Origin of the sequence: Streptomyces sp. NPDC006602 (genome assembly GCF_042870385.1) — a bacterium.
GTDB lineage: Bacteria > Actinomycetota > Actinomycetes > Streptomycetales > Streptomycetaceae > Streptomyces.
On record NZ_JBIAHG010000009.1, the window covers coordinates 228,336 to 283,240 of the forward strand.

The following is a 54,905-nucleotide window of genomic DNA, read 5'->3' on the forward strand; positions in this document are numbered from 1 at the left end:
CGTCGGCTTCTGACTCCGCAGAGGCCGGGCCCGGCAGGCCGCGCCCGGCCCCCAACATCCTTTGCCGGCCTGGCAGATGCAGATACGGTCGTGCTGCTCGACGGCTCCGTCGTCCACCTCGCGCGTCACGACGTCACGCTCTGCGTGGTGTCGCGGGCCCCGCCGGCGCAACTGCAGGCGTACAAGCGGCGGATGGGCTGGAATTTCCCCTGGGCGTCGTCGTACGGCAGTGACTTCAAGGGTGCTCACGCCCGCCCCGCGTCGGGCCTCTGACGCGGGAGCAGCCAGGTCGCGCTGTGCACGGGCGGGAGAAGTCGGTCGCAGCGGTGGCCGTGCGCTGCTAGCTTGCGGCCGTGGATGTCTTCTCACGCTCTTGGACAGCGTTGCGCACGGCGGTCGCCGAACTCCAGGACGAGGATTTCGCCCGGCCGTCAGGCTGCACCGGCTGGCTCGTACGGGACCTGGTGTGTCACCTGATCATCGATGCCCAGGACGTCCTGATCACCCTCGTCACCCCCGCCGAGACGGAACCGACCCGGGACGCGGTGACCTACTGGGAGATCGTCGAAGCTCCGACCGGCGACGACCCGCTCGACGCGCTGATCGTCCGCCTGGCCGCAGCATACGAAGAGCCGTGGCTGCTCAAGTTCCACCTGGACGACGTCGGTTCCGCCGCCGGACGCGCCGCCGAACTCGCGGACCCCGCGCTCCGGGTCGGTACCCGCGGCCAGGTGCTCACCGCGGGCGACTACCTCTGCGCGTACGTCCTGGAATGGACGCTGCACCATCTCGACCTGATCGCGCACCTGCCGGATGCGGCGGAACCGCCCGCCGAGGGGCTTGCCCGGTCGCGGGAGCTGCTGGAGAAGATCGCCGGTGCGGCGTTTCCCCCGACGTTCTCCGACAAGGACGCGCTGCTGATCGGCACCGGACGGCGTGCCCCGACCGACGCGGAGAGGGCCGAACTGGGTGAGTCGGCCGCGCAACTGCCGTTCGTCCTCGGATGATTGTTTCAGCCGGCCGGACTGTCGGCGCGGCACCGAGCAGTGCACAAAAGCGGTGGACAGAGATCACGCGAGCGGCAGACTGACGACATGACCGCATCGGATCCCAAGGCCGACCTTCACTATTACCTGCAAACCGCCCGAGACGCCCTGCTGTGGAAGCTCGAAGGCCTCTCGGAGTACGACATCCGCCGACCCTCGACGCCGACCGGCACCAATCTCCTGGGCCTGGTGAAACACGCGGCCGGCGTGGAGCTGGGCTACCTCGGCGCCACCTTCGGACGGCCGTCCGGCGAGCATTCGCCCTGGCTCGAAGACGGTGGTGAGCCCAACGCGGACATGTGGGCCACCGCCGACGAGTCACGCAAGCACATCGTGGAGCGTTACCGCCGTGCGTGGGCGCACGCGGACGCGACGATCGACGCGCTGGCGCTGGACACGGTGGGCAGAGTGCCGTGGTGGCCGAGCGGCAAGGACGAGGTGACGTTGCATCATGCCGTGGTGCGCGTGATCGCTGACACGCACCGGCACGCCGGGCACGCCGATATCGTCCGGGAACTCATGGACGGTGCCGTGGGCATGAACAAGGGCAATGACAGCATGCCGCCGGGCGACTCGGCGTGGTGGGAGGGCTATCGGAGCCGGTTGGAGCGGGCGGCTCAGCAAGCTGACCGAGGCGCGTAACTCATACGGTGGCAGATCTTCCGACGGCCGGGGCACAGGGCCACTCCGCGCCCGCGACCGCCGGCGGATCCCATGGGCGATCCCGGTGCGCGCCGACTGTCCGGTCGACGGACGCCGGGACCATGCGGCCGGGCGGGATCCACCCGGGGGCGGGGTTCGGTCAGCCCTGGGGCTGGATGATGTTGACCATCCAGGGGATGCCGAAGCGGTCGGTGCACATGCCGAACACGTCGCCCCACATCTGCTTCTCCAGCGGGACGGACACGGAACCGCCGGCGGACAGCTTCTCCCAGTAGCCGCGCAGTTCCGTGTCGTCGTCCCCGCTCAGGCTCACCGAGAAGGTGTTGCCCGGCGTGTGTTCCATGCCCGGTGGGGTGTCGGCGCCCATCAGGGTGAAGCCGCTCGGGGTCTCCAGCATGCCGTGCATGATCTTGTCGGCCTCCGCGGCCTCCTGGTGGCCGAACTCCCCGAAGGTGTTGACCTTCAGTGAGCCGCCGAAGACCTCCTTGTAGAACTCCAGCGCCTGCCGGGCGTCGCCGTCGAAACTGAGGTACGGGTTGAGGCGCGATGCCATGAAACCTCCTGGAACAGGCTGAATCGTCGGATGCGCGCAGACTAACGCGGGCCACTGACAACGGCCTGCCGGGCGCGGCCGCGTCCTGCGGACTGCCGGCATGATGCCCCCGGGGTGCTTCACCACCCGAGAAAACCGGATGCCCAATATGACGCAAATAGGCGTATGGGTGGTGTTCAGCCGGATACTCGTGCGGCATGACACGGACGATGAGAAGGCATGGAAGGAACGGCGGGCACGTCGCGGCCGGTCGGCAGGCCGAGACCGTGCGTGCGTCGGATGCCGGGCCGGACGAACAGGTGGAGCGGCAGGCGCCGGACAGTCCGACGGACCTGCCCAAGGGCTCCTGGGGGACGGTACTGAAAGGCACCCTGAGGGAGTTCAAGAATGATGAGCTGACCGACCGGGCCGCAGCGCTCACCTACTACGGCATCCTGGCGCTGTTCCCGGCTCTGCTGGCGCTGGTGTCCCTGCTGGGGATCGTCGGCCGGTCGGCGACTCAGGAGGTGCTGGACAACATCGAGAAGCTCGCACCGGGCGCGGCGCGAGACGTCCTCACCAACGCGGTGCGGCAGATGCAGGGCAACGCCGGACTCGGCTCGGTCATGGCGATCGTGGGTCTGGCGCTCGCGGTGTGGTCGGCATCCGGCTATGTCGCCGCGTTCATCAGGAGCGCCAACGCCGTCTATGACGTCCCCGAGGGCCGGCCGGTGTGGAAGGTGCTGCCGGTGCGGGTCGGCGTGACCGTGGTGCTGATGGTCATGGCCGTCATCAGTGCGGTGATCGTGGTGTTCACCGGCGGTCTCGCGCGGGAGGTCGGCACGGCGCTCGGGGTCGGCGACACGGGGCTGACGGTGTGGTCGATCGCGAAGTGGCCGGTGCTGGTGCTCCTGGTCACGATCATGATCGCCGTCCTGTACTGGGCGACACCCAACGCCAAGGTCCGCGGCTTCCGCTGGATCACCCCGGGCAGCTTCCTCGCGCTGGTGATCTGGATGATCGCCTCGGCGGGATTCGCGTTGTACGTCGCGAATTTCGCCTCGTACAACAAGACCTACGGCGCCCTCGCCGGTGTGATCATTTTCCTGGTGTGGCTGTGGATCGGGAACCTGGCGATCCTGCTCGGCCTGGAGTTCGACGCGGAGATGGCCCGCCAGCGGGCTGTCGCGGCCGGTCACCCGGCCGGTGAGGAGCCGTACGTCCAGCCGCGCGACACCCGGAAGTGGAGCGAGGGCGACCGTCGCCGCCTTGAATCCTGAGGTGGCGGATCACCGGCGCGGTACCGGTATGAGGGGGCTCCGGGCGGGAAGTCGGCTGGTCATGGAAGTGATGACGAGTTTGCGCCACCGGGATCGCCGGCTGGCGAGACGGGTGATCGCATGGGGACCTCCCTGGCTGCGGCAGGTCGCGCCCGCGGTGGAGGAGGCGGCCGAGCACACCAAGCTGTGGTGGGCGGCGGCCGGGGTCATGGCCGCCGTCGGCGGGTGGCGCGGTCGTACCGCCGCTGCCGCGGGGGTGGCGGCGATGGCGACGGCCGAGGTGCTGTCCAACGGGGTCGTCAAGCAGCTGTACCGGCGCCGCCGCCCGCCCCGGGAATGGGTGCCGCCGGACGACCTTCGGGACCGACCGGACAGCTCTTCCTTTCCCTCCGGGCACACCGCCGCCGCCTTCGGTTTCGCCGGGGCCGTCACGCCGGTGTGGCCGGCCGCCGGTGCCGCGTGTGGGGCCTCGGCGGTGATGGTGGCCACGCAGCGGGTCCACAGCGGCGCGCACTACCCCACCGACGTGGCCGCAGGCGGCGCGATCGGTGTGGCCGCGGCCGCGCTGGTGCGGGCCGTGCCCCAGTTGCTGCGGCGATATGTGCTCTGACGGGAGCTGCGAGCACGAAGGCCGGCCGTTTGACCTGGTCCTCCGGGTTCGCCCAGCAGGCGGCGCCGTTGCCTGGTGGTGGTCGTCACCGTGCCGAGGATCGCCGCGTCGTGCAGGACAGGGGTTGGGTCACCGTCTCGGTACGCGCTCAGGCCCTCGCCGGTCACCGTCCATGCCGTCGACGGTGAGTCGGATGGCCGGGGTGCTGCCTCCCACTTGGAGCCAGACGCAAGGCCACCGCGGGATGTGCAACTCGCTGGTTGCACTTGGCTCCCCCGATGTGCAACTCTGGGGTTGCACTCAACGACGGCAATGAATGGAGTCCCTCATGAGCGAGGACCGGATCGAGCGCGAGACCCTGATCGCCGCGTCCATGGAGCGGGTCTGGTCGCTGGTGGCCCAGCCCGGGTTCTGGGTGGCCGACAAGGCGAGCCTGCCCGGCACCGTGGCCAGGGAAGGTGAGTCGATGGTGGCGAAGAACGCGGAGCACGGCGACTTCCCGGTGCGCGTGGAGAAGGTCGAGCCGCCCACGTACCTGGCGTACCGGTGGACCAGCGCGTTCCCGGGAGAGGAGCTGCGCGAGGACAACAGCACCCTCGTGGAGTTCACACTGACCGCGGAAGGCGACGGCACGCGGCTGCGCGTCGTCGAGAGCGGCTTCTCGGCACTGGCCGGGTCGCAGGAGCTGCGGAGCCAGAACCTGAAGGACCACACCGCGGGCTGGCCGCTGGAGCTCGACGCGCTCAAGACGCGCGCCGAACAGCCCTCCACGTGACGGACGAAGGGGCCGGCGCCGGCGAGGCGGTCGACAGCGTCCTCACAGCGCTGGCCGACCCGACGCGACGCCGACTGCTGGAACTGCTCGCCGCGCGGGGCGAGGCCACCGCGACGACACTCGCCGAACCACTGCCCGTCTCGCGGCAGGCGGTGGTCAAGCACCTCGCCGTCCTGGACGCCGCCGGGCTGGTGTCCGCCACCCGGGCCGGCCGCGAGGTGCGCTACGCGGTACGGCCCGCGGCGCTGGACGCGACGGCGAGGTGGATGGCCTCCCTCGCGGCCGACTGGGACCGGCGGCTGGCGAACATCAAACGCGTCGCCGAGGCGGCGGAGCGCGAAGCGCGCCCCACCCGTCCCGACTGAGGATCTGCCTCGAACCGCTGGAACCTTGACCGGATCATCACCGAGTACACCGGCAACTCCTCGACCATCGCGTCACCGCGCCGGAGCGCACCTGAAACCGGACGTCCCTCCTCCCGGGGCCGGCGGGTGGGCCCGGGGAGGAGGGACGCAGGAGTCACTTGGCCTTGTTGACGAAGTCGTCGGTGTAGGTCTTGGACAGGTCGACGGTGTGGCCCTTGACCGTGGGGTCGAAGGCAGAGAGCACCTTCAGGACCGTCTTGGGACCGTCGGCGGGCATCAGGCCGGTCGGCGAGTACATGCCCTTCTCGTTCTGCAGCGCCTTGGAGTAGACGTCCTTGCCGACGCCGGCGTAGTAGTCCGCCGGCATCTTGTCGGCGATCTGGGCGGCGGTGTGCGTCTGGATCCACTTGAGCGTCGCGACGTAGGCGTTGACGAGCTTCTGCACGGTGGCCGGGTTCTTCTGGACGTAGGCCGTGGTCATGTAGAGACAGGACGCCGGGTAGGTTCCGCCCAGCGCCGCTTTGGCGCCGGCCGCGGTACGCATGTCGATCAGCGGTGTGGCCAGCTTCTTCTGTTCCAGCATGGAGATGGTGGGCTCGGTGGTCATGCCGGCGTCGATCTGCTTGTTCTGCATGGCCGCGACGAAGGTGGAGCCGGCTCCGACGGCGACCGAGGTGGCCTTGCCCGGCTTGACCCCGTTCTTGGTCGCCAGGTACTCGGTGAGGAAGTTGGTGGAGGAGCCGAGGCCCGTCACACCGAGGTGCTTGCCGGAGAAGTCGGCCGGGCTCTTGACGCTGCCGGCCTCGTCGCTGCGGACCATCTCCACCTCGCCGGGCGCCTGGAGCAGCTGGACCACGGACTCGGTGGACTTGCCCTTGGACTGCAGGTCGATGTTGTGGTCGTAGAAGCCGACGACCGCGTCGATCTGGCCGGAGATCATGGCGGTCTCGGCCTCGACTCCGGCGGGTTCGTCGGAGAGCTTCACGTTGATGCCCTGAGCCTTGTAGTAGCCGAGCTTCTGGGCCAGCATCACCGGCAGGTAGATCTGCTTGTCCAGGCCGCCGACCATGATTCTGACGGTGGGCGTGCCACCGGAGCCCTTGGCGACGGACTGGGTGCTCGACCCGCCGGCGCAGGCGGAGAGGGTGAGGGCCAGGGCCGCGCAGGCGGCGGCGGGGATCAGGGTGTTCTTGGCCAGCTTCATCGCTGGTCTCCTTTGTGGTGTGGTGTGCGGTGTGCGTGGTGAAGGCCGGAAGAGGGGACTACAGGCCGCTGTCGGCGGACAGCTGGGTGGGCCGCCAGCGCAGCACCTTCTTCTCGAAGCGGGTGACGAGGAACTCCGCGATCAGGGCGAGGACGGCGATGATCAGGGTTCCGGCGTAGACGCCGTCGGCGTTGAAGTTGCCCTGGGCCTGGGCTATCAGCTGGCCGAGACCGGCCTGGGCGCCGAGCATCTCGCCGACGATGGCGCCGATGAGGGCGAAGCCGAAGGCCGCGTGGAGGGAGGCGACGATCCACGTCATCGCCGAGGGCAGGACGACGTGGGAGGTCACCCGCCATTCGGAGGCGCCCAGGATGCGGGCGTTGGCGATCAGGTTGCGGTCGACCTCGCGGGTGCCCTGGAAGGCGTTGAAGAAGACCGAGAAGAAGACCAGCACCACGGCGAGCGCGACCTTGCCGGACGGGCCGAGGCCGAACCAGATGATGAACATCGAGCCGAGCACGATGCGCGGGATGGAGTTGGCCGCCTTGATGAACGGTGCCATCACGTCCGCCAGCGCCCGGATGCGGCCCAGGGCGATCCCCAGGACGACTCCGGCGACCGTGCCGATGAGGAAGCCGAGGACGGTCTCCTGCATGGTGACGCCGATGTTGTGCCAGATGGAGCCGAGCGAGGTGCCGTCGGTGAACCAGGTCTTCAGCTGGGTGACGACACCGTCGGGCGATCCGTAGGTGAACTTGTCGAGCGAGCCGCTGGAGGCGCCGAGCTGCCAGCCGCCGAGCACCAGCACGACCAGCCCGATCTGCGCGAGCAGGATGAGCAGCCGGCGGCGGCGTGTGCGGGACCTGGCGGTGCGGATCAGCGCGGCCTCGTCGGCGGGGAGCGGGGGAGCGGCGGGGCCGGGGTCCTTGTTGACGAGGAGGTCGGTCATCACGGGTCTCCTAGACCGAGGCGGTGGCGGGTGTGGTCCGGGCGCCCGAGGTGCGGGCGTAGGCGAGCGTGACCTCGTCGCGGAGGGTCTCCCAGATCTGCTCGTAGATCTCGATGAAGTGCGGGTCGAAGCGGATCTCCTGGACCTTGCGGGGGCGGGGCAGGTCGACGCGGAAGGTGTCCTTGACCGTGCCGGGGCCGACGGTGAGGACCACGACCTTGTCGGCGAGCGCGATGGCCTCCTCCAGGTCGTGGGTGACGAAGACGACGGCCGGGCGGGTCAGCTCCCACAGGGACAGCAGCTCGTCCTGGACGATCTGCCGGGTCTGGACGTCGAGCGCGGAGAACGGCTCGTCCATCAGCAGGATCTCGGGCTCGTTGATCAGCGTCTGGGCCAGCGCCACCCGCTTGCGCATGCCGCCGGACAGCTGGTGCGGCAGGCGGTCCTCGAAGCCGGACAGGCCGATCCGGCGCAGCCAGTCACGCGCCTTGGTGACGGCCTCCTTCTTCGGTGTGCCGCGGAACTGCGGCCCGGCCGCCACGTTGTCCAGCACCGACTTCCACGGGAAGACGGCGTCGGTCTGGAACATGAAGCCGACCCGGGGGTCGATCCCGGTGACCGCTTCGCCGTGGATCAGGGTCTGGCCCGCGTTCGCCTGCTCCAGGCCGGAGATCAGCGAGAGAGTGGTCGACTTGCCGCAGCCGGTCGGGCCGACCACCGCGCAGAACTCGCCGGGGGCCACCGTCATGTCGAGGTCACGCAGAGCGGTGTAGACCCCGCCTGACGGGGTGCGGAACCGCTTGGTCGCCTGGCGCAGCTCGATCGCCGGAGCCGTACCGGTCACTGATTCGGGCACTGCATCGCACCGCCTTCGGAGGATGTCGGAGAAGTACGTTGCGCCGGTGTTTCCGGCGGGTGACGAGAACGTAGGCCCGCGTCCGAGGCGGGGCGAGACTTCCGAAGGTTGCGCGGGTTTCCCACGTTGAACGGGGTTCTGCGCGTTCTGCTCAGTGATCCGGGGGGTGGGCAGAGCGCCCGTGGGCAGGCACAATCACGCCACCACGGGTACGGCGCAGGGGCCGGCCCCGAACGAGGCACGACCGGGGCGAACGCACCTGTGATACCCATCCGAATCCGGATCGGCCGCGGCGGGACGGGGAGACTCTCCGCGCGGATCCTGGCCAACCAGCTGCTCATCCTCGCGCTCACCGGACTCGCCGGCTTCGTACTGTTCGCCGTCGCGCAGCGGGCCGAACTCGACCGCGCCTACGAGCAGCGCGCCCTGGCCATCGCACAGACCATGGCCGCCGAACCGCAGATCCAGCAGGCCATGGAGTACGGCGGTGGTGGTGATGTCGTCCAGACCGTCGCCGAACGGATCCGCAAGGCGTCGGGCGCGTCGTACGTCGTGGTGACCGACCTGCACGGGGTGCGTCACTCGCACCCGATGCCGTCACTGATCGGCAAGACCGTGACCGACCCCCGCGCGGCCCGTGACGGACGTCCGCACGTCGGCATCGACGTAGGGGCCACCGGGCGGTCCGCCAACGGCCAGGCCCCGCTGTACGGGCCCACCGGCACGCTGGTCGGCGAGGTGTCGGCGGGCCTGCCGGAGCGCGATGTGCTCGGTGAGCTGTGGCGGGAGCTTCCCACCTTCGGCCTGTACGCCGCGATCGCCGTCGCGCTCGGCTCGGCGGCCGCCTTGCTGCTGGCCAAACGGCTGAAACGGTCGACGTTCGGACTGGAGCTGGAGGAGATCGCCGGGCTGCTCCAGGACCGCGAGGCGATGCTCCACGGCATCCGCGAAGGAGTCATCGCCTTCGATCCCGACGGCAAGATCACCGTGGTCAACGACGAGGCCCGCCTCCTCCTCGGCCTCGGCACCGCACTCGGCAGCGGGCTGGCGGACGTCCTGCCCGACGGGCGGCTGCGCCGCGCCCTGGACGGCACCGTGACCGGCACCGACATCAGCGTGCTGACCGACGACCACTGCCTGGTCGTCAACCGGATGCCGGTGGCGCTGCACGGCCGGGAACTGGGCGCCGTGGTCACCGTCCGCGACCGCACCGAACTCGTCGGCCTGCTCCGCGAACTGGACTCGGTGCGCGGTCTGACCGACGCACTGCGCGCCCAGCAGCACGAGTTCACCAACCGCATGCACACGGTGGCCGGGCTGCTGGACATCGGCGACCACGACGCCGCCTTCGAGTTCGCCGTCGAGTCGGCCGGCGCCGAGCAGGCGCTCACCGAGTCCGTACGCCAGCGGATCGGCAACGCGTTGATGGTCGGGCTGATCGTGGCCAAGACCACGGTCGGTGCGGAACGCGGGGTGCGGATCGTGCTGAGCGAGGACTCCGCACTCGGCCAGGACCCGCCGCATCTGCAACGGCTGCTGACCATCGTCGGCAACCTGCTGGACAACGCGATCGACGCGACGGCCGGCGGGCCGCCCTCGGCGAGCGGCCGCGAAGTGCGACTTTCGCTGATCGAAGGCGTCGACGAGGTGACCGTGCAGGTTGCGGACAGCGGTGCGGGCATCCCGCCGGGCGCCGCCGACGCCATCTTCCAGGACGGCTGGACCACCAGGCCCGACCGGGGCACCGCCCGGCGCGGCCTGGGCCTGGCCATAGTGCACCGGCTGGTGCAGCGCCACGGCGGCACCATCACGGTGACCGAGGGCCCGGGCGCGGTCTTCACCGTCGTACTGCCCCTGCCGGACTTCGCGCCCGCGACCGAGGGTGCACTGTTCACCACGGTCCTGCCGACAGGAGGTGAACGGGGATGATCCGGACCCTGGTGGTGGACGACGACTTCCGGGTGAGCCACATCCACTGCGACTACGTGTCCCGTGTCGAGGGCTTCGAGGTGGTCGGTGAGGCGGCCACCGTGGCAGACGCGCTGGAGGCGGTCCGCACCCTCCGCCCCGACCTGGTGCTGCTCGACATCTTCCTGCCGGACGGCAGCGGACTCGACGTGCTGCGACAGCTCAGCGGGGACGAGGGCGGCGACCGCCCCGACGCCATCATGATCACCGCCGACCGGGACATCACCTCCGTGCGGGTCGCGATGAAGCTCGGGGCCGTGGGATATCTGGTCAAGCCGTTCGGCTCGGGTGACCTGGCCAAGCGGCTCATGGCCTACCGGGAACTCCAGCACCGCATGGACGTACTCGGCTCGACCCCGGAGACCGACCAGGCCGACGTGGACGCCCTCTTCAGCGCCGCCCACCCGCCCACCGTTCCCCGGGTCCCGGCCAAGGGCCACTCCGCACCGACCCTCGCCCTCCTGCACCAGATCCTGCGCACCGCCCACAGCGCACTGTCCGCCGCCGAGGCCGCCGAACTCACCGGCGTCTCCCGCGCCACGGCCCAGCGCTACCTGTCCTACCTCGTCAAGGAGGGCCTGGTCCGGCTCGAACTCCGCTACGGGGCCACGGGTCGGCCCGAACACCGCTACCGGATCGCTCACTGACCGTTCGGCCGGCCGCCTTGCCGCTTGGGCAACTCGTCTACCACAAGCACCAAAATGCTGGCAAAGGGGTCTGGGGCAACCGCCCGGCATCATGCCATCGTGCCTGCCATGACGACAGATCACCTCACTCACGACCGGCCAGTGGGCCCGGTACGGCACGCGGCGAGCAAAGTGCCGGAGGTGACCGTCTACTTCTGGATCATCAAGGTGCTGACAACCGGCATGGGTGAGACGGCCTCCGACTTCGTGGCCCACCGGCTCGGCCCGATCCCCGCCGTCGGACTTGGCGGCCTCGCCCTGGTGGCCGCCCTGGCGGTGCAGTTCGCCGCCCGCCGGTATGTGGCGTGGATCTACTGGACGACGATCGTCGTGATCAGCGTGTTCGGCACGATGGCCGCCGACGTCCTGCACGTCGGCCTCGGCGTGCCGTACGCGCTCTCGACCCCGTTCTTCATGGCCGCACTGGCCGTCGTCTTCGCCCTGTGGCACCGCAGCGAACGCACCCTGTCCATCCACAGCATTCACACCCGGCGCCGCGAGACCTTCTACTGGGCCGCCGTGCTGGCCACGTTCGCGCTGGGCACCGCCGCAGGGGATCTCACCGCCACGATCGGCCTCGGCTGTCTCGGTTCCGCCGTCCTGTACGCCGCCGCGATCGCCGTACCGGCCCTCGCCCACCGTCGCGGCGGCCTGAACGCGGTGACCGCATTCTGGTCCGCGTACGTCCTCACCCGCCCGCTCGGTGCCTCCGTCGCGGACTGGATGGCCGTCAGCCACCAACGAGGCGGACTGAACGGGGGCCTGGGGCCGGTCACGCTGTCCTGGACGGTGGCCATCATCGGCTTCGTCGGCTATCTGGCCGCCTCTCGCAAGGACCTCCAGCACGACGTGATACCGGCTCAGGTGTAGGTGCGCAGGACTTCGCTGATCCTGCCGAGCGTGTCGTCGTTGCAGCCGAAGTGCGCCGGCACGCCGAGCGGTTCACGCAGGTGCGGGACGGGCAGCCGATCGCGCCGGCCGTCCTGCGGCGGGCCACAGGGCGCCGTGGATCAGCGCGGCGGGCTGTCGCGGGATCAGGTCGACGCCGCTGCGGACATGGCTTGTCTTCGGCGTTTCCCGCGGCCGGTGTGGGGCGTAGCGTGGCCGCGTGTCAGAGACACCGCTGCCGCCCACGGAGCCCCGGATTCCCCCGCAGCCCGCGGAGGAATGGGCTGAGTCCGTGCGGGAGACGTTGTCCGCCGACATCGGCTCACTCGGGCTCGGCGTGTCTACGCTCGGCGAGGCACATGTCTTCACCACGCTCGCCCGTCATCCCGAATTGTTCGCCGCGTGGCTTCCGTTCAGCGGCCAACTGCTACTCGCGGGTGAACTTCCCTTTGCCGACCGCGAGTTGGTGATCCTCCGGGTGGCGCGCAACTGCGATTCGCCCTACGAGTGGGGCCAGCACGTGAGGATCGCCGAGAAGGCCGGGCTGTCACCGGACGACATGAGCCGGGTGGCGGCAGGTCCCGACGCGCCCGGTTGGACGGAACGGCAGTCGCTGTTGCTGCGGGCGACGGACGAATTGCGCTCGGGAGCACGGATCAGCGAGCCGACGTGGGAAGGACTGACCAGACACCTGACGGAGCGCCAGCTGATCGAGCTGCCGATGCTGGTGGGCCATTACCATCTGCTGGCCTTCACCCTGAACTCCCTGCACGTGCGGCCGGAGCCCGGACTTCCCCCGATGCGCTGACGCGTGTGGAAGAGGCAGGAAGCCATCCCGGTGGAGGACTCACGACACGCGTTTGCTCTGGTTCCGCAGGGGCCGGCTGCATGGAGCGGAAGCGGTCCATGGCGTGACGGCGACCTGTTCGCCGGGATCACTCGGCACCTCGCGGTGCCGGATCTTACGGCTGAGATCGGCTGTTCCACTCGGGTCGGTGCCTACCGCACGGCCGACCCTGCGATGCTGCACGGCCAGGAACGTGATGGCGATGGCCGTGTAGAGCGCGCCCTGAATCACCCACGACAGCGGATGTTCATTCCGGCGGAACAGGGCGGTGACTCCCACACCCAGCGGGAAGATGACGACCGCCTGCGCGGTCGGACGGCGGTCGAGCCAGCGCTTGAAGGCGCACGGCACGTACCTCCTCGGAATCGACGGACACCGCGGTCGCTTTCCGAATACCCCGCCGGCACCGGCCCATTGGCGGCGCTCCCGGCTGCCGCACGGCGGCGTACGCACCACGCGGCCCGGGCATGCGCGGGCCAGGCGTCGACGACCGCGCGTGGTGACGCGCACGGCGACGGCGTATCGCCCCCCGGTGGAGGTGGGGCTACCGGGAGGTCGCATACTCGGTGACCGGTGCGGTGCGGTGCCGTGCGTGCGGCGACTGCCGTGATCGTGTGCTGCCAGGCAGGAAGGCTGATGGGGGACATGAAGGACGCGAACGAACTGGCCATGCCGGAAGTGGTGGACAGTCCCGCTCATCGTCCGCAGCCGACCGGCGGCCTGGCGCAGTGGTTGCTGCGCCACCGGGTGCAGCCGGTCGGGCCGGCGGCGGGCGAGGACCATTCCGAGCCGCACGCCTGGTGGAAGGTGATGTGCCTGACGGGAGTGGACTACTTCTCCAGCCTTGCCTACGTGCCGGCCATCGCGGCACTCGCGGCCGGGGCCGTCTCGCCGTTGGCGACGTTGCTCATCGTGGCGTTGACCCTGGTGGGCATGTTGCCGATGTACCGGCGGGTGGCCCGGGAGAGCCCGCACGGAGCCGGGTCGGTGGCGATGCTGGAGGACCTGCTGCCGTTCTGGTGGGGCAAGCTGTTCGTGCTGGTCCTGCTCGGCTTCGTGGCCACCTCGTGGATCATCACGATCACCCTGTCCGCGGCCGACGCCTCCGTCCACATGGTGGAAAACCCCTACCTGCCCCATGCCCTGCACGGTCATGAAGTCGCCATCACGGTCGCGTTGTTGCTGGTGCTCGGCGGGGTGTTCCTGCTCGGGTTCAGTGAAGCGGTGAGTGTTGCCATCCCGTTGGTGGCGGTCTTCCTCGTGCTCAACGCGGTGGTCATCGCCGTAGGACTGGTGGATGTGTTCACCACGCCGGGGGCGTTCTCGGCATGGACGGACGCGCTCGGCGAGGGCGGAGGCGGATTCGGTCATCTGGTGGAGCCGGCGCTCATGGCGTTCCCGCTGCTGGTGCTTGGCCTGTCCGGTTTCGAGACAGGCGTCAGCATGATGCCGCTGGTGGCCGCCGACGGCGCGGATGCCGAGCAGCGGTTGCGCTCGCGTATCCGCAACACCCGCAGGCTGCTGACGACCGCGGCGCTCATCATGAGCGTGTACCTGCTGGCCGCGAGCTTCGTGACCACCGTCCTCATCCCGCACAAGGAGTTCGAGCCCGGTGGCGGGGCCAACGGCCGTGCCCTGGCCTGGCTGGCCCACGAGAAGGTCGGGGAGGCGTTCGGCACCGGATACGACATCAGCACCATTCTCATCCTGTGGTTCGCGGGAGCGTCCGCGATGGCGGGGCTGGTCAACATCGTCCCGCGGTACCTGCCCGACTACGGCATGGCCCCGGAATGGGGTCGTGCGGTACGCCCCGTCGTGCTGGTCTACACCGCTCTGTGCGTCCTCATCACCATCGCCTTCGACGCCGACGTCGACGCCCAGGCCGGCGCCTACGCCACCGGCATCCTGGCCATGATGGTCTCCGGCGCCTTCGCCGTCACCGTCTCGGTCGTCCGCCGCCGCCGGCGCGCGACCGCCACCGGCTTCGCACTGCTCACCGCGGTGCTCTTCTACGCCCTCGTGGCGAACATCGTCGACAAGCCCGACGGCATCACCATCTCCGGCATGTTCATCCTGGGCATCATCGCCGTGTCACTGATCTCACGGGTCTCACGCACCACCGAACTGCGCGCCGACCGCATCGTCTTCGACCCGGCCGCCCGCCGGTTCATCACCGACACCCTCGCCCACGACAACTCCATCAACATCATCGCCAACCGGCGTGAGACCGGCGACGGCGCCGAGTACTCCGCCAAGGAACGCGAGCAGCGCGGCAACAATCCGGTGCCCGGCCCGGCCGACGTGCTCTTCCTGGAGATCGACGTGGTCGACCCGTCCGACTTCAGCGAGGCCCTCGCCGTACGCGGCGTCGAGGTCGACGGCTACCGGATCCTGCGCACCGAGGCCCCGGCCGCCCCGAACGCCATCGCCGCCGTCCTGCTCGCCCTGCGCAACGCGACCGGCGTTCAGCCGCACTGCTACTTCGCATGGGCCGAAGGCAGCCCCCTCCGGCACATGTTCCGCTACTTCCTGCTCGGCCGCGGCGACACCGCTCCGGTCACCCGCGAGATCATCCGCAGCAACGAACCCGACCCCGACCGCCGCCCCGGCATCCACGTCGGCGGCTGATCCGGGGCCCCGCGACCCCCGCCGGGTGAGGAACATGCGTCGGGACCGCTGCCGTGCCATGCTGAAAACGAGACATGGAGGCCGCGATGGGGTTCTATGCCGAGCGGGTGCTGCCGCGGATCATCAACGTGGCCTGCGGGGCAAAGACAGGCAAACCGCTGCGACGCCGCGTCTGTGAGGGCCTGGCGGGCGAGGTGGTCGAGATCGGGTTCGGCACGGGCCACAACGTCCCCTTCTACCCGGCATCCGTCACCGGGGTCACCGCGGTCGAACCCTCCGATCTCGGATGGAGACTCGCCGGCGAACGCGTAAGGGCGGCACGTGTCCCCGTGCGCCGCGCCGGCCTGGACGGTCAGTCCCTGCCGTTCGAGGACAACAGTTTCGATGCCGCCCTGTCCACGTGGACGCTGTGCACCATCCCCGACGCCCATGCCGCCCTCCGCGAGCTGCGACGCGTCCTCAAACCCGCAGGGACCCTGCACTTCATCGAACACGGACTGGCCCCGGAAGAGGATCAGAACGTGCGCGACTGGCAACGACGCCTCGAGCCGGTCAACAAGCGGATCTTCGGCGGCTGCCACCTCACCCGACCCACCGCCGACATGCTGACGAACGCGGGATTCAAGATCACGGACATCGAGGTCTTCTACGAGAAGGGCATCCCGAAACCCATGGGGGCCTACTCCCTCGGTACCGCCGTGGCCTAGGGCCGCGCTGCGTTCAGCAGACCCAGGTCAGGCCAGGGCTACGACGCGATCGGGCGGTCGCACAGATAGCCCGGCGGTGATCACGAGGGATCACGGCCCGGGACAGCGCAGCTAGAGCAGGTCGCGTGGCACCGTCTCGTTCCAGGTGCGCGAGAACACCCGGCGCTCGCCCTCGTAGCCGTCCAGGGTGGCGTCCACGAAGAAGTCCTGCTCGTCGCAGCCGAGCCGGGTGTGTGTCACCACGCGAATGTCCCAGTTCTCGCGTCGGAACCGCATGGTCCAGGTGGACTCGCCGCGGACCGACGTGAAGTCGTCGGCGACGGTCGCGTAGCGCTCGTAGGCGCGACGGCCGGCGTCGAGTCCGATCCCGTCGAAACGGACCAGACCCTGGTCCTTCACGATCTCCAACTCGGCGTGGTAGCCGATCAGGTCCCGCTTCACGTCCCACCGCTGCTCCGGTGGCGTCAGCCGGGTCACGGCCAGTGGCGGCGTCCCTTCGGGCTCTTCGAACGGGTTCGACGGCACCTCGTCGGGCTCGTCCGTCGGGCGGACGGGGAGTGTGAGGGTGCTGGAGCCCTCGTGGACGCTCAGCAGGGCCGGTTTGGGGGGCGGCCAGGCGAGCGGCCAGTACGACGTGGACAGGGAGAGGCGGATGCGGTGTCCGGGCGGGAACGCCTGTGCCACTCCGTTGAGGTGGACGGTCGCGCGGTAGCGCCGGCCCGGCTCCAGCGGCTCGGGGTTCTCGGTGTCGTCCCGGCGGGTGAGGTTGAGCAGGCCGTACGTGACCCGGGTGGCGGCGCCGTCGGGACTCACGTCGGACAGTCGCGCGGCCACCATCGCGACCGGCTCGTCGGCCGAGACGTCGAGTTCCACGGTCGGTGAGCCCAGGATCTCGAGCCGTTCGGTCAGGGGCTCGGTCTCGAAGACGAGTGAGCCGCCGTCCTCTTCGCGCTGGTCGTAGGGCAGGTCCGGGGGCGCGTTGTAGGAGGCCCACTTGCCGGCGAACTGGCCGACGGACAGAGGCGAGCGCACCGTCATCGCGGCGCTGTCGCCTTCGCCGACCGGCCCGTCCTCGCCCTTGGAGCCGATCGTGTGCCGGGTCAGCGGGTACGTGACCGGGTGGATGTGCGGAGACGGCCACGTGGGTTCCGCGACCCAACGGCCAGGCCGCTCCTCGTACGACGTGGACGGGGGAACGCTGTCCTGCATCCACGTGCGCAGCATGGGGCCGTCCATGACGCCGTTGTCGACGCCCTTGAGCCAGTGGTCCCACCACCACACCACCTCCTGCAGGTAGCCGATGGCCGGCCCGGGTTCTCCGAGGTGGGGGAACTTGTGCGACCAGGGGCCGATCAGCCCCTTGCGGGGCACATCCAGGTTGCCGAGCAGGCGGGTCACGGCGTTCGAGTAGCCGTCCGCCCAGCCGCTGGAGGCGAGGACGGGACAGCGTACGTCCTGGTAGTTCTCGCAGACCGAGGCGTGGCGCCAGTAGTCGTCGCTGCGCTGGTGGCGCAGCCACTCGACGACCCAGGGGCCGGTGTTGTCCAGGCGCTCGTGCCACATGTCGCGCCAGCGGTCGCCCACTACGGCGGGGTCGGGCGGGCAGGTGGCGTAGGCGAACATGGTGCCCGCCTCGGCGAGGTTGTCCGAGAGCATGGCCCCGCCCATGTAGTGCATGTCGTCGGCGTGCCGGTCGTCGGTGAAGGAGGCGATGACGATGGCGCGCAGGCTCGGCGGCCGCCGGGCGGCCACCTGGAGAGCGGCGAAGGCACCCCAGGAGATGCCCATCATGCCGGTGCTGCCGTCGCACCAGGGCTGCTCGGCCAGCCAGGCGAGGACCTCTTCGGCGTCCGCCTGTTCCTGTTCCAGGTACTCGTCCTTCAGTACGCCCTCCGAGTCACCGGTGCCGCGCACGTCGACGCGGACGCAGGCGTAGCCGTGCCCGGCGATGTACGGGTGGTGGATGGAATCACGTACGGAGGTGAGGTCGCGTTTGCGGTAGGGGATGTACTCCAGCACCGCGGGCACGGGCTCGCCGTCCGAGGACGTGGGACGCCAGACGCGTGCCGACAGCCGGACGCCGTCGGACATGGGGATGCAGACGTGCTCCTCTTCCTTCGTGGCGTACGGCAGGTTGGTCACGTAACGCATGAGGCCGACGCGCTCCTTATTCGTTCGGGCTCTCGCCCTGCGGGCTTTCGTCGAAGGTGAGTCCCAGTGCGGCCACGCAGTGGTCGTACTTCTCCCGCAGGTCCTCCTCGCTGTCACCGCCGGTGAAAACATGGGCCAACTCGAAGCTGTAGCTGTCCTGTTGGGACAGTTCCGACAGCCGCTGCCCGTCCCGGGGAGTGACGTCGACGCGCACGCCGTCGGTCTCACGCTCGATGCGGGCTATGTCCTCGGGCGAGGGCACATGGCCCACCACTCCGTCGGTGAACCAGCGGTAGTACCACTTGGCGGCCATCGCGTACGGGCCCTTGCGGTGCGGCATGTGCGGGTCGTCGCCGAGGGCGAGGCCGATCATGCAGTGGTGATTGGGTACGCCGTCGACGTACTGGAACAGTTCGGCGTGGGACTGGGAGTGCCGGGGGTTGATCTCCAGCAGGTTGATCTCCTGGGTCTGCGGGTCGTAGAAGTACTCCACGCTGAAGGTGGCCGAGTCGAGGCCGATCTGGCGCATCACCCGCTCGGTGACGTCGTGGAGTTGCCCGATCACCTGAGGCGGCAGCGTCGAGGGGTACTGGTGGCGCAGGAAGCACGGGGTGTCGGGATAGTTGATGGAGTCCAGCGCTCCGTAGACGGTCACTTCGCCCCGGTGGACGTAGCCCTCGACGGCGACCTGGATCCCTGACATCGCTTCTTCCGCGAGGCAGACCTGGCCGCCGACGCCGTCCATCTCGGGCGGCAGCTCGATGCGGTCGAGGATGTACTCGAAGGGCCGGCCGACCCGGGCGATGCCCTCACGGATCTCGGCGACGGCGGCACGGAACTCGTCCATGTCCTTGACCCCGAAGGCGAGTTCGGAGGAGTACGAGAGCGCCGGTTTGAGCCACATGGGGAACCGCACCCCCTCGGGAGGGCGCGGGTCGTCGGCCTCCAGGTCGACTGTGCCGAACCGCGGAATCCTGTCGGTGACCTTCTGCTGCTCCAGCCGACTCCAGTACTTGTGCTCGCACTTGACCACCGACTCCAGGGTGGTGCTGCGCGTTCCGTAGCGCTCGCCGAGGATGGGGAGGAGGGTGCTGACCGGGAAGTCCCAGTAGCCCACGATCGCGTCGATGCCGCCGTCGAAGGCGTCCAGCACGCCCTGTGCCTTGTCGATGAGTTCCGGCACCGACACCTCGCCGCCCTGCAACTCGTCGGTCGACAGCAAGGGGTGGAAGCGCAGCGACTGTGCACCTGGTACCGCTTGGAGTGTCGGCAGGTTGGCATCGTCGAGGCCGAGCACAAAGATGTTCTTCGCATCGTTCCTGTTCTTGTCGGGCACCGGCACCTTCCTGCTTGTCCACGGCTCGGATCGGAAGATCGTCGGAGTACCCGTGAGGTGCGCGGCCAACCTTCTGCCCGCTGATGCCTTCGTCACCGATGGGCGACGCCGCTGGTCACCGCGGGCGAGTCGTTCGTTGCGCGGGCCGCCCTGTGGTCCCCGGCAGCGGAGTCGGCGCCCTCCCGCCGTCCAGTACTGCCTCGATATTGCGTGCGGCCAGCTCCACCATCGCCGCGCGGGTCGCCTCGGTTGCCGAGCCCACGTGCGGCAGCACCACCAGGTGCGGCTCTGCGAACAGCGGATCGGCCGGGTCGGTCCGCGGCTCGTCCGTCATCACGTCCAGTCCCGCCGAGTGCAGTCTCCCGTCGCGCAGCGCGGTGAGCAGGGCCTCCTCGTCGACGACTCCGCCCCGCCCGGTGTTGACCAGCGTCGCGGTCGGTTTCATCAGGGCGAGCTCCGGTGCACCGATCATGCCGACGGTCTCGGGCGTCAGGGGAGTGTGCAGGGACACGATGTCGCTGGTCCGCAGCAGTTCGTCGAAGGTGACCCAGTGGGACAGCTCGCCGTCCTCCTTGCGGCGCGGGTGGTGGTGCCGGACCCGCATCCCGAATCCGGCCGCCCGGCGTGCGACGGCTTTGGCGATCTGCCCGTAGCCGATGAGCCCGAGTGTCGCGCCCTGCACGTCGAGCCCCAGGAAGGCGTCCATCCTGAACGCGCCCCACTCGCCGCGCCGCAACGCGTCCATTCCGGCTCCGAGGCGCCGACGCGCCATCAGGATCAGCGCCATCGCCACGTCGGCGGTGGTGTCGGCGAGTACGTCGGGGGTATGGGTGACCACCACGCCGCGCGCTGCGGCGGCGTCGACGTCCACGCCGTCGTAGCCCATCGACGCCAGCGCCACGACACGGAGGCCGGGGCCGGCGGCGTCCAGCAGGGCGGCGTCCACGCGGTCACTGCCGAGAACGAGCAGCCCCTCGCAGCCGCGGACCAGCGTGCCCAGCTCCACGGAGGTGGGCGGCGCCGTCCCTTCCCAGGCGGTGACGTCGTACCGGGAGGCGAGCCGCTGGACGGCGTCCCCCGGCAGACCGGTGCGGCTGACGGCGACGCGCGGACGGGGCACGGGCACGGGGATGCGGGACATGCTGAACTACCTTCCTCAGGCCGTCGGGCCCGCGAAGTCGAGGAGCACCTTGCAGGAGTGCGCCGGGTCGGCTGCCAGTTCGAACGCCTCGTCGGTGCGCGTCACGGGGAGTACGGAGGTCACCACCGGGTCGACCGGGAGGCGGCCGTCGGCCAGCGCCCGGAGCACCTCGCCGAGTTCGGTGTCGAAGCGGAAGGAGCCGACCAGCCGCAGCTCCCGCGTGATCACGGCGTTGGCGGCGACCGGGGTGTCCCCGGGCGGGAGCAGGCCGAGGCCCACCACCAGACCGCCCCGGTCCACTCCGTACACGCAGGTGCGCAGCCCGGCGGGGTTGCCCGAGGACTCGATGGCGATGTCCGCCGCGAGTCCTTCCAGTTCCTCCCCGCCTGCCGTGGGGCCGCCGACCCGGACGGTCGAGGTGGCGCCCACCTGCTTGGCGACCGTCAGCGGTGCCTCATGGACGTCGGTCACGGTGATCTCGCCGGCACCGGCGGCACGCAGGGCGGCGACGACCAGGCATCCGATCGGTCCGGCGCCGGTGACCAGGACCCGCTTCCCGCGTACGTCACCGGCCCGCCGTACCGCGTGCCAGGCGACCGCCGCGGGCTCGGCGAGCGCGGCGAGTCGCAGGTCCAGGCCCTCGGGCAGGGGCAGTACCCGTTCCGCGGGCACGACCAGGACATCGGCGAAGCCGCCCTGGACGTGGGGGTTGCGGGCAGCGCTGCCGAGATAGCCGGTGTCCAGGCAGGTGTTGCGGCGTCCGGCGGCGCACTGTCGGCACGTGCCGCAGGAGGCCAGAGGGTGTACGGCCACCGCGGTGCCGGCCGACGGGGCCGGCGTGCCGGGGCCCGCAGCGCGCACCCGGCCGACGATCTCGTGACCGAGGACGAGTGGTTCGCGCAGCCGGAACTCGCCGACCGCGCCGTGCCGCCAGTAGTGCAGGTCGGACCCGCAGATACCGCCGTAGCGGATGTCGACCGCCACCTCGCCGGGGCCGGGCCGCGGCACCGGACGCTCCTCCAGGCGCAGGTCGCCCGCTCCGTGGGCGACGACCGCCCGCATCGTCGCGGAGTTCGATGAGCTTGCTGAGTTCGATGAGTTAGCTGAGTTCATGGTCCTCGGTCCTTCTCAGATGACCGCGGTCAGGCCGCCGTCGACGGCGATCACCTGGCCGTTGACGAAGTCCGACGCGGGGGCGGCGAGCCACACCAGCGTGCCGACGAGATCCTCGACCGAGGCCCAGCGCCCGGCCGGGGTGCGGCCCCGGATCCACGAGTCGAAGGCCGGGTCGTCGACGAGGGGGCGGGTGAGTTCGGTGACCACATAGCCGGGCGCCAGCCCGTTGACCGACAGCCCCGAACCGGCCCACTCCGCGCACATGCCTCGGGTCAGCATCGCGAGGCCGCCCTTGGAGGCCGCGTAGGCGGCGATGCCGGGACGGGCGAGCCAGGTCTGCACGGAGCAGATGTTGACGATCTTTCCGTGACCGCGCCCGACCATGCCCGCGGCCACCGCCCGGCCCACCAGGAAGGCGCTGGTGAGGTTGGTGTGGACGACCCGCTCGAAGTTCTCGGCGGAGACCTTCAGGAGTGGCTCGCGGTGCTGTACGCCGGTGTTGTTGACCAGGACGTCCAGCGGGCCGATCCGGTCCTCGATCTCCTGGACCGCCGCCTGCACGGCCGCCTCGTCGGTGACGTCGAAGGGCACGGCGTGCACCTTGGTCCCGGTGCGTTCGGCGAGCTCGGCACGGGCACGCTCCAGGGCCTCGTGATCGCGCCCGTTGAGGACGAGTTGGGCGCCCGCCTCGGCCAGTCCTGCCGCGAGGGCGAATCCGATGCCCTTGCTGGATCCGGTGACCAGGGCCAGCCGCCCGGAGAGGTCGAACAGGGAAGGCCCCTTGGCTGACACCGTCATGACCGGCCTCCCGTCGGACGCGTTCCGGTTCTGATTCCGATTCCGATTCCGATTCCGATGCCGGAGTCGGAGTCGGAGTCGGCGTCGGTTCCGGTTCCGGTTCCGAAGAAGTGCATGAGCGCGGCGTTGTCGGCGTCGCCGTGGCCCGCGGCGGCCAGCCAGCGGTGCAGCTCCAAGACGGCGGTGGTGACCGGCAGCGGCACTCCCGCGGAGCGCGCGTAGTCGCGGGCAGCCTCCAGGTCCTTGACCATGTTGCTGACCCGTCCGGTGGGGGTGAGATCGACTTCGGCGAACTTCACGAAGAACTCCTGGAGCAGCGCCGAGTCGGCCCTGCCACCGGTGAGCGCCGCCCGTACCTGCCGTGGCGGCAGGCCGGCCGCCCGGATGAGCGCGGCGGCCTCGGCGAGGGCGGCGAATCCGCAGCCGACCAGTACCTGGTTGACGGACTTGACCAGTTGCCCGGAGCCGGCCGGGCCTAGGTGGGTCAGCCGGGAGGAGAGTGCGCCGAGCACCGGCAGTGCCCGTTCCACCTGGTCGTTCTCACCGCCGAGCATCAGGGTCAGCTCGCCGCGCTCCGCGCCCGGCGCGCCGCCCGACAGAGGGGCGTCGACCCAGCCGGCGCCGAGTTTCGCCGCTCGTTCTGCGAAGTCGCGGGTGCGTCCGGGATCGATGCTGGACATGTCGATGACCAGCACGCCCTCGGGTGTGGCGGTGAGGACCCCTTCGGGGCCGAAGACCACCTGTTCGACGATGTCGGCGGTGTTGAGGGAGAGGATCACCACGGCGGACGAGGCGAGCTGCGCCGCCGAGTCCGCCGGATCCGCCCCGTCCCGGGCGAGCTCCGCCACCGCCTCCCGCCGGACGTCGTAGACCCGCACGGTGCGTTCACGCCGCAGCAGTCTGCGCGCGATGGCCGCGCCCATGACTCCGAGCCCGGCAACTCCCACATCCGGATGTTCTGACACACAGACCTGCCTTCTGAAACAATATGCTGTTCTAGAAACAGTATATTGAACCTCCATGACATAAAAGCGCAACAGGCTAGAACTCTGTTCAACATGTTGGCCTAGGTTCTACATGCTGTTACGGTCCTCGAGAGGGAAGGGAGCCCAAGACGGTGATGAAGGACGAAACCCAGGTGGTGCTCGGGATCGACCTGGGCACCACCGCGACGAAGGTGGTCGCGGTGGACGGTGCCTACCGGGTGGTGTCGACCGTCGAGCGCCCCGCACCCCTGCGCACCGGCCGGCACGGGGAAGCCGTCCACGCCCCGGAGACGGTGCTCGCCGGAGTGATCGAAGCGGTACGGGAGAGCGCCGGGATCTGTGCGGGGCGCGGTCTCTCGGTGGCCGCCCTGTCCTTCAGCGCCGCCCTGCACACCCTGCTCGCCCTGGACTCCTCCGGCGAACCACTGACCCCGGCGCTGAGCTGGGCGGACACCCGGGCAGCGGACATCGCCCGAGGTCTGCGCGCGGCCGGGAGCGCCGACGCCCTGCACCGGGCGACCGGAACCCCCGTGCACTCCATGGCCCCGCTCACCAAACTCGCCTGGTTCACGGCACACGAGCCGCAACTGGTCCGGCGTGCGGCCACGTGGTGCGGCCTGAAGGACTACGTCCTCTCCCGGTTCACCGGCAGGCTGGTCACCGACCTGTCCTGCGCGTCGGCCACCGGCCTGCTGGACATGCACACCGTCCGATGGCACGGCCCCGCCCTGGACATCGCCGGGGCGAGCGCCGACCGGCTGCCCGAACTGGTGCCTCCCACCGCCGTGTTCACGCTGCTCCCCGAACTCGCCGCCGCGCTGGGGCTGCCCGCCGGGCTGCCCGTGGTGGCGGGCGCCGGGGACGGCCCGCTGGCCAACCTCGCCGTCGGTGCCACCGCGCCGGCCACCGCCGCGCTGTCCCTCGGCACCAGCGGCGCCCTCCGCGTCGTACGCGACCGGCCGGGCGTGGACGAGCGCTGCCGGGTGTTCTGCTACTACCTCGCGGACGGGCTGTGGGTACTGGGAGGGGCGGTCAGCAACGCCGGAGTCGTCGCCCAGTGGGCGGCCGAGTCCTTCGGCGGCGTGGACGTCGGCGACCTGCTGAAGGAGGCGGCCGAGGTGGAGCCCGGCGCCGAGGGCCTGATCGCCCTGCCGCACCTGCTCGGAGAACGCGCCCCCTGGTGGGATCCGGACGCGCGCGGCGCCCTGATCGGGCTGCGCCGCGGTCATGGCAGGGCCCACATCACCCGGGCCATGATCGAGGGCGTCGGGCAGCAACTCGCCCTGGTCCGCGACTCCTTGCTCGCCGCCGATGCCCCGGTCACCTCGGTACGGGCCACCGGGGGCGCCCTGCGCTCCCCTCTGTGGGCGGAGATCGTCGCCGCCGCGCTCGACATGCCGCTGGACATCACCGACGACGCCGCGGGCTCGGGCTACGGCGCCGCACTGCTCGCCAGGCACGCACTCGGAGACCTGCCCTCGCTGACCTCCCCGGTGCCCGGTGCCCGCGCCCACCGCACCGTCCACCCCGACCCGACGGCGGCCCGGCGGCTGGCGCAGACCCGGGAACTCAGCGAACACCTGTACCAGCTCCTGCGCGAGGCGCCGGGGCCGCGCCGGTGACCACCGCCCCGGCGTCCCGCCGTAGCCGTGCCGCCTCCGCGACCGTGACCAGGGGAAGCAGCGAGAGCAGCGCGAACGCCACCCGGTAGGGGGCGGCGGGTCCCTCGAGTCCGAGGACGGGCGCGACCGGGCCCGCCGCACGCAGTGCGAGGGCGCCGAAGGCGACCCCGAGACCGGCGGCGAGCTGCTGCACCGTGGCGGCGAGCGCGTTGGCGTCGCTCGTGTGGTCAGGCTCGATGTCGGCGAAACCGATCGTGGCGTACGCGCTCAGCGAGACGGACCGGCATACGCCGCTGACGAACAGCACGGACGCCACCACGGCCATCGGCGTGTGCGGGCCGAGCAGTGCGCACAGCAGGAAGGTCCCTGCCGTCGCGACCCCGTTCACCAGCAGCACCGTACGGAAGCCGAAGCGGCGCAGCAGCGGAGTGGTGAGCGGCTTGACGGCGACGTTGCCGGCGAAGACCGCGATGAGCACCAGTCCGGCGGTGGCGGCGCTCCAGCCGAAGGCCCCCTGGAACATAAGAGGCAGCAGGAACGGTACGGCGGTGATCGCCGCGCGGAACAGGGCGCCTCCCGCGTTCGACACCCGGAAGGTGTCCACCGTCAGGGCGCCGAGGTCGAGCAATGGCGTTGAGGCGCGCCGCAGGTGACGTACCGTCAGCAGGCATAGCGCGACCCCCGCGGTGAACCAGGACACGCCGGCGCCCCAGGCGGTCGGCGGACCCCCGAACCGCTCCAGCCCCAGCACCACCGCCGCCAGCCCGGCCCCGCCGAGGCCGAAGCCCACCCGGTCGAGACGGGGCCGCTCAGGCTTCCGGAGATCGGGGACGAGCCGCAAGCCGAGCGGCAGCGCCACCACGCCCAGCGGCACGTTCACCAGGAAGATCCAGTGCCAGGAGGCATACGTCGTGAACAGGCCGCCCAGCGCGGGTGCGAGGACGGGGGCCAGCAGCCCGGGCCAGGTCAGCCAGGCGATCGCCCGCAGCAGATCGGGCTTGCGGGTGGAGCGCAGCACCGCCAGCCTGCCGACGGGCACCATCATCGCCCCGCCGATGCCCTGCGCGACGCGCATCACGACCAGCTCGGGCAGATCGCCGGCCGCCGCGCAGAGCGCCGAGGCGAGGGTGAACACGGCGATCGCCCAGGCGAAGACCCGGCGGGCGCCGTAGCGGTCGGCGGCCCAGCCGCTCACCGGGATGAACACGGCCAGCGCGAGGAAGTACGCCGTCATGGCGACTCCGATGTCGGCCGGCCGTACACCGAAGGAGGCGGCCATGTCGGGGGCGGCCGTCGAGACGATGGTGCCGTCCAGGTTCTCCATGAAGAAGGCCCCGGCGACCAGCAGAGCCAGTCCCCGGCGGCCCGCTTCCTCGTCCTTCCGGCCGCCCCCGCCGCTCACGCCTTGCCTGTGGTGACCGCGTCGGCGCCGTGCACCGCGTGACCGCCGAACTGGCGGCGCATCGCCGCGAGGGCCTTGAGCTGGTCCGCGTCCGGCTTGCGGGAGGCGAAGCGGGCGAAGAGCGCCGCGGTCATGGCGGGGGCGGACACGGAGAGGCGTACCGCCTCCTCGACCGTCCAGCGGCCCTCACCCGAGTCGTCGACACGGCCGGAGAGGGTGGCCAGGCCCGGGTCGTCGTCCAGGGCGCGCACGAGGAGGTCGAGCAGCCAGGAGCGCACGACCGTGCCGTGCCGCCAGGAGGCGAGCACCTTGGGCACGTCGGGCACGTACTCGCTGGCCTCCAGCAGTTCGTAGCCTTCGGCGAGCGCCTGCATCATGCCGTACTCGATGCCGTTGTGGACCATCTTGGCGTAGTGGCCGGCGCCGACCGGGCCGGCGTGGCACAGCCCGTCCTGGTCGGGGGCGAGCGACTCCAGCAGCGGCCAGACGCGCCGCACGTGCTCGTCCTCGCCGCCGCACATCACGGCGTAGCCGTTCTCCCGGCCCCACACGCCGCCGCTGACACCGCAGTCGACGTAGCCGATGCCGTGCTCGGCGAGCATCCGGGAGTGCTCGGTGTCGTCGCTGAAGCGGGAGTTGCCGCCCTCGACGATCACGTCACCGGGGGACAGCAGTTCCGCGAGTTGCCGCAGCGCCTGGTGGGTCGGGTCGCCAGAGGGGAGCATCAGCCACACCACGCGGGGGCCGGCGAGCTTCCCGACGAGTTCCTCCAGGGAGTCAGCGTCGCGGTCGGGGGACGTCCGGCTGTAGCCGAGCACCTCGTGGCCGCGGTCCCGCCAGCGGGCGGCCATGTTTCCGCCCATGCGTCCGAGGCCGACGATTCCTACCTGCATGTGTCTTCAGTCCTTCGTGGGGTGATCGGGGGAGTGGGGGTGAGCGGGGGAGTGGGGCGAGCCGTCGCGCAGCAGGCGGAGGACGACGCTGTTGTCCAGGTCGCCCAGGCGCTGTGCCTCGACGGCCGCGTACAGCCCGGCGACAGTGGTGGAGAGCGGCAGCGAGACGCCTTCGTCGTCCGCGCTGTCCAGGACGAAGCCGAGGTCCTTGTGGAGGTAGCGGGCCGGGCCGGACGGGGTGAAGTCACCCTCGGCCAGGTGGTGCCGTTTCTGTGCCAGCACCTCGGAGGAGGCGAGCCCGCCGGACAGGACGTCGAGCAGCGCGGCGGGTTCGAGGCCGCCGCGCTCGCCGAGCAGGACGGCCTCGGCGAGCGCCACCAGGGTTCCGGCGACGACGAGTTGGTTGCAGGCCTTGGCGAGCGAGCCGGCGCCGGTGTCCCCCAGGCGCCGTACGGTCGAGCCCATCGCCTCCAGGTACGGGCGGATGCGTGTGACCGCCTCCGCAGGGCCCCCGGCCATGATCGACAGGGTGGCGTCGCGGGCACCGGTCACCCCGCCGCTGACGGGAGCGTCGACGACCGTGACCCCGTGCGGCAGCAGCTTCCCGGCGAGGGCGCGCACCGCTATGGGCGAGACCGTGCCCATCACGACCAGGGTGTCCATGACCGGCCATCCGGAGCGCAGTCCGCCCGGGCCGTCCAGCACCTCGATCACCTGGGGCAGGTCGGGGAGCATCGTGAGGACGACCGGTGCGGCGGCGGCCACCTGCTCCGGGCTGTCGGCGGTGCGGCAGCCGGCGGCCGCGGCGGCCTCCAGCGCAGGCCGGCCGCGGTTCCAGGCGACGACGTCGAAACCGGCCCCGGCGAGATTGGCCGCCATGGGCAGTCCCATCGCGCCGAGCCCGAGGAAGCCGACGGTGCCGGTGCCAGGGCTCATGCGCCGGCCCCCGCCGGGGCATCCCGGCGAGCGGTCAACTCGGCCAGCCGGTCCTTCAATCGAGGGCTGCCGACCACATCCCGGTTGACGACGAAGGGCGGTACGCGGCCCGCCACCACCTCCAGCACGGCCCGGACCGCGCTGCCGCCGTTCCCGGCGGACATCTCGTCGGTCCACGCCAGGGCGTGCGGGCTGAGCACGACGTGGTCCATGCCCAGCAACGGGTTGTCGAGGGCGGGCGGTTCGCTCTCGAACACGTCCAGTCCGGCGCCCCTGATACGCCGTACCCGCAGCGCCTCGATCAGCGCGGTCTCGTCGACGATGGGACCGCGGGCGACATTGAGGAGGACGGCGGTGGGCTTCATCAGCGACAGCCGCCGCGTGTCGACGAGATGACGGGTCTCCTCCGTCAGCGCGCACATCACGATCACGGCGTCGGCCTGAGCCATCACGGTGTCGACGTCCGCGAGCCGTACGCCGAGCGCGGCGGCGGTCTCCGGCGGGCAGTAGGGGTCGTACGCGACGACGTCGACCTCGAACGGCCGCAGGAGTCCGACCAGATCGCGGGCCGTGTTGCCGAGGCCGATCAGGCCGATCCGGCGGCCGGTGAGACCGAGGCCCATCCACTGTTCCTTCTGGGCCCAGCGGCCTTCCCGCACCAGCCGGTCCTTGGCGGTCACGTTGTGCAGCACGGCCAGGAGGAGAGTGAGGGCGGCGGTCGCGACCGGGCGCCGGGCGCCGTCGGGGGTGATCGTCACCAGGGCGCCGTTGCGGGTGCACGCGTCGAGGTCGACGGCGTCGTAGCCGACGCCGAAGCGGGCGAAGAGCAGCGGGGGGCGGGCAGCGCCCTCGAAGGTACGGGCGGTGACGGCGGGGCCGGCGAACAGGACGGCGTCCAGGCCGTCGACGTCCTGCGCGAGGAGTTCCCCGGTGTCGCGCGGCAGGTAGTGCCAGTCGACCCCGGCGGCGTCGAGGTCGCCGAGCCGGATGTCGCCCCACACGTTGCGGCCGTCCGCGTCCAGGAAATCCCGGCTGACGCCGACTGTGAACCCCAGGGCGCTCATCACAGCACCGCGATCGGGTTGACGGGTGAACCCGTGCCGCCGGGGACGTTGAGCGGGGCCACGACGAACAGGAACTCGTGGCGGCCGGCCTGCGCGCAGGCGGCGGAGAGTGCTTCGAGGTCGAGGTTGTCCAGCAGCGGCACACCCATGGCGGTGATCGCGAGGGCGTGCACGGGGGAGTGCAGTCCTTCGACCGGCGAGGGCCGTACGTCGCTGTCGCCGTCGCCGCCGAGCAGCGCGATCCCGCGCTCGGCGAACAGCGGCATGGCGTCCACGTGGAAGCCGGCGCTGGCGTTGTCCGGGTTCCAGGCGCCGAGTTCCGCGCGGCGCCGGAAGTGGCCGGAGCGCAGCAGCACCGCGTCGCCGTCGCCGATGGTGACGCCGAGGGCCTTCTCCGCGGCGGTGACGTCCTCGGCGTGCACGGCCTGGCCGGGCTCCAGCCAGTCGGTTCCGAGGACGGCCGGCATGTCGATCAGCACGCCCTTGGTGACCAGCGGGCCGAGCGCGGACACGGCGCCGAAGCGGGCGCCGCCCGCGTCGACGACCTCGCGTGCGGTGCGGCCGTCGTAGAGCTGTCCGCGGTAGGCGATGTGGGAGAGCGCGTCGAGGTGGCTGACGCCCTTGCCGTGGTAGTCGACGGCGATGAAGTCCTTGTGGCAGGACGGTTCGGGGGCCTCGACGTCGCCGAGGTCGGACATGTAGTGGAGCGCGGGCTTGCCGTTGTCCGGGCCGGGCACCGTGTTCCAGGGCAGGGCCGTGGGGACGGTGGTGCCGGTGCGCACCAGTGCGGCGGCACGCCGTGCGTGCTCGGGGGTGACCCGGTTCCACGCGCCGCGGTCGGCGTCGGCCGGGGCCCAGCGGCCCCAGGTGCTCAGCTCGTCGAAGAGCGCGTCGAACTCCTCGCGGGACATCGGCGGGCCGTTGGGAGGTGGATCATGCGGGTTGCTGGTCATCTGCTGTTCAACGCTCCAAGGCTCGGAGGGTGTCGTCGGCCGGCCCAGAGGGCGCGCTACGGTCGAGTGATACCGAGGGGATGCGGAAAAATCTCGACGGCAAAGCGTGCGCCGACGGCATTGTCGTTCGGGGGCACACGAGAGACAATAGCCAATATGCTGAACGACGAACAGAATGATGGGTGGAGTTGCTGGTGAGCGCAAGTGACCCGGGTAGTCTCGTTCCCGCAGTGACGCGGGCCGTGGCCATCCTCGACGCACTCGGCGAGGCGGAGGGCCGCCCGCTGTCCGTGAGTGAGATCGCGCGCGCCCTTGGCCTGCCGAAGTCCTCGACGGGCAATCTCTGCGCCTCGCTGGAGGCGGCCGGCATGATCACGCGCAACGGCTCGGGCTTCGGTCTGGGGCGCAAGCTCGTCGAACTCGGCGGCCGTTACCTGGCCACCGTCGACCAGCTGCGTGACTTCTACGAGCTGTGCCGGCGCAGCGCCCATATCTCGAGGGAGACCGCGCGGGTGGCCGTACTCGACGGCCTGGACGTCCTCTATCTGGGGCGTTACGACGGCACGCAGCCCTTGCGGCTGACCGCCAACATCGGGGACCGCTTCCCCGCGAACTGCACGGCCACCGGCAAGGCCATCCTGTCGACCCTGGATCCGGCGGTGGCCGAGGACCGGCTGCGCGGCCGCACCCTGCCCGCGCTCAGTGAGCGGTCCATCACCTCCGTACCGGCCCTGATGGCGGACCTGGCCGAGACCCGGGAGCGCGGCTACGCCATCGACGACGAGGAGGCCACGGCGGGCATCCTGTGCCTCGCCGTGCCGGTCAACGGCTTCCGTACGGACTCGGCGCCCTTCGCGATCAGTGTCACCGTGCTCAAGGCCCGGCTCGACGACGAGTTCCGCGAGGCGCTGCTGAAGGACCTGCGCGTCATCGCGGCGGGACTGGAGAACCCCATGCTGCCGCAGGGGGCGCAGCGCGGCGGCGGCTGAGGTCGGGGGCCTGTTCGACGCCCCTTCGGTGCCACCCCGCGGCGGCCGTACGGAGATCTTCCCGTACGGCCGCCGTAACTTTGGGGCAATAAATGCCAGCGGGAGTATTGACCAATATGCTGGCGGGTGTACAGGATTCTGGTCGAGCCGATGGAAAGGTCCTCGGCTGGCAGATCCCTTCGGAGAAGTCCGTGTATGACGCTCCCGATGACACAGCCGGCACAGCCGGCACAGCTCTACCTCAACCCCTGGTAAGCATCCGAGGACTGCGCAAGCGGTTCGGCGGCACTCTCGCCCTCGCCGATGTCGACCTCGACATCCACTCCGGCAGCGTCCTCGCCCTATTGGGGCACAACGGTGCCGGTAAATCCACCCTTATCAAGATCCTCGCCGGGGTCTACCGAGCGGACCAGGGCGAGGTGACCGTCGCGGGCCACCCGCTGGGCACCGAAGCCGCCTCCGCGGAGATGTCCTTCATCCACCAGGACCTCGGCCTCGTCGAATGGATGACGGTCGCCGAGAACATCGCCCTCGGCACCGGTTACCCGCGCCGCGGCGGACTCGTCTCCTGGCGGCAGGTCCGCGAGCGCAGCACCGAGGCGCTGGACATCGTGGCCGGTCACCTCGACCCGGACGCCGCGGTCGCCGACCTCACCCGCGCCGAGCGGTCCCTCGTCGCCATCGCCCGCGCCCTGTCCACCCGGGCCCGGCTCATCGTCCTCGACGAACCCACCGCGAGTCTGCCCGCCGCCGACTGCGCCCGCCTCTTCGACGTCCTGCACACCCTGCGCGACCGCGGCCACGGCATCGTCTACGTCAGCCACCGGCTCGACGAGGTCTACCAGGTCGCCGACAGCTTCGCGGTCCTGCGCGACGGCCACCTCATCAGCCAGGGCCGTCTCGCCGACCACGGCCCCGACCGCATCGTCCGCGACATCGTCGGCCACGAGCCGGAGACCCACCGCCCCGAGACCGGCCCCAAGGCCCCCACCGGCGAGGCCCCCACCGTGCTGCGCCTCACCGGCGTCACCACCGAGGGCGCCGGCCCCGTCGACCTGGAAGTCCGCGCCGGGGAGGTCCTCGGCATGGTCGGCCTCACCGGCGCCGGCCACATGGACCTCGGCCGGGCCCTCGCCGGCTCCCGGCCGATCCAGGACGGTGAGGCACTGCTCGACGGCAGGCCCTACCGGCCGGGTTCGCCCGCCGCTGCCGTCGACGCGGGCATCGGCTTCGTCACCAGCAACCGCCAGGAGGAGGGCTGCGCCCTCGAACTCACCGTCCGGGAGAACTTCCTGGCCAACCCGCGCGCCGACAGCCGCTCCCCGTGGCGCTGGATCAGCCCGGCACGCGAGCGCGCCCGGGCGACCTCGCTGGTCGAGCGGTTCGGCGTACGCCCCGCCGACTGCGAAGCCCCCATCGCGACCCTGTCCGGCGGCAACCAGCAGAAGGTCATGATCGGCCGCTGGCTGCGGCTCACCAGGCGCGTCGTGATCCTGGAGGAGCCGACCGCGGGAGTCGACGTCGGCGCCAAGGCGGAGATCTACCGCCTCCTCGACGACGCGCTCGCCCAGGGCCTCGCGGTCCTCCTCATCTCCACCGACTTCGAGGAAGTCGCCGACGTGTGTCACCGCGCCCTGGTCTTCGTACGGGGCCAGGTGACCGCCGAACTCAGCGGCGAAGCCCTCACCGTCACCGAACTCACCCACGCCGCGTCGGCCATGCCGGCGCTGACCGGAACGGCGGACAACTGATGGCCACCGAGACCGAATCCGCCCGCCGGCAGGCCGACCACGGCAACGGCCCACAGCGGGACAGGGGCGGCGCCCGCAAGGGAACACCCCAGGGAACGCGCAAGCGGCCACCCGGCGGCGCCGACAAGGACGCGGGCAGCGGCTCGATCACCGCCCGGCTGCGCGGCGGCCACCTCATCGGCACCTACGGACTGCTCGGCCTGACCCTCCTGCTCTTCGTGATCTTCGCACTGGCCCTGCCGGACACCTTCCCGACGATGGACAACGCCTCGTCGATCCTGTCCAACCAGTCCATCCCCGCCATCCTCGCGCTCGGCGCGATGATCCCCATCGTCACCGGCAAGTTCGACCTCTCCGTCGGCTACGGACTCGGCTTGGCCCACGTCCTGGCCATGCAACTCATCGTGAACAGCGGCTGGTCCTGGCCCATCGCCTGCGTCGCCGTCATCATCGGCGGCGGCATCGTCGGCGTACTCAACGGCCTGCTGGTGGAATTCGCCAAGATCGACTCCTTCATCGCCACCCTCGGCACCGGCAGCCTCCTGTACGCCTGCACCGGCTGGATCACCGACGGCGCCCGGATCGTGCCCGGCCCGCACGGGCTCCCCCCGGCCTTCACCGACCTGTACGACTCCACCTTCCTCGGCCTGCCGGTCCCCGCCTTCTACGTCCTCGCCCTCGCCGTGGTGCTGTGGCTGCTGCTGGAGCGCCTGCCGCTCGGCCGCTACCTGTACGTCATCGGCTCCAACGCCCGCGCCGCCGACCTCGTCGGCATCCCCACCCGCAGGTACGGCATCTACGCTTTCGCCGGATCCGGACTCGTCGTCGGCTTCGCGGGCGTCCTGCTCGCCGCGCAGCAGCAGATCGGCAACCCGAGCGTCGGCATGGACTACCTGCTGCCCGCCTTCGTCGGCGCCCTGCTCGGCTCCACCGCCATCAAACCGGGCCGCGCCAACGCCGCCGGAACCGTCGTCGCCGTCGCCATCCTCGCCATCGGCCTGGCCGGCATCCAGCAGCTCGGCGCCGAGTTCTGGGCGACCTCCCTGTTCAACGGCGGCACCCTGCTCCTCGCGGTCGGCCTGGCCGGCTACTCCGCCCGCCGCCGGCTGCGCGCCGGCGCGAGTGCCACCCGCCGCTCACTGTCCCCGCCGGGGACGGAACCCGCGACCGTGTCCGCGGCAGTAGCCGCGCCGGAGCAGCCGACGCCCGCCCCCGCCGCGTCCACCGACGACGCGCCGCACACCCCCTGACCGCGGCCGAACCTCCGCGCCCGTTCGCTCGCCGCCCGCCTGCCGTACCTCCCCAAGGAGCACCACCGTGTCGTACCACCCCACCCGCAAGGCAACCGTCCGAGCAGTAGCCGCCCTGGCCGTGCTCACCGCTTCCGTGGCCGGCTGCACCCGGGGCTCCGAGAGCGCCGGCTCCACCACCGTCGGCGGGTCCTCGAAGGCCGGCTGCCCGGCCGTCCTGGCGAAGGCGAAGCAGGCGGTCGCGGGCGCCGAGGCCGCCGACGCCCCCTGGGGCGGACCGACCACCGGCCCGAAGGCGGTCGTCGGCAAGACGCTCGTCTACGTCGCCCAGAGCATGACCAACCCCGGAGTCGCGGGCGCCGCCGCAGGCGTCAAGGAGGCCGCCAAGGCCATCGGCTGGAAGGTGCGGATCATCGACGGCCAGGGCACCCCGGCCGGAATCCAGGCCGCCGTAAGCCAGGCCGTCGCCGTGAAGCCCGACGGCATCGTCCTGTCCGGCTTCGACCCCAAGTCGACCGCCCAGCAGGTCGCGCAGGCCAACGCCGCCGGTATCCCGCTCATCGGCTGGCACGCCGTCGGCACCCCCGGACCCAGCACGGACCCCAAGCTCTTCAGCAACGTCACCACCAAGGTCGAGGACGTCGCGAAGATCAGCGCCGACTGGATCATCGGCCAGTCCAGCGGCCGGGCCGGCGTGGTGGTCTTCACCGACGCGTCCATCCCCTTCGCCAAGGGCAAGTCGGACCTGATCGAGAAGGAGCTCGCCACCTGCTCGGACATCAAGGTGCTGTCCACCTCCAACATCCCGATCGCCGACGCCAGCAGCCGCACCCCGCAGGAGGTCTCCGCGCTGCTGTCCCGCTTCGGCACCAAGTGGACGTACTCGGTGGCCATCAACGACCTGTACTTCGCCGACGCGGCACCCGCGCTGCGGGCGGGCGGCAAGCAGGGCGACGGCGCCCCCTTCAGCATCGGCGCGGGCGACGGCGACCCCTCGGCCTTCCAGCGCATCAACAGCAAGCAGTTCCAGGCGGCCACCGTGCCCGAACCGCTGTCCGAGCAGGGCTGGCAGATCGTCGACGAGTTCAACCGCGCCTTCGCCGGCAAGCCCGCCAGCGGCTACATCGCCCCGGCACACATCACCACGGCGGCCAACAGCAGCGGCGGATCCTCCTGGGACCCGAAGGGATACCGCGAGGCGTACCGGAAGCTCTGGGGCACCGGCCCGGCGTCAGCGGACTCACAGTGATGCGCAGAGCGCGCCTCGATGCCGTACCGGTCACACCACTGCGCCATCACGGGCGAAGAGTTCGCAGCGCTGAGACCCTGCCGGGAGGCACCGGAGCGCGTGTGGCGTGTGCCTCCCGGCGGGGTCACCCGCCGGAGCGGCCGAGGATCGGGGCCGGTCCGGCTCCTGCTCCTCCTGCCGCCCGGCCCGACGGCTGGGTGCGGGTCACAGGCGGACGACGATGAGGGCGGTGTCGTCGGTATTGCCGGTGGTGGGGAGGAGGTCGGCCAGGAGGGCGTCGGCCAGGGCCTCTGGGGCGGCGTGCCGGTGTTGGGTGAGGGAGCCGGCGAGGCGGCTCAGGCCGGTGTCGATGTCCTCGGTACGGCGTTCGATCAGGCCGTCGGTGTACAGGACCAGGGTGGCGCCTTCGGCGAAGGGCGTGCGGGCTTGGGGGCGGGGGACCGGTTCGGGCCGGGCGGCGAGCGGCGGGTCGGTGGCCTGGTCGAGGAAGACCACGGTGCCGTCGGGGTGGAGCAGGGCAGGCGGAGGGTGGCCGGCGCAGCTGTAGGTGATGGAGCGGTCGTCCCAGTCGATGAAGGTCGCCACCGCGGTGGCCGACTCGCCGCCCTCGACGAAGCGGGCGTACAGGCCGAGGGCGTCCAGGGCCCGGGCCGGGCCGTCGGCGACGCGGCAGGCCGCGCTGAGGGCGCTGCGCAGCTGTCCCATGGCGCAGGCGGCGGCGAGGCCGTGGCCGACCACGTCACCGACGGCGACGGCGAGGCCGTTGCCGGGCAGCTCGACCAGGTCGTACCAGTCGCCGCACACGTTCAGGGCACCGATGGCGGGCTGGTAGCGCACGGCCGCCTGGTGGTGGCCGAGGGGGCGGGGCGCGGGCAGCATCGCCGCCTGCAGGGCCAGGGCGACCTCGCGTTCGTGGGCGTGGGCCCGGCGCAGGCGCTCGTTGACCTGCTGCAGTTCGCGGGCGCGGGTGTAGAGCTCGGCCTCCAGGACGCGGCCCCGACTGTCGCTGGCCGGGCCGCCGCGGGCGCGGATGAGTTCGGTGACCTCCTCGACGCGGTGCACGATGAGCGCGACCTCCCCGTCGGGGCTGAGGACCGGTGCGTTGACCGGGCTCCAGTAGTGCTCCTGCCAGTGGCCGGGCCGCTGGGGGTCCTCGATGTCGTAGCGGATCAGCGCCATCGTGTCGCGCTCGCCGGTGGCCACCACGCGCAGCATCGAATCGCGGGTTTCCCGCATGCCGGCCGCGGCCGGATCGTTCGGGTTCTCCGGGAAGACGTCGAAGATGTAGCGCCCCAGCAGCTGCTCGCGGGTACGCCCTGCCAGCCGCAGGAAGTCGTCGTTGGCGTCGGCGTACACCAGGTCAGGGGTGAGCAGCGCCACCATGCCGGGCAGGGCCCGGAAGACCGCCGCATAGTCGATGTGCGGTTCCCTCATGTGCTGCCTGCCTCGGCGCCGAGCGTCACTGTGCCGGTTCCACGATAGGAGTGAACAGGTAACGGGGCCTTCCGGACGCGGCTCCACAGCGATGTCCCGGCCCGCGTCCAGGCGCTGCGCCCACGTCTGACGACACGGCCGCAGGCAGCGCCATCATGCCAGCAACAGGTCCCTGCCCGCCCTCCTATCGGGTAGATGCCCAACTCGGACGGGCGGGCGTCAAGAGATCCCCGCCAGAGCCGACGGCGTGAGCGCGCATACGGGCGGCGAGCGCAGGCGCGGTACGTACGGGCAACAGTCCCGCACACGGCCCAATCGGCATCTAGTGTCGGCGTCATGACCGAAAACTCCCTGCGCTCCGTCTCCGTCGAGCGAACCAGCACCGGACACTTCACCGCTACGAACGCTCGCGGCGGCACGATCAGCTTCGGCACCGGTTCCGGCACGGAGTTCACGCCGGTCGAGTTGTTGCTCGCCGCGCTCGGAGGCTGCACGGCGGTGGACGTCGATGCAGCCACCAGCCGCCATGCGGAGCCCACCCGGTTCGCCGTCGCAGTGACCGGCGACAAGATCAGCGATGAACTCGGCAACCGGATGACCGACGTCGCGGTCACCTTCTCCGTCACCTTCCCGGACGTCGAAGGCGCGGATCGCGCTCGGGCGATTCTTCCCCGAGCGGTCAGGACCTCCCACGACCGGCTCTGCACGGTCAGCCGCACCGTCGAGATCGGTACGCCCGTCACCGCGACGGTGCAGGACGCCTGACGTCACCCGAGGTCCCCTGCCGCGGTTCTCTCACGCCGGTGCCCGGGCAGGGGCCCGTCGGCCACTCCCGCGGGCCGAGCCCTCTCGCATACCTGCACCGTGACGAGGAAAGATGGGACGTCGAGCGACGGACCAAGCCATGCGGAGGAACGGATATGCAGCATGAACGAGCGGGCCGGCCGGCCGGCGCCCAGGACCTCGTGGACGTCGCCCGGCTGGTGACCGCGTACTACGCGCTGCACCCCGACCCGGCCGACCCGGCGCAGCGCGTGGCGTTCGGCACCTCCGGGCACCGCGGGTCGTCCCTGAACACGGCGTTCAACGAGGACCACATCGCCGCGACCAGCCAGGCCATCTGCGAGTACCGCAGCGCGCAGGGCACCGACGGGCCCCTCTTCCTCGGCGCCGACACGCACGCCCTGTCCGAGCCCGCCCGGGTCACCGCGCTGGAGGTGTTCGCCGCCAACGACGTGACCGTGCTCATCGACAGCGCGGACGGCTACACGCCCACCCCGGCCGTCTCGCACGCCATCCTCGCCCACAACCGCGGCCGCACCACCGGCCTCGCGGACGGCGTGGTCGTCACCCCCTCGCACAATCCGCCCGCCGACGGCGGCTTCAAGTACAACCCGCCCAGCGGCGGCCCCGCCGGCTCCGAGGCGACCTCCTGGATACAGGATCGCGCCAACGAGATCATCGCGGCCGGCCTCAAGGACGTACGCCGCATCCCCTACGCCCGGGCACTCGCGGCTCCCGGCACCGGCCGCCACGACTTCCTCGGCGGCTACGTCGCCGACCTGCCCGCCGTCCTGGACCTGGACGCGATCCGGTCCGCCGGTGTCCGTATCGGCGCCGACCCGCTCGGCGGGGCCTCCGTCGCCTACTGGGGCCGGATCGCCGAGGAACACCGGCTCGACCTGACCGTGGTCAACCCACTCGCCGATCCCACCTGGCGTTTCATGACGCTGGACTGGGACGGCAAGATCCGCATGGACTGCTCGTCGCCGTACGCGATGGCCTCGCTCATCGAGCAGCGGGACCGCTTCCAGATCGCCACGGGCAACGACGCCGACGCCGACCGGCACGGCATCGTCACCCCGGACGCGGGTCTCATGAACCCCAACCACTACCTGGCCGCCGCCATCGCCTACCTGTACGCCCACCGCGAGCAGTGGCCCGCCCGGACAGGCATCGGCAAGACCCTGGTGTCGTCCTCCATGATCGACCGCGTCGCCGCCGACCTCGGCCGGCGCCTCGTCGAGGTCCCCGTGGGCTTCAAGTGGTTCGTGGACGGCCTGGTCGACGGCTCGCTCGGGTTCGGCGGCGAGGAGTCGGCCGGCGCGTCGTTCCTTCGCCGCGACGGCTCGGTGTGGACCACCGACAAGGACGGCATCATCCTGGCGCTGCTCGCCTCCGAGATCACCGCCGTCACCGGGAAGACCCCGTCGGAGCACTACGCCGCCCTGACGGCCCGCTTCGGGGACCCCGCCTACGCCCGCATCGACGCCCCCGCGACCCGCGAGGAGAAGGCGCTCCTCGCCAAGCTCTCGCCCGCGCAGGTCACCGCGGACACCCTGGCCGGCGAGGCGGTCACCGGCGTGCTCACCGAGGCCCCCGGCAACGGCGCGGCCATCGGCGGCATCAAGGTGACCACCGAGAACGCCTGGTTCGCCGCCCGCCCCTCCGGCACCGAGGACGTCTACAAGATCTACGCCGAGTCGTTCCAGGGACCCGACCACCTGGCCCGGGTCCAGGAGGAGGCCAAGGACGTCGTGATGGCGGCCCTCGGCGGCTGACAGCCTGGACGCGGGCGGGATTCAGGCGACGGCGCAGCGGAACGCGCCGGCGCCCCCGCCCGCGGGCGGGCCGTCTGATCAGGCAGGTGCCTCTCAGGGTTTGATGCCCACCCCGGTCCACAGACTGACGGTGGCGTCCGTGGGCTCGTCGCCGTTCGACGCGTCGGGGCGCCAGCGGTGGCCGACGGTGACGCCGGGGTCGAGCAGGTCGAGTCCGTCGAAGAAGCGCGCGACGTCCTGCTGGGAGCGGAACTGCACCGGCGTCCCGGCACCGGTGTAGATGTCGGTGACCTTCTGCCAGGTGGGCGGGTCGAAGTCGGGCGTGCAGTGGCTGAGGGCCAGTGCGCTTCCCGACGGAAGGGCGTCGAGCAGACGGCCGACTATGCCGTACGGGTCCTGTGCGTCGGTGACGAAGTGCATGAGGGCGTTCAGCGACAGGGCCACGGGCCGGTTCAGGTCCAGGACGACGGCCAGTTCGGGAGCGGTGAGCAGCTCTTGCGGGTTGTTGACGTCCGCTTCGATGTACGTGGTGCGGCCCTGAGGGGTGCTGCGCATGAGGCGTTCGGCGTACTTGAGGACGAGGGGGTCGTTGTCGGCGTACACCACACGTGCTTCGGGAACCACGCTCTGGGCGACCTGGTGCAGATTCGGCTCGGTGGGAATGCCGGTGCCGATGTCGAGCCACTGGCGGATGCCGTGCTCCTGGGCGAGCACACGGGTGGCCCGGTGCATGAAGGCACGGTTCTCACGGGCGCACACGAAGATGCCGGGGTAGGCGGCGGCGACCGTCTCGGCGGCCTGCTCGTCGATGTCGAAATGGTCCTTGCCGCCGAGGTAGTAGTCGTACATGCGGGCGGAGTGCGGCCTGCTGGTGTCGATGCCCCGTGCGGCGTGGGTGTTGCTCATCCTGTCCCCTTCGGTGGTGTGCGCGGTGTGCCGGGCGGGTCGCGGCCGGGGCCGGCTCGGATTCTTCCCGCTCGCGGTGCGGTCTAGCGGGCCGTCAGGTGATCGGCGAGGCCCTTCTTGATCCCCCGGACGAAAGCGGCGATCTCCTCAGGCGTGTAGATCAGTGCGGGACCGGTCGGATCCGTCGACTGCCGCAACGCGACGCGGCCGTCGGCGAGTTGCTTGGTCTCCACGCACTGGCCCCCGTTGGGGCCGCTCCAGGGGCATTCCCAGCCCTGCTCGCCGAGGTCGGAGGCGGGCATCCCGTTGTAGACACTGCCGTCGGTGATGGTCATGAGTACTCCTTGCGCATGCGATGCAGGAGAGCCCTGCTGTCCGCGGAGGACGTCAGAAGAGACATCCTGTTGTGCGCCTCGAGATGGGCCGCGACATCGGAACGCTGGTCCAGGTACACGGAGGCGGACAGGATCTCGCTGTAGACGACGTCGGGCAGTTCCGGCTCCTCGAACCGGAAGTAGGTGAAGGGTGCGCACGCTCCGACGTGCGCGCCCGCGGAGAAGGGCACGATGTCGACGCTGATGTGATCCAGTTCCGAGACCTCCAGGAGCCGGTCGATCTGCTCGCGCATGACCTCGTTGCCGCCCGCCACCCGGTGCAGGACTGCCTCCTCCATCACCACCCACAGCGTGGGGGCGTCGGCCTTCTCCAGCAGGCTCTGGCGGCGCAGCCGCAGATCGACACGGCGCTCCAGATCGTCCTCGCCGGCGTTGGGGAAGCCTCCGCGTAAGACGGCACGCGCGTACGCCTGGGTCTGCAGCAGCCCGGTGACGTACTGGGGCTCATAGGTGCGCAGGGTCTTGGCCCCGCTCTCCAGGCTCACGTAGGCGGTGAACCAACTCGGCACCACGTCGCGGTAGGCGTGCCACCAGCCGGGCTCGTTGGCCCGTTCGGCGAGGTCGACGAACTCGTCGATCTCCTGCTGGCCGGCACCGTAGGTCTGCAGCAACTTCTCCACGTACAGGGGCTTGAGGCCGACCTCTGCCTTCTCCAGGCGGCGGATGGTCAACGACGTCACTCGCAGGGCCTTTGCCGCATCCTCCAGCGACACCCCCGCGCCGAGCCGCCTCTCCTGGAGTCGGCGGCCGAGGATCATGCGCAGGACGGTCGGCGCGCTGGTGCCCGCGCCCGAACGAGTGTCGCTCACTGCGCCACCTCCTGAGGATCTGTCACGAAGCCGAGTCTGACAGCGACTTGATGATGGAGCCGAACGGATAACGTCTTGCTGAAATTATCAGGCAGTCGGTTGCAGTGTGAACTCATCTGCGAGCATAGTGACGTGTGCAAGAGGTTCCTTCGGACGCGAGGGCATCGTTGCCAACTACCGTACGATCACGCGGAGTTGACGTGCCTGCTGGAAGGCGACAAGCGTGTCCCCCCACACGACTTCCTCCCCCCGACTCTTAGAAGCCGCGAGCCCGGAGCGTTGGCACTGGATCGAGCTCCCCGCGCACCGATCCAATGTCTCAGTCGCCCGCCGTTCGATGAACGCGCGCATGAATGCCTGGCGTCTACCCGCCGAGACGTCCGCGGACATGGTGCTCCTGGTGTCGGAACTGGTCACCAACGCGGTGTGCCACACGCCCGGCGCGCACGTCCTGTGTGGCATCGGGCTGATCGCGGACGACTGCCTCCGTGTGGAGGTGCACGACCACGACCGTGCGGTCGGCGGCCTGCCCAGATGCGAGCCCGGGCCCGATGACGAGAGTGGCCGCGGCCTGCTCCTGGTGCGGGAGATCGCGCACACCTGGGGAGTCGACAGATCCCGGCTCACCGGCGGCAACGCGGTCTGGGCCACCTTGATCGTCAACGACTGAGGGCACAGTTCGCGCGTGCTCATCGTCCCGGAGCGACGGCGCGGGCTGCACGGTCTCACTTCCAGTCGTAGGCGTATGCCGCGACCCAGGTGACGTCGAGTTGCGCGCTGCTGCCCGGAGTTGCCCCGGGCCCCTCCAGGGCGCTTTCGTTCTGCATCACCCAGGACAGGGGGTGATCCGGCACGTCGCGGGTGTCGTGCCCGGTCTGCCGACCGTCGACGAAGAACCGCACGCTCCCCGGTGTCCACTCGGTGGACACGGTGTGCCACTCGGTCCAGTCGTCACTGCCCGGGAAGTAACCTTGCTCACCGCCACCGCACGGATGGTGGAAGGCGGTGAGGGAGCCGGTCCACTCGCCTTCGGGGTGGTCCATCTCGCAGCCCCGACCGTAGTGCAGCCAGGCGGACTTGTAGCCCGGAGCCAGTTTCGTCACCTTGATGCGTGCGCTGTACTTGCCGTACTTCATCTGCATGACCGCACGTGGCACCACCGCCGCGGCATGAACCGGGCCTCCGTTGGCGGGCCGCCACATCCGGATGAACATCCGCCCGTCGCCGTTCGCCGCGGGACCGACGCTCACGGTGTCCTCCGGGTGATAGACACCCACCACATCCCGGCCCCGGCTGTTGGCCGTGTCACGCCAACCGGTCGGATAGGCCCACCAGTTGTCTGGGAACTCCCCTCTCAGACCTCCGCAGTAGGCAGCGGACGTGTCGACGTGGTGCTCGCAGTCGCTGAACGCGCCCAACGGCACCCGGTCGCCGTTGAAGTCTTCCGCAAGGACCTGCCAGAAGGGACCGCAGTCCCCGCGGGGCAGACGCGCGCCCGTGGTGTGGCAGGCGTCGGCCGAGGCCGGCGCGCCTTCGGCCCGTGGAAGCCCCACCAGTGCGGCCACGAGCATGAGCCCCACGGACATCAGGAGAATTCGCTTGCTGTGATGGTGCGGCGCTGCGTGTGAACCCATCCCAAGGCTCCCTCAGGCTCAGCGGCCGGCCGTTGTCCGTCCTCCCCGCAACGGGCCCCGGACAAGGGCCCGGAACCGAGCGGGGACTGTACTCCGCGAAGGAACATCCTCGCCCCCGGGCCCGGGCGGCGCCATCCCGAGAACGAGCCGTGAACCGGACGGCCCTGCTCCGCCCTCGCCGCCCATGGCCGTCGACGCGACACGTCCCAAGTGCGCGGCGAACCCTGAGCGCGGTCGGCGGTTTGACCGATTGGGCCCTCCGGAGCCGGGCAGCGAGCTTGGGATGGGGAACGGCCTCCAGGCGCGGTGCGCAGGCCGCCCACCGCACCGGGAGCCGGCCCTCCGGCATCCCGGTCAGGACGTCACCGCGTGGCCCGCTGCGCCGGCCGCGCGGCCGCCCTTCGGCGCCGTGCCCCTGAGGGACGACGGCCCGTGGCCGGGAGGTGGGCTGCCCCGATGCTGCGTCCGTGGCCGGGGCGCCGGGTCGGGGTTCCTGACGAGGCCGCCCGGCCCCTGCTGGGCCGCCAGGGCCGGCGCCGGTCGGTGCGTCGTGCTCCCGTGCCGCGATCGCGACGGGTTGCGCCGAGCGGACGGATCCTCGTGTGCCGGGAGCCGACACGGGTACGCGGAGGGCGTCTCCCATCTGAGTGACTTGAGTGAGGAGTGTTTTCCATGGCGCACGCGACGGTCGACGAGGTGCTGGGCGCTCTGGAGGATGTGGACTTCCCGGCAGACAAGACGCAGCTTGTGGAAGCGGCCCGTTCCGCCGGCGCCTCGGGCGAGGTGATCTCCGCTCTGCGCGGAATCCCGCCTGAGCTGTACACCAACCGGGACGACATCGCCCATTCCATACGGACCGACCCCGACTCGGACCTGGGGCACACCCCGGCCCAACGCGCTGAGCAAGCCCGTCAGGGCGGGAAGCCCGGCCTGTCCCAGCACCTGCGTGAAGTGCCCAGGACGCCGGTGGAGGAAGAGCTGGACCGCTGAATCCGCATCGATGCCGCGGCGCCGGGGGTGCCGAGCGAGCGGGAGGACCGGTGGCGACGGGGACAACGGCGGACGTCGCTGTGCTCGTGGGGCTCCAGGCATCCGGCAAGTCGACGTTCTACGAACACCACCTGCTCGGGCTGCGCTACGCACGGGTCAGCAAGGACCTGTTCCCGCGGGGCGCCCGCCGCAAGCAGGACCGGCAGATGCGTCTGGTGGAGGAGGCGCTGGGCGCGGGGAGATCGGTGGCGATCGACAACACCAATCCCTCCCCCGAGGAGTGGAGGCCACTGGTCGCCGCGGGGCACGCGCACGGTGCGACGGTCACCGCGTACTGGTTTCCCCCGGATCCGCCAGGCTCCCTGCGGCGCAATGCCGTACGACAGGGGCGCGACCGGGTACCCGACATCGGTATCCACGCCACTGCGAAGCGGTTGCGCCGCCCTTCGCGGGCGGACGGGTTCGACGCCGTCCTGGAAGTACGGTTCGACGATCGGGGCGGATTCCTGATCCGTCCGGTGCCGGAAGGCATCACGCGGTGGCGCTGAGGCTGCGCAGGATGCCGGTCACCTCCTCATCATCGACCTGGTCGAACTTGTCGTAGTACTGGCCGACGGCGAAGAAGTCCCGTGGCTCCTGGAGGCAGACCAAGTCGTCGGTCTCCGAACGCATGAGGTCGCCCGTGGCGGGAGCGCAGACCGGGACGGCGAGGATGAGCCGTGCGGGGTCCTGTCGGCGCAGGTGACGCAGGGCGGCGCGTGCCGTGACGCCGGTGGCGAGGCCGTCGTCGACGAGGATCACCGTCCGGTCCGTGACCCGGGGTACGGGACGGTCACCGCGGTAGCGCCGCTCTCGGCGGTGCAGTTCGGTCCGTTCCCTGGCCACGTCGGCGCCGAGCCGGTCCTCGCTCAGGCCGAGCATCTCCAGCGCCTGCCGGTCGTACAGGGGTGGGTCGTCGCCGACGATCGCGCCGATGCCGGTCTCCGGCCGGCCCGGTACGCCGATCTTGCGGGCGACGAGCACGTCCAGCGGCGCTCGCAGGGCGCGGGCGATCGGTGCGGCTACGGGGACGCCCCCACGGGGCAGCGCCAGGACGAGGGGGTTGACGAGGTCGCCGTCGGCGGCCCACTCCATCAGCCGGAGGGCGAGGTCCTCGCCGGCGTGTCGGCGGTCGTGGAATCGCATGGCCTGGTGTCTGCCTTCCTTGAGCCTTCCGGCCGGGCGGCCTCTTCAGCGCCGAGGATCCGCCCCTGCTGCATGTCGGGCATGCTGCCGCGTACGAAGTGCAGGTCGGTGCAGCACATTGCGGTTCGAGCGGCCGGCCTCACGCCTTGGCGGGTGCGGTGCCGGACGAGCGTTCCGGCCTAAGAGCTCCGAACAAAAGTGGAGTCCGATCAGCTCGCGGCGTCTGGTGCGTGCGATCGCAAGGCGCCGGAAGCTCCTCGTAGCGGAGCTACTAGGGGCTTTCGGCAACGCGGCGAGCGTGCGTGCCAGGCGTCGCGAGCCGGGCTCCACTTTTGTTCGGAGCTCTAAGCCTGCGTCGGCCGGAACGCAGCTCACGGCCCCGGTCGCCGTCCGTCAGCGCTGGTACAGCCCGACCAGAGTGCCGCTCGCGAGATGCTGTTCCACTGCCTGGTGCACGGCGTCGGCGCTGGGTGCGTCGGGCAGGACGCACGGCTTTGCCAGGGCGTAGAGCCGGAAGAAGTAACGGTGCGCGTCGTCCCCGGGAGGAGGATGCGGTCCGCCCCAGCCCCGTTCGCCGTAGCCGTTGACGAGTTCGGTGCCGTCGGGCGGGCACTGCCCCGCGGCGACGCCGTCGCTGCGCGGATCGATGCCGACCACGACCCAGTGCGTGAACGTGCCCGACGGGGCGTCGGGGTCCTCGCACAACAGCACCAGCTCGGCCGCGTCGTCCGGCGCACCGCTCCAGGCCAGGGGAGGGGAGACATTGTCTCCCTCGTACGCGTACCGGCGTGCGATGAGGGAGTGATCGTTGAATGCGCTGCTGCTCAGTTCTATGCCAGCCATGTGTCCCGGAGTACCCCGGCGCAAGTCGGGCATACCGGGCTGGGGCCGCTCGGGTACGAGGCGATCTTCGACCGTTCGGACGAGCAGTGACTCGTCGGCCGAGCCCGCCGCGTTCACGGCAGCGGTGTGCCGCCTGTGGCGTTGACGATCTCGGCGGTGATGAAGGACGCCTCCCGCGAGGCGAGGAAGACGTAGGCGGGCGCCATCTCGGCGGGCTGGGCCGGCCTGCCGAGGGGTGCCTGCTTGCCGAACTCGACCGTGTCCGGCAGCGTCGCCGGGATCAGCGGCGTCCAGACCGGTCCTGGTGCGACGGCGTTGACGCGGATGCCCCGGTCGGCCAGCATCTGGGCCAGGCCTTGGGTGAAGGTGACGATGGCGCCCTTGGTCATCGCGTAGTCGAGCAGATGAGGGCTGGGCTTGTATGCCTGCACAGAGGTGGAGTTGATGATGCTGCCGCCCTCGGGAATGTGCGGCAGAGCGAACTTCGACAGCCAGAACATGCCGTAGAGGTTGGTGCGCAGCACGCGGTCGAACTGCTCGGTGGAGATGGCCTCGATGCCCTCTGGCTGCGACATCTGGTATGCGGCGTTGTTCACCAGGACGTCGATGTGGCCGAACTCGGCGACGGCCTGCTCGACGAGGGACCGGCAGTTGTCCTCTTCCCGGATGTCGCACGAGACGGGGATCGCGCGGCGGCCGGCGTCCTCCACCCATCGGGCGGTCTCGCGGGCTTCGTCCTTCTCTTCGTCCAGGTGGGTGAAGAGCACGTCGGCTCCCTCACGGGCGAAGGCCAGCGCCACCGCCCGTCCGATCCCGGAGTCACCGCCGGTGATCACGGCCTTGCGGCCGTCGAGGCGGCCGCTGCCCCGGTAGGACTCCTCACCGTGGTCCGGCGGCGGGTCCATGGGTCCGGTCCAGCCGGGATGCGGCTGATCCTGGGAGGGGAACTCGGGCTGCGGATGTTGCTCGGCGGGGTTCTGTGGTCGGTTCACGGCTCTGCTCCTCCTCGTCTGCGGCACGGTCTCGTCAAGGCTCCGTCCGGGGAGTACCTCCCGCGCCGGGAAGGCACACGCCTCGCCGACGTTTTCGAGCAGCTGGTCCAGCGGGCTTGGGGTCTCTTCGGGGACCCGGCCCCGGGTTCCCGTCCCGGATGCCCGGAAACGATCGCGGAATCGATCGAGACCCCGCCTTCCGTCAGCAACCTCAGCTGTCTGGCGTAGTGACCCATAACCCGGTAATCCGTACGCTCCCGGGTGGTACTGAACCGAAGCCGATCGGTTCGCCGGGAGTGGAGGCCCGCTGTGCATCCTGGCCGTGCCCGCCTGTTGGTCTGGACAGTCCTGGCCGCACTGATCATGACGGTATTACCCGGGACGGCGACGGTGGCCGTCGCCGCGGCGCGCGGCGCAGGCGCCCGGGTCGTGGCGGAGGAGAACGTCGGCCCTCGCCTGGTCGACCTGACTGTTTCGTCGCCCGCTCTGGGCCGTTCCGCCAGGGTGCGGCTGCTGACCCCGGACGGCTGGAACGAGCGGCGCAAAGGCCAGCGGTGGCCGGTGCTGTACCTGCTCCACGGCTGCTGCGACACGTACGACAGCTGGACCCGCGAGACCGACGTCGCGACGTTGCCTCAGCTCCGCCACACGCTGGTCGTCATGCCCGAGGGTGGACCGGCCGGGTGGTACAGCGACTGGTGGAACCACGGCAACGGCGGCCCGCCGGCCTGGGAGAAATTCCACCTGCGCGAACTGCGCACGCTGCTGGAGGACGGCTACGGGGCCGGTGATCGCCGGGTGATCGCCGGGCTGTCCATGGGAGGCCTCGGCTCCCTGCTCTACGCCGCGCATCACCCCGGCATGTTCCGGGCGGCGGCGAGCTACAGCGGCGTGGTGCATCCCCTCCACGGCGACTTCCCGTCCGGCCTCATGGACTTGTTGAGCGAGTTCGGAGAGGACCCCCTTGCCCTGTGGGGCGACCCGGTGGCGCAGCGCGCCATCTGGGAGGCGCACGACCCGTACTACCTCGCGAACCGGTTGCGCCCGATCCCCGTCTTCCTGTCGAGCGGCGACGGCACCGCCGGCCCGTTCGACCCGCCCGGCGCCTACGACGACCTCGAGGCGCTGCTGAACGAGATGAACCATGCCGTCGCTGGGCGCCTGAAGGCCGCCGGAGTACGGATCACCACTGACTTCTACGGACCCGGCACCCACGACTGGCCCTACTGGGAGCGGGAATTGCACCGCTCCCTGCCGCTGCTGCTGAACGCCCTGCACCCGGGCCGATGACCAGGCTCGGCTGAAGAGCGCAGCCGCGATTGGCTGAAGCCCGGGGGCGAAGACCGGCCAGCGGCGGGCGTCCGGCCGGCGGGTGAGATCGGCCGCCAGCACCGGCGCCGTTCGGTCGAGGGCGGTCTGGCAGGGGCCGTCGCCCAGTGTGTACGGGGCTTCGGCCAGGCGCGAGGCCGTACGGTCGCTGGCGCACCACAGCGCACGGGCGGTCGTGCCGTCGGTGATGGAGATCGAGGCGCCGGAGATCGGGAGCAGCTCTACGCTCGCCTGACACAGCAGTGCCGGAACCTGCCGTACGTTCGCGGCCGCGGCGGCCGAGGTGAAGGTTTCGGCGACCCTGCGCCGGTCCTCCAGGACGAAGGGGTCGACCTGTTCAGGGATCTCGTCGCCGTCATCGTCCGCGGGCCGCATCCTCATCACCTCCGCCCGGTGGTACGGACAGCAGCCATGATCCACCAGTAGCGCCCGTGACGACGGTCCGGCCCGGCGAAACCCCGGCCCACCGGGACCGACGCGTCTGCGTCATGGTCGCCGTGGCCCGCACCGACGAACTGCCCCTGGCGGGCTTCCTGGACGGCAGTACCCGGCGGCGCTTCCTGGACCGGCCGTACCTGTACCAGTCCCCGCCATCAAGTATGCGCCGCGGGCGCGCCCAGCACGTCGAAGGCGCCACCGCTCAGCTGCGCCATGCCATCGCTGTCGGTTTGGTACAGGCCGTGGCAGGGCCGTCGTAGTGTGAAGCAAGAGCGGCCCTTCAAGCTGACCGGAGCACGAAAGGGGGGAAGGCCGGTATGCCTGATCTGCCGTGCGAGGAGCGGCTCGCAGCGGCGTTCGTGGAACTCGCGGACACCCTGGTGAGTGACTTCGACGTCATCCACTTCCTGCACACGCTGTCCGACCACTGCGTGGCGTTACTGGACATCGAGGCCGCGGGCGTCATCCTGGCCACCCCGCAGGGCGGCAGCATGGCGGTCGCCGGATCCGACGCCCGTACCCGGGAGTTGGTACAGGACGGCGTCGACTGGGACGAGGGCCCGTGCCACGACTGCTTCAAGGCCGGGGAACTCCTCGCGAGCGTCGCGCTGGATCTCCCGGAGGCGTACGCCGCCTGGCCGCGTTTCGCCCCGCGCGCCCGCGACCTGGGCTTCCGCTCGGTGGCCGCCGTCCCGCTGAGGCTCAGGGAGCAGACCATCGGTGCCCTCAACCTCTTGCGCGGCGAGGCCGACGCGCTGGCTCCCCAGCAGCTCGGGCTCGGCCGGGCGCTGGCCGACATCGCCACCATCGGCATCCTGCAACAGCGCGCCGTGCAGCAACAAGCCCTGCTCGCCGCACAGTTGGAGACCGCACTGCAGTCCCGCATAGTCATCGAGCAGGCCAAGGGGGCCCTCGCCCAGCAACAACGGATCAGTGTCGACGACGCGTTCGCCCTGTTGCGCCGGCACGCCCGCTCCCGGCAACGCCTGCTCACCGCCGTGGCACAGGAAGTCCTCGACGGCACCGTCGAACTGTTCCCGTCCGAGTCCACCGACTGACACACTCTCACCACAGGGCGGCCGATCACGCCCGAAGGGGACGCCGTTGTCGCTGCGGAAGTTCGCATCGTGTCCTCGGCCGACGCACCAGAACCCCGGCCGAGCGGCCGTCTCCCGCGCCGGGTCCCGAGACCGCAGTACGGCCGCCGCGTCGTGCTCCTCCGTCTCGCCGTGTCAGGGCTGCCCGGAGGCGCTGTGCCCGGGCCATCACGACCTTGCTCAGCTCAGTTCCTGATCACCTTCGGTCGGGTCCGGCTGCCTGCCGGGCGGAGGCGGCCCGGTGACCTCCACGTACGCCGGACGCAGCAGATGGTCACCGAGCCGGTAACCGGGGCGCAGGACCCTGGTACAGGTCAGGTGCTCGGCGGTGGGGGCGACGTGGTGGGTCAGGGCCTCGTGCCGGGTCGGGTCGAAAACCTCTCCCTCCCTACCGAACTCCTGCATCCCGAGCGCTGCGAGCTGGGTCTCCAGGGAGCCGATGATGTCCTTGAGACCCGGCGTCAGCGGCTCGTGCTCGCGGGCGCGGTCGACGGCGTCCAGCACCGGCACCAGGGCGGTCAGCACGTTGGCCACCGCGATCTCGCGGATGGCGAGACGATCCCGGCGCACCCGCTTGCGGTAGTTGTCGTACTCGGCCTTCACCCGCTGCAGGTCGGCGGTGCGCTCCTGCAGCAGGTGCTCCAGTTCCTGAGTACCGTGCGGCCGGCTCCGTTCCATGGTCAGCCCGCCTCCGATGTGTCGTCGTCGAGGATCTCGGCGTCCACCACCTCTTCGTCGGAGCCGCCGGACGCCTGGGACGCACCCGCGGACTCCTGCGCCGAGCCCTCGGCGCGCGACTTCTCGTACAGCGCCGTGCCGATCTTGCGCGTCTCCGCGGCCTCGTGCCGCCTGCGTTCCTCCTCGGCGTGCTGCTCCGCCTCGCGGACTTGCCTACTGGAATGGATAAAACTTGAGCGCTGCCTGGTCAAGTATGACCGGGTGGGGTATATGAATTGTCGAAGGCACTCCGGGCTCCCGGAGCCCGGACGGACAGAACCGACCAGGTGAAAGGAGTTGAACAATGGTCCTCGTTCGCACGGATCCCTTCCGGGAATTCGACCGGCTCGCCCAGCAGCTGACCCAGCAGGCGTTCGGCACCGTCGCCAGGCCGGCCGCCATGCCGATCGACGCGTACCAGAGGGAGGGCGACTTCGTCGTCCACTTCGACCTGCCCGGCGTCGACCCGGACACCGTGGACCTGAGTGTGGAGCGCAACGTCCTGACCGTACGGGCCGAGCGTCCCGCACCCGACGCCAAGGACGCCGACCTGCTGGTCGCCGAGCGCCCGCACGGCGTCTTCAGCCGCCAGCTCTTCCTGGGCGACTCCCTCGACCTGGAGAAGATCGACGCCCAGTACGCCGCCGGCGTGCTCACGCTGCGCATCCCGGTCGCCGAGGAGGCCAAGCCCCGCCGTATCGAGATCGGCCGAGCGGACAAGGAGGCCAAGCAGATCACCAGCTGAGCGGAAGTAGAGGGCAGGACAGCGGGCAGGGGGCGAAAGGCGGCAAGGCGCGCGTCGTACGAGGTGTGCCGGACCCGGACAGGCACGGGAACACGAGGCAGGTGACCATGGCTCTCTTCGTGGCGTCGCGCCGTGAGGGCGACTGGACCGTCATGGAAGTCCGGGGGGTCCTCGACAGCGAGACCGCTCCGGAACTGCGTGCCTGCGCCGCGACCGCGGCCGAGCGCAGCCGGCGTCCCCTGCGCCTGGTCGTCGACCTCACCGAGCTGTCCTACTGCGACGTCGACGGGCTGAGCACGCTGATCGCCGTCCGCACCGCGTTGCAGACGGAGGAGGGCGAGCTGCGCCTGGTCTGTCCCGCGGGGCGTGTCCTTCGCATCCTGCGGATCAGCCGGCTCACCGATGCCCTGCCCGTCCACCCGACCCTGGAAGCCGCGCTGGCCGCCCGCGGCCCCGCCCATGTCGACCATCCTGGAGATGTCGCGCAGTGATCACCGAACCGGCTGTGCACGCGCGGAGTTCACCTGCGGGCACTGCTGGCACCGCTGGAGTGCCGACCACGACGCGCCCAGGAAGGAGAGAATCCGCGGCTGCACCGATGTGGCTGCTCATCCCGCCGGTCACATGCGTCGGGGCCGGCAGCTGGGCCCGGTGCGCAGGCCACCGCGGTCCTCGTGAGACATGGACCGATGTGGAGGCCTTCGACCGGCTCCGGGCAGCGCACGCCCGGATGCTGCCGGCGCCCACCGGGCGCGGCGGTTGAGACGGCCCGCCGGGCCGTTCCGGAACGGCGTGTGCAGGCCGCCGCGTCTTGATGGACTGGGTGGATGAAGATTCTTTCGCCTCGAGTTCTGCAGGCTCTTGAACGGTTCAATGCCGCCTATCCCTGGGATCACAACGCCCATTACCACCGCTGGATCCTGCGGCAGCTGCCGACACGCTTCGACCGCGCCCTGGACGTCGGCTCCGGCAGTGGTGACCTCGCAAGGCTCCTGGCCGGACGTGCCGCCGCCGTGGTGGGAGCCGACTCCGATCCGGTGATCACCGCCCGTGCCCAGCAGCTGACTCCCGCCGCGCTTCCGGTGACCTTCACCGTCACGGACGCGGTAGCCGAGTTCCCGGCCGGCTCCTTCGACGTCATCACGTGCGTCGCCACGATCCACCATCTGCCGTTCACCCCGGCGCTCACGAGTTTCCGCAGTCATCTGGCGCCGGGAGGGACCTTGGTGGTCGTTGGTCTGTCTCGCGCCCAGGCCCCGGTGGACCACCTGCTCGGTCTCATCGCCGTCCCGGCCAACGCCGCCATGGGCTGGCTGAAGAACAAGGGCCGCCCCTCGTCCCGGCCCGTCTCCATGACGGCTCCAACTCGCCCGGCGGACATGACCTTTGACGACATCCTCCGTGAAACCAGAGATGTCCTCCCCGGCGCGCGGCTGCGCCGACGGCTGTTCTGGCGCTACACGCTCGTGTGGAATCGCCCCTGAGCGGCCTGGGGTCAGCGAGAGGCGGCCGCGACGTGCTGTGTCGGCGCGGAAAGGGGTCGTACGTCTACGGGCTGCCGCTGGTCGAGGCGTTCCAGCTGCGGGACGACCCCTGTACGAGGAAGTCGTCCCCGGCACCTTCTTCGACCCGATCGTCTCCGCCCTGATCCGCCACCTCATCGGCGACACCTGCGCCGACTGGCTGGACGTCCCGCGCACCACCTGGGACACCGTCGTCAAAGCCGTACCCCACCTGCTCGGCGTCCTGGAGACCATCGAGGACCGCTCCCCACTCGGCGCCTGGGCGCTGGACCGCCTCGGCCACCTCACCACGATCCTCGAGCTGTCCTCGCTCACCCGCGGCCGCGTCATGCACTACGCGATCCCGGAGCAACTGAAGAAGGACTACGGCGTCTCCTCCACCATGCCCCGCACCCACCGCTGGACCCCACCCGCCCCCGCCCGCGCCGCCGACCCGATCTGACCGCCGACCGAACAGCCTGCCCACACCCTGCCCGGCCGTCGGTCCGCCGGAAGGTCTGCGGGATACTCATGCGCAATACGCATGAGGCATGAGGTTCTCGCGCCTGCGGATGGCGTGGCGGTGGGTGACGTGGTTCGAGTGGTCCATGCCGGACGTGACGCGTTTCCCCCTCCAGATCCTGCCGGGGCCAGGGCATCGCACTACCGTGGGGCCATGGTGGCACCGTTGGATGTGCTGGTGGTCGGCGGGGGTCCGACAGGGCTCGCGCTTGCCGCGCAGCTGCGTGCGTACGGGACGCGGTTCCGCATCGTCGATCGGTCCCTCGACCGGGTGCGCGAGTCCCGGGCGCTGGCCATTCAGCCCCGGACGCTGGAGGCGCTGGCCGGCTTCGGCGTGACGGACGAGCTGGTCGCCCGTGGCAACCCGGCGATGCGGCTGCGGATGCACCTGCCCCGGCGGGTGGTGCCGATGCGGCTCTTCGACATCGGGCTGAGCGACACCGCGTACCCCTTTCTGCTGTTCCTGTCGCAGGCCGAGACCGAGCGAGTCCTTGCCGGGCATCTCGCCGCGCGTGGCGTCGGGATCGAGCGGGGCACCGAGTTGGTCGGGACGGAGGCGGAGGACTCGTACATGGCCTGCCGGCTGCGGCGCGGAGACGGTACCGAGGAGACGGTTAAGGCGCGGTACGTCGTCGGATGCGACGGCGCCCACAGCACCGTGCGGGCTCAGGCGGGCATCGGGTTCGAGGGCTACGCGTATCCGCAGACGTTCCTGCTCGCCGATCTGGAGGTCGACGGGCTGGAGCCGGACGCGGTGCACACGTACATGGCCGGGACCGGGATGCTGTTCTTCTTTCCGCTGGGCTCGCCGGCCACCTGGCGGATGCTCGCGATGCGGCCGCCCGATGCTCCGGACAACGACGTGACGCTGCCGCTGTTGCAGGAGATCACCGGCCGCTACACCGGCGACGCCCTGGTGTTGCGGGACCCGGCGTGGATGACCGACTTCCGGCTCCACAACCGGGGAGCCGCCCATTACCGCGCCGGGCGCTGCTTCCTTGCCGGGGACGCGGCCCACATCCACAGCCCGGCCGGGGCGCAGGGGATGAACACCGGGATCCAGGACGCGCTCAACCTCGGCTGGAAGCTCGCGCTGGTCTGTCGGGGCGCGGCGCCGGAGGGCTTGCTGGAGACGTACGAGACCGAACGTGCCCCGGTGGGCGGC

Annotated in this window: 57 protein-coding genes and 1 pseudogene (2 of these 58 cut by a window edge); 32 read left to right on the forward strand and 26 right to left on the reverse strand. The window is 70.7% G+C overall.

Annotated elements, in window-relative coordinates; translation table 11 throughout:
* The 4 genes from ACFYO2_RS24085 to ACFYO2_RS24100 all read left to right on the forward strand — a co-directional run.
* A protein-coding gene (locus ACFYO2_RS24085) for a hypothetical protein (protein WP_388352798.1) crosses the window boundary here: on the forward strand, window positions 1-13 show its 3' portion. It extends 167 nt beyond the left edge of the window; 13 of the gene's 180 nt are visible here — the last part of the coding sequence; its start codon lies off the left edge, out of view; it ends in the stop codon at window positions 11-13.
* 77 nt (window positions 14-90) lie between these two features.
* Complete coding sequence (locus ACFYO2_RS24090; RefSeq protein WP_388352546.1) at window positions 91-273, forward strand: DUF899 family protein; 183 nt, start codon at window positions 91-93, stop codon at window positions 271-273.
* Window positions 274-353: 80 nt separating this feature from the next.
* Window positions 354-1,007, forward strand: coding sequence for a maleylpyruvate isomerase N-terminal domain-containing protein (locus ACFYO2_RS24095; RefSeq protein ID WP_388352548.1), 654 nt, complete (start codon window positions 354-356; stop codon window positions 1,005-1,007).
* Window positions 1,008-1,094: 87 nt separating this feature from the next.
* The gene (locus tag ACFYO2_RS24100; RefSeq protein WP_388352550.1) at window positions 1,095-1,688 is read left to right on the forward strand and encodes a DinB family protein; all 594 of its coding nucleotides are present in this window, start codon (window positions 1,095-1,097) and stop codon (window positions 1,686-1,688) included.
* 160 nt (window positions 1,689-1,848) lie between these two features.
* Here the strand turns inward: ACFYO2_RS24100 and ACFYO2_RS24105 are convergent, their stop codons facing one another.
* Window positions 1,849-2,262 carry a VOC family protein gene (locus tag ACFYO2_RS24105; RefSeq protein WP_388352553.1) on the reverse strand — a complete coding sequence of 138 codons (414 nt, stop codon included), beginning with the start codon at window positions 2,260-2,262 and terminating at the stop codon, window positions 1,849-1,851.
* A 197-nt stretch (window positions 2,263-2,459) separates the two neighbouring features.
* Here ACFYO2_RS24105 and ACFYO2_RS24110 point away from each other — a divergent pair, with 197 nt between their 5' ends.
* The 4 genes from ACFYO2_RS24110 to ACFYO2_RS24125 all read left to right on the forward strand — a co-directional run bounded on the left by ACFYO2_RS24110 (window position 2,460) and on the right by ACFYO2_RS24125 (window position 5,271).
* Window positions 2,460-3,521, forward strand: coding sequence for a YihY/virulence factor BrkB family protein (locus tag ACFYO2_RS24110; RefSeq protein WP_388352554.1), 1,062 nt, complete (start codon window positions 2,460-2,462; stop codon window positions 3,519-3,521).
* Between the two features lie 112 nt (window positions 3,522-3,633).
* Complete coding sequence (locus ACFYO2_RS24115; protein WP_388352557.1) at window positions 3,634-4,131, forward strand: phosphatase PAP2 family protein; 498 nt, start codon at window positions 3,634-3,636, stop codon at window positions 4,129-4,131.
* Window positions 4,132-4,459: 328 nt separating this feature from the next.
* The gene (locus tag ACFYO2_RS24120) at window positions 4,460-4,906 is read left to right on the forward strand and encodes an SRPBCC domain-containing protein (protein WP_388352560.1); all 447 of its coding nucleotides are present in this window, start codon (window positions 4,460-4,462) and stop codon (window positions 4,904-4,906) included.
* Window positions 4,903-5,271 (forward strand): ArsR/SmtB family transcription factor, encoded by a 369-nt coding sequence (locus ACFYO2_RS24125; RefSeq protein WP_388352563.1) that lies wholly within the window; start codon window positions 4,903-4,905, stop codon window positions 5,269-5,271. Before ACFYO2_RS24120 ends, ACFYO2_RS24125 begins: the two co-directional genes overlap by 4 nt.
* A 154-nt stretch (window positions 5,272-5,425) precedes the next feature.
* On the opposite strand, the gene ACFYO2_RS24130 is transcribed toward ACFYO2_RS24125, so the two are convergent.
* The 3 genes from ACFYO2_RS24130 to ACFYO2_RS24140 are packed head-to-tail and all read right to left on the reverse strand — an operon-like array spanning window position 5,426 to window position 8,280.
* The gene (locus ACFYO2_RS24130) at window positions 5,426-6,475 is read right to left on the reverse strand and encodes an ABC transporter substrate-binding protein (RefSeq protein ID WP_388352566.1); all 1,050 of its coding nucleotides are present in this window, start codon (window positions 6,473-6,475) and stop codon (window positions 5,426-5,428) included.
* 58 nt (window positions 6,476-6,533) lie between these two features.
* Window positions 6,534-7,424: an ABC transporter permease gene (locus ACFYO2_RS24135; protein WP_388352569.1), complete on the reverse strand. Its 891-nt coding sequence runs from the start codon at window positions 7,422-7,424 to the stop codon at window positions 6,534-6,536.
* A gap of 10 nt (window positions 7,425-7,434) precedes the next feature.
* The gene (locus ACFYO2_RS24140; RefSeq protein ID WP_388352572.1) at window positions 7,435-8,280 is read right to left on the reverse strand and encodes an ABC transporter ATP-binding protein; all 846 of its coding nucleotides are present in this window, start codon (window positions 8,278-8,280) and stop codon (window positions 7,435-7,437) included.
* Window positions 8,281-8,541: 261 nt separating this feature from the next.
* On the opposite strand from ACFYO2_RS24140, the gene ACFYO2_RS24145 reads away from it, so the two are divergent.
* The 4 genes from ACFYO2_RS24145 to ACFYO2_RS24160 all read left to right on the forward strand — a co-directional run bounded on the left by ACFYO2_RS24145 (window position 8,542) and on the right by ACFYO2_RS24160 (window position 12,630).
* The gene (locus tag ACFYO2_RS24145) at window positions 8,542-10,209 is read left to right on the forward strand and encodes an ATP-binding protein (protein ID WP_388352574.1); all 1,668 of its coding nucleotides are present in this window, start codon (window positions 8,542-8,544) and stop codon (window positions 10,207-10,209) included.
* Window positions 10,206-10,895, forward strand: coding sequence for a response regulator (locus ACFYO2_RS24150; protein WP_388352577.1), 690 nt, complete (start codon window positions 10,206-10,208; stop codon window positions 10,893-10,895). The genes ACFYO2_RS24145 and ACFYO2_RS24150 overlap by 4 nt, the downstream gene beginning before the upstream one ends.
* A gap of 108 nt (window positions 10,896-11,003) precedes the next feature.
* Window positions 11,004-11,804, forward strand: coding sequence for a hypothetical protein (locus ACFYO2_RS24155; protein WP_388352580.1), 801 nt, complete (start codon window positions 11,004-11,006; stop codon window positions 11,802-11,804).
* A 310-nt stretch (window positions 11,805-12,114) separates the two neighbouring features.
* Window positions 12,115-12,630 carry a carboxymuconolactone decarboxylase family protein gene (locus ACFYO2_RS24160; RefSeq protein WP_388352583.1) on the forward strand — a complete coding sequence of 172 codons (516 nt, stop codon included), beginning with the start codon at window positions 12,115-12,117 and terminating at the stop codon, window positions 12,628-12,630.
* A 39-nt stretch (window positions 12,631-12,669) separates the two neighbouring features.
* Here the strand turns inward: ACFYO2_RS24160 and ACFYO2_RS24165 are convergent, their stop codons facing one another.
* Window positions 12,670-13,020 (reverse strand): hypothetical protein, encoded by a 351-nt coding sequence (locus ACFYO2_RS24165; RefSeq protein ID WP_388352586.1) that lies wholly within the window; start codon window positions 13,018-13,020, stop codon window positions 12,670-12,672.
* 294 nt (window positions 13,021-13,314) lie between these two features.
* On the opposite strand from ACFYO2_RS24165, the gene ACFYO2_RS24170 reads away from it, so the two are divergent.
* Window positions 13,315-15,297, forward strand: a complete 1,983-nt coding sequence (locus ACFYO2_RS24170) for an amino acid transporter (protein ID WP_388352800.1) — start codon at window positions 13,315-13,317, stop codon at window positions 15,295-15,297.
* A gap of 86 nt (window positions 15,298-15,383) precedes the next feature.
* Window positions 15,384-16,004, forward strand: coding sequence for a class I SAM-dependent methyltransferase (locus tag ACFYO2_RS24175; protein WP_388352588.1), 621 nt, complete (start codon window positions 15,384-15,386; stop codon window positions 16,002-16,004).
* Between the two features lie 111 nt (window positions 16,005-16,115).
* Here ACFYO2_RS24175 and ACFYO2_RS24180 read toward each other — a convergent pair whose 3' ends face one another.
* From ACFYO2_RS24180 to ACFYO2_RS24205, 6 genes are all read right to left on the reverse strand, one after another.
* Window positions 16,116-18,155 (reverse strand): CocE/NonD family hydrolase, encoded by a 2,040-nt coding sequence (locus ACFYO2_RS24180; protein WP_388352591.1) that lies wholly within the window; start codon window positions 18,153-18,155, stop codon window positions 16,116-16,118.
* A gap of 16 nt (window positions 18,156-18,171) precedes the next feature.
* A complete protein-coding gene (locus ACFYO2_RS24185) occupies window positions 18,172-19,491 on the reverse strand; it encodes an ATP-grasp domain-containing protein (RefSeq protein WP_388352593.1) in 1,320 nt (439 codons plus the stop codon).
* Window positions 19,492-19,606: 115 nt separating this feature from the next.
* Complete coding sequence (locus ACFYO2_RS24190; RefSeq protein ID WP_388352596.1) at window positions 19,607-20,632, reverse strand: 2-hydroxyacid dehydrogenase; 1,026 nt, start codon at window positions 20,630-20,632, stop codon at window positions 19,607-19,609.
* A 15-nt stretch (window positions 20,633-20,647) separates the two neighbouring features.
* Window positions 20,648-21,694, reverse strand: coding sequence for an L-idonate 5-dehydrogenase (locus ACFYO2_RS24195; protein WP_388352598.1), 1,047 nt, complete (start codon window positions 21,692-21,694; stop codon window positions 20,648-20,650).
* Between the two features lie 66 nt (window positions 21,695-21,760).
* Window positions 21,761-22,546 carry an SDR family oxidoreductase gene (locus ACFYO2_RS24200; protein WP_388352601.1) on the reverse strand — a complete coding sequence of 262 codons (786 nt, stop codon included), beginning with the start codon at window positions 22,544-22,546 and terminating at the stop codon, window positions 21,761-21,763.
* Window positions 22,543-23,511 (reverse strand): NAD(P)-dependent oxidoreductase, encoded by a 969-nt coding sequence (locus ACFYO2_RS24205; protein WP_388352604.1) that lies wholly within the window; start codon window positions 23,509-23,511, stop codon window positions 22,543-22,545. Before ACFYO2_RS24205 ends, ACFYO2_RS24200 begins: the two co-directional genes overlap by 4 nt.
* Before the next feature lie 155 nt (window positions 23,512-23,666).
* Between ACFYO2_RS24205 and ACFYO2_RS24210 the strand changes: the two genes are divergently transcribed.
* The gene (locus tag ACFYO2_RS24210; RefSeq protein ID WP_388352606.1) at window positions 23,667-25,154 is read left to right on the forward strand and encodes a gluconokinase; all 1,488 of its coding nucleotides are present in this window, start codon (window positions 23,667-23,669) and stop codon (window positions 25,152-25,154) included.
* Here the strand turns inward: ACFYO2_RS24210 and ACFYO2_RS24215 are convergent.
* Genes ACFYO2_RS24215 through ACFYO2_RS24235 form a run of 5 tightly spaced genes read right to left on the reverse strand, consistent with a single transcriptional unit; the run spans window position 25,102 to window position 30,402 of the window.
* Window positions 25,102-26,556, reverse strand: coding sequence for an MDR family MFS transporter (locus tag ACFYO2_RS24215; protein WP_388352609.1), 1,455 nt, complete (start codon window positions 26,554-26,556; stop codon window positions 25,102-25,104). The genes ACFYO2_RS24210 and ACFYO2_RS24215 overlap by 53 nt on opposite strands.
* The gene (gene gnd, locus ACFYO2_RS24220) at window positions 26,553-27,449 is read right to left on the reverse strand and encodes a phosphogluconate dehydrogenase (NAD(+)-dependent, decarboxylating) (RefSeq protein ID WP_388352612.1); all 897 of its coding nucleotides are present in this window, start codon (window positions 27,447-27,449) and stop codon (window positions 26,553-26,555) included. Before gnd ends, ACFYO2_RS24215 begins: the two co-directional genes overlap by 4 nt.
* 6 nt (window positions 27,450-27,455) lie before the next feature.
* The gene (locus ACFYO2_RS24225) at window positions 27,456-28,385 is read right to left on the reverse strand and encodes an NAD(P)-dependent oxidoreductase (RefSeq protein WP_388352615.1); all 930 of its coding nucleotides are present in this window, start codon (window positions 28,383-28,385) and stop codon (window positions 27,456-27,458) included.
* The gene (locus ACFYO2_RS24230) at window positions 28,382-29,449 is read right to left on the reverse strand and encodes an NAD(P)-dependent oxidoreductase (RefSeq protein ID WP_388352618.1); all 1,068 of its coding nucleotides are present in this window, start codon (window positions 29,447-29,449) and stop codon (window positions 28,382-28,384) included. The genes ACFYO2_RS24225 and ACFYO2_RS24230 overlap by 4 nt, the downstream gene beginning before the upstream one ends.
* On the reverse strand, window positions 29,449-30,402 hold the full coding sequence (locus ACFYO2_RS24235; protein WP_388352621.1) for a cyclase family protein: 954 nt from the start codon (window positions 30,400-30,402) through the stop codon (window positions 29,449-29,451). Before ACFYO2_RS24235 ends, ACFYO2_RS24230 begins: the two co-directional genes overlap by 1 nt.
* Window positions 30,403-30,596: 194 nt before the next feature.
* On the opposite strand from ACFYO2_RS24235, the gene ACFYO2_RS24240 reads away from it, so the two are divergent.
* The 4 genes from ACFYO2_RS24240 (at window position 30,597) to ACFYO2_RS24255 (ending at window position 35,641) form a co-directional block, all read left to right on the forward strand.
* Entirely contained in the window at window positions 30,597-31,391 is a 795-nt protein-coding gene (locus tag ACFYO2_RS24240; RefSeq protein WP_388352624.1) for an IclR family transcriptional regulator, read from the forward strand.
* 191 nt (window positions 31,392-31,582) lie between these two features.
* Complete coding sequence (locus ACFYO2_RS24245; RefSeq protein WP_388352627.1) at window positions 31,583-33,142, forward strand: sugar ABC transporter ATP-binding protein; 1,560 nt, start codon at window positions 31,583-31,585, stop codon at window positions 33,140-33,142.
* Complete coding sequence (locus ACFYO2_RS24250) at window positions 33,142-34,392, forward strand: ABC transporter permease (RefSeq protein WP_388352630.1); 1,251 nt, start codon at window positions 33,142-33,144, stop codon at window positions 34,390-34,392. Before ACFYO2_RS24245 ends, ACFYO2_RS24250 begins: the two co-directional genes overlap by 1 nt.
* A 67-nt stretch (window positions 34,393-34,459) precedes the next feature.
* On the forward strand, window positions 34,460-35,641 hold the full coding sequence (locus tag ACFYO2_RS24255) for a substrate-binding domain-containing protein (protein WP_388352633.1): 1,182 nt from the start codon (window positions 34,460-34,462) through the stop codon (window positions 35,639-35,641).
* 204 nt (window positions 35,642-35,845) lie between these two features.
* Here ACFYO2_RS24255 and ACFYO2_RS24260 read toward each other — a convergent pair whose 3' ends face one another.
* Window positions 35,846-37,075, reverse strand: a complete 1,230-nt coding sequence (locus ACFYO2_RS24260; RefSeq protein ID WP_388352636.1) for a PP2C family protein-serine/threonine phosphatase — start codon at window positions 37,073-37,075, stop codon at window positions 35,846-35,848.
* Between the two features lie 336 nt (window positions 37,076-37,411).
* Here ACFYO2_RS24260 and ACFYO2_RS24265 point away from each other — a divergent pair, with 336 nt between their 5' ends.
* Together ACFYO2_RS24265 and pgm are read left to right on the forward strand one after the other, a co-directional pair.
* The gene (locus tag ACFYO2_RS24265; protein WP_388352639.1) at window positions 37,412-37,840 is read left to right on the forward strand and encodes an OsmC family protein; all 429 of its coding nucleotides are present in this window, start codon (window positions 37,412-37,414) and stop codon (window positions 37,838-37,840) included.
* 155 nt (window positions 37,841-37,995) lie between these two features.
* The gene (gene pgm / locus ACFYO2_RS24270; RefSeq protein WP_388352642.1) at window positions 37,996-39,636 is read left to right on the forward strand and encodes a phosphoglucomutase (alpha-D-glucose-1,6-bisphosphate-dependent); all 1,641 of its coding nucleotides are present in this window, start codon (window positions 37,996-37,998) and stop codon (window positions 39,634-39,636) included.
* Between the two features lie 93 nt (window positions 39,637-39,729).
* Here pgm and ACFYO2_RS24275 read toward each other — a convergent pair whose 3' ends face one another.
* The 3 genes from ACFYO2_RS24275 to ACFYO2_RS24285 all read right to left on the reverse strand — a co-directional run bounded on the left by ACFYO2_RS24275 (window position 39,730) and on the right by ACFYO2_RS24285 (window position 41,746).
* Window positions 39,730-40,542: an SAM-dependent methyltransferase gene (locus tag ACFYO2_RS24275; RefSeq protein ID WP_388352645.1), complete on the reverse strand. Its 813-nt coding sequence runs from the start codon at window positions 40,540-40,542 to the stop codon at window positions 39,730-39,732.
* Between the two features lie 83 nt (window positions 40,543-40,625).
* A complete protein-coding gene (locus ACFYO2_RS24280; RefSeq protein WP_388352648.1) occupies window positions 40,626-40,877 on the reverse strand; it encodes a DUF397 domain-containing protein in 252 nt (83 codons plus the stop codon).
* Complete coding sequence (locus ACFYO2_RS24285) at window positions 40,874-41,746, reverse strand: helix-turn-helix domain-containing protein (protein WP_388352651.1); 873 nt, start codon at window positions 41,744-41,746, stop codon at window positions 40,874-40,876. Before ACFYO2_RS24285 ends, ACFYO2_RS24280 begins: the two co-directional genes overlap by 4 nt.
* 223 nt (window positions 41,747-41,969) lie before the next feature.
* Here ACFYO2_RS24285 and ACFYO2_RS24290 point away from each other — a divergent pair, with 223 nt between their 5' ends.
* On the forward strand, window positions 41,970-42,416 hold the full coding sequence (locus ACFYO2_RS24290) for an ATP-binding protein (RefSeq protein ID WP_388352654.1): 447 nt from the start codon (window positions 41,970-41,972) through the stop codon (window positions 42,414-42,416).
* Window positions 42,417-42,471: 55 nt separating this feature from the next.
* Here ACFYO2_RS24290 and ACFYO2_RS24295 read toward each other — a convergent pair whose 3' ends face one another.
* Window positions 42,472-43,380, reverse strand: a complete 909-nt coding sequence (locus tag ACFYO2_RS24295; RefSeq protein WP_388352657.1) for a glycoside hydrolase family 16 protein — start codon at window positions 43,378-43,380, stop codon at window positions 42,472-42,474.
* Window positions 43,381-44,052: 672 nt separating this feature from the next.
* On the opposite strand from ACFYO2_RS24295, the gene ACFYO2_RS24300 reads away from it, so the two are divergent.
* Both ACFYO2_RS24300 and ACFYO2_RS24305 read left to right on the forward strand, forming a co-directional pair.
* A complete protein-coding gene (locus ACFYO2_RS24300) occupies window positions 44,053-44,370 on the forward strand; it encodes a DUF2795 domain-containing protein (RefSeq protein WP_388352659.1) in 318 nt (105 codons plus the stop codon).
* A gap of 50 nt (window positions 44,371-44,420) precedes the next feature.
* On the forward strand, window positions 44,421-44,918 hold the full coding sequence (locus tag ACFYO2_RS24305; protein WP_388352663.1) for an AAA family ATPase: 498 nt from the start codon (window positions 44,421-44,423) through the stop codon (window positions 44,916-44,918).
* Here ACFYO2_RS24305 and ACFYO2_RS24310 read toward each other — a convergent pair.
* The 3 genes from ACFYO2_RS24310 to ACFYO2_RS24320 all read right to left on the reverse strand — a co-directional run bounded on the left by ACFYO2_RS24310 (window position 44,902) and on the right by ACFYO2_RS24320 (window position 47,390).
* On the reverse strand, window positions 44,902-45,555 hold the full coding sequence (locus ACFYO2_RS24310) for a phosphoribosyltransferase (RefSeq protein WP_388352666.1): 654 nt from the start codon (window positions 45,553-45,555) through the stop codon (window positions 44,902-44,904). The two genes, ACFYO2_RS24305 and ACFYO2_RS24310, sit on opposite strands and share 17 nt — an antisense overlap.
* A 393-nt stretch (window positions 45,556-45,948) precedes the next feature.
* Window positions 45,949-46,398: a YbhB/YbcL family Raf kinase inhibitor-like protein gene (locus tag ACFYO2_RS24315; RefSeq protein WP_388352668.1), complete on the reverse strand. Its 450-nt coding sequence runs from the start codon at window positions 46,396-46,398 to the stop codon at window positions 45,949-45,951.
* 113 nt (window positions 46,399-46,511) lie between these two features.
* A complete protein-coding gene (locus ACFYO2_RS24320) occupies window positions 46,512-47,390 on the reverse strand; it encodes an SDR family oxidoreductase (RefSeq protein ID WP_388352671.1) in 879 nt (292 codons plus the stop codon).
* Between the two features lie 363 nt (window positions 47,391-47,753).
* On the opposite strand from ACFYO2_RS24320, the gene ACFYO2_RS24325 reads away from it, so the two are divergent.
* The 3 genes from ACFYO2_RS24325 (at window position 47,754) to ACFYO2_RS24335 (ending at window position 50,215) form a co-directional block, all read left to right on the forward strand.
* Window positions 47,754-48,680 (forward strand): alpha/beta hydrolase, encoded by a 927-nt coding sequence (locus tag ACFYO2_RS24325; protein ID WP_388352673.1) that lies wholly within the window; start codon window positions 47,754-47,756, stop codon window positions 48,678-48,680.
* Window positions 48,681-49,150: 470 nt separating this feature from the next.
* Window positions 49,151-49,417 carry a hypothetical protein gene (locus ACFYO2_RS24330; RefSeq protein WP_388352676.1) on the forward strand — a complete coding sequence of 89 codons (267 nt, stop codon included), beginning with the start codon at window positions 49,151-49,153 and terminating at the stop codon, window positions 49,415-49,417.
* 57 nt (window positions 49,418-49,474) lie between these two features.
* Window positions 49,475-50,215, forward strand: a complete 741-nt coding sequence (locus ACFYO2_RS24335) for a GAF and ANTAR domain-containing protein (RefSeq protein ID WP_388352678.1) — start codon at window positions 49,475-49,477, stop codon at window positions 50,213-50,215.
* Between the two features lie 219 nt (window positions 50,216-50,434).
* Here ACFYO2_RS24335 and grpE read toward each other — a convergent pair whose 3' ends face one another.
* Window positions 50,435-50,932, reverse strand: coding sequence for a nucleotide exchange factor GrpE (gene grpE, locus ACFYO2_RS24340; RefSeq protein WP_388352680.1), 498 nt, complete (start codon window positions 50,930-50,932; stop codon window positions 50,435-50,437).
* Between the two features lie 2 nt (window positions 50,933-50,934).
* Complete coding sequence (locus ACFYO2_RS24345; RefSeq protein ID WP_388352683.1) at window positions 50,935-51,183, reverse strand: hypothetical protein; 249 nt, start codon at window positions 51,181-51,183, stop codon at window positions 50,935-50,937.
* 92 nt (window positions 51,184-51,275) lie between these two features.
* Between ACFYO2_RS24345 and ACFYO2_RS24350 the strand changes: the two genes are divergently transcribed.
* The 5 genes and pseudogenes from ACFYO2_RS24350 to ACFYO2_RS24370 all read left to right on the forward strand — a co-directional run.
* The gene (locus ACFYO2_RS24350; protein WP_388352685.1) at window positions 51,276-51,716 is read left to right on the forward strand and encodes an Hsp20/alpha crystallin family protein; all 441 of its coding nucleotides are present in this window, start codon (window positions 51,276-51,278) and stop codon (window positions 51,714-51,716) included.
* Window positions 51,717-51,823: 107 nt separating this feature from the next.
* Window positions 51,824-52,207, forward strand: coding sequence for an STAS domain-containing protein (locus ACFYO2_RS24355; RefSeq protein WP_388352687.1), 384 nt, complete (start codon window positions 51,824-51,826; stop codon window positions 52,205-52,207).
* 336 nt (window positions 52,208-52,543) lie between these two features.
* Window positions 52,544-53,200 carry a class I SAM-dependent methyltransferase gene (locus ACFYO2_RS24360; RefSeq protein WP_388352690.1) on the forward strand — a complete coding sequence of 219 codons (657 nt, stop codon included), beginning with the start codon at window positions 52,544-52,546 and terminating at the stop codon, window positions 53,198-53,200.
* 109 nt (window positions 53,201-53,309) lie between these two features.
* Window positions 53,310-53,681 (forward strand): annotated as a pseudogene (locus ACFYO2_RS24365) (DUF2236 domain-containing protein); the annotation flags it as partial.
* Window positions 53,682-53,894: 213 nt separating this feature from the next.
* Window positions 53,895-54,905, forward strand: the 5' portion of a protein-coding gene (locus tag ACFYO2_RS24370; RefSeq protein WP_388352693.1) for an FAD-dependent monooxygenase. Its footprint extends 525 nt past the window's final position; 1,011 of the gene's 1,536 nt are visible here — the first part of the coding sequence; its start codon is at window positions 53,895-53,897; its stop codon lies beyond the right edge, outside the window.

Coding starts and splice junctions, on each gene's coding strand:
- ACFYO2_RS24275 (WP_388352645.1), bottom strand. CDS start 40,542: ATGAGCAACACCCACGCCGCACGGGGCATCGACACCAGCAGGCCGCAC.
- ACFYO2_RS24250 (WP_388352630.1), top strand. CDS start 33,142: ATGGCCACCGAGACCGAATCCGCCCGCCGGCAGGCCGACCACGGCAAC.
- ACFYO2_RS24190 (WP_388352596.1), bottom strand. CDS start 20,632: ATGTCCCGCATCCCCGTGCCCGTGCCCCGTCCGCGCGTCGCCGTCAGC.
- ACFYO2_RS24195 (WP_388352598.1), bottom strand. CDS start 21,694: ATGCGGGCGGTCGTCGCCCACGGAGCGGGCGACCTGCGCCTGGAGGAG.
- ACFYO2_RS24350 (WP_388352685.1), top strand. CDS start 51,276: ATGGTCCTCGTTCGCACGGATCCCTTCCGGGAATTCGACCGGCTCGCC.
- ACFYO2_RS24335 (WP_388352678.1), top strand. CDS start 49,475: ATGCCTGATCTGCCGTGCGAGGAGCGGCTCGCAGCGGCGTTCGTGGAA.
- ACFYO2_RS24265 (WP_388352639.1), top strand. CDS start 37,412: ATGACCGAAAACTCCCTGCGCTCCGTCTCCGTCGAGCGAACCAGCACC.
- ACFYO2_RS24100 (WP_388352550.1), top strand. CDS start 1,095: ATGACCGCATCGGATCCCAAGGCCGACCTTCACTATTACCTGCAAACC.
- ACFYO2_RS24150 (WP_388352577.1), top strand. CDS start 10,206: ATGATCCGGACCCTGGTGGTGGACGACGACTTCCGGGTGAGCCACATC.
- ACFYO2_RS24310 (WP_388352666.1), bottom strand. CDS start 45,555: ATGCGATTCCACGACCGCCGACACGCCGGCGAGGACCTCGCCCTCCGG.
- ACFYO2_RS24360 (WP_388352690.1), top strand. CDS start 52,544: ATGAAGATTCTTTCGCCTCGAGTTCTGCAGGCTCTTGAACGGTTCAAT.
- ACFYO2_RS24105 (WP_388352553.1), bottom strand. CDS start 2,262: ATGGCATCGCGCCTCAACCCGTACCTCAGTTTCGACGGCGACGCCCGG.
- ACFYO2_RS24295 (WP_388352657.1), bottom strand. CDS start 43,380: ATGGGTTCACACGCAGCGCCGCACCATCACAGCAAGCGAATTCTCCTG.
- ACFYO2_RS24325 (WP_388352673.1), top strand. CDS start 47,754: ATGACGGTATTACCCGGGACGGCGACGGTGGCCGTCGCCGCGGCGCGC.
- ACFYO2_RS24355 (WP_388352687.1), top strand. CDS start 51,824: ATGGCTCTCTTCGTGGCGTCGCGCCGTGAGGGCGACTGGACCGTCATG.
- ACFYO2_RS24260 (WP_388352636.1), bottom strand. CDS start 37,075: ATGAGGGAACCGCACATCGACTATGCGGCGGTCTTCCGGGCCCTGCCC.
- ACFYO2_RS24180 (WP_388352591.1), bottom strand. CDS start 18,155: ATGCGTTACGTGACCAACCTGCCGTACGCCACGAAGGAAGAGGAGCAC.
- gnd (WP_388352612.1), bottom strand. CDS start 27,449: ATGCAGGTAGGAATCGTCGGCCTCGGACGCATGGGCGGAAACATGGCC.
- ACFYO2_RS24235 (WP_388352621.1), bottom strand. CDS start 30,402: ATGACCAGCAACCCGCATGATCCACCTCCCAACGGCCCGCCGATGTCC.
- ACFYO2_RS24210 (WP_388352606.1), top strand. CDS start 23,667: ATGAAGGACGAAACCCAGGTGGTGCTCGGGATCGACCTGGGCACCACC.
- ACFYO2_RS24280 (WP_388352648.1), bottom strand. CDS start 40,877: ATGACCATCACCGACGGCAGTGTCTACAACGGGATGCCCGCCTCCGAC.
- ACFYO2_RS24155 (WP_388352580.1), top strand. CDS start 11,004: ATGACGACAGATCACCTCACTCACGACCGGCCAGTGGGCCCGGTACGG.
- ACFYO2_RS24230 (WP_388352618.1), bottom strand. CDS start 29,449: ATGAGCGCCCTGGGGTTCACAGTCGGCGTCAGCCGGGATTTCCTGGAC.
- ACFYO2_RS24200 (WP_388352601.1), bottom strand. CDS start 22,546: ATGACGGTGTCAGCCAAGGGGCCTTCCCTGTTCGACCTCTCCGGGCGG.
- ACFYO2_RS24175 (WP_388352588.1), top strand. CDS start 15,384: ATGGGGTTCTATGCCGAGCGGGTGCTGCCGCGGATCATCAACGTGGCC.
- ACFYO2_RS24130 (WP_388352566.1), bottom strand. CDS start 6,475: ATGAAGCTGGCCAAGAACACCCTGATCCCCGCCGCCGCCTGCGCGGCC.
- ACFYO2_RS24315 (WP_388352668.1), bottom strand. CDS start 46,398: ATGGCTGGCATAGAACTGAGCAGCAGCGCATTCAACGATCACTCCCTC.
- ACFYO2_RS24135 (WP_388352569.1), bottom strand. CDS start 7,424: ATGACCGACCTCCTCGTCAACAAGGACCCCGGCCCCGCCGCTCCCCCG.
- pgm (WP_388352642.1), top strand. CDS start 37,996: ATGCAGCATGAACGAGCGGGCCGGCCGGCCGGCGCCCAGGACCTCGTG.
- ACFYO2_RS24225 (WP_388352615.1), bottom strand. CDS start 28,385: ATGAGCCCTGGCACCGGCACCGTCGGCTTCCTCGGGCTCGGCGCGATG.
- ACFYO2_RS24110 (WP_388352554.1), top strand. CDS start 2,460: ATGACACGGACGATGAGAAGGCATGGAAGGAACGGCGGGCACGTCGCG.
- ACFYO2_RS24120 (WP_388352560.1), top strand. CDS start 4,460: ATGAGCGAGGACCGGATCGAGCGCGAGACCCTGATCGCCGCGTCCATG.
- grpE (WP_388352680.1), bottom strand. CDS start 50,932: ATGGAACGGAGCCGGCCGCACGGTACTCAGGAACTGGAGCACCTGCTG.
- ACFYO2_RS24300 (WP_388352659.1), top strand. CDS start 44,053: ATGGCGCACGCGACGGTCGACGAGGTGCTGGGCGCTCTGGAGGATGTG.
- ACFYO2_RS24170 (WP_388352800.1), top strand. CDS start 13,315: ATGAAGGACGCGAACGAACTGGCCATGCCGGAAGTGGTGGACAGTCCC.